Genomic DNA, 57,671 nt, shown 5'->3' with positions numbered 1-57,671 from the left:
CGCATTGCCAATGACTCACCATTCGGGCTTGGCGGGTCTGTGTTTACTGCCGATCCAAAGCATGGTGCCGATGTTGCGAAGCAGATTTCCACCGGCATGGTCTTTGTCAATCACCCGACCATGGCCAAGGCAGACTTGCCTTTCGGTGGTATCGGGCGGTCGGGGTACGGCCGAGAACTGATCGGCTTGGGAATCAGGGAGTTCGTCAATCACAAGCTCATCGCAGTAGTTGATATTGACGCGCCATTCTAGGTGGTGACGTGTTAAACGATGCCCTCGAGGTATTTTGCTTTTAACCATTCGATAGTCGACCGGTCGAATAAGGAGTGATAGATCATGAAGATTTTCTACAAAACCGCTGCGACGGCAACGGGCGGACGCTCAGGAACTTCAACCCTGAACGACGGCAGCTTTTCGGTCCAAATGGTTCGGCCCGATAGCGATGAAGATGGCGTAAACCCTGAACAACTGTTTGCACTTGGTTATGCCGCCTGTTTCGACAGTGCGATGGAGATCACCGCAAAACAGCTCAAGCTGAATGCCAAGGGGGCAAAAACTTCAATCGAAGTGGGTATCGGCCAACGATCCGATGGCGGATACGGGCTTGACCTCGACATCACTGCTCACTTGCCGGGCATGGCCCGCGAGGACGCTCAACGCCTGGTCGAGGCGACACATCAGCTTTGCCCCTACTCCAATGCTACCCGCGGAAATATTGATGTCCGCTTACATATTGAAACTGAAGGAAACTGATATGAAAAATTTCAACTTTCACAACCCTACCCGAATTTTGTTTGGCAAAGGCAGCATTGCAGAACTGAAGGATCAGGTTCCCGCTGATGCGAAAGTTTTGATTCTCTATGGCGGTGGCAGTGCCGAACGCACGGGTGTGCTGGACCAGGTGCGCGAAGCTCTTACTGGCCGGGCAATGCTTGAGTTTGGAGGCATTGAACCTAACCCACGCTATGCTACAACGCTAAAAGCAGTTGAGATGATTCGCGAAAATGCCGTCACTTTCCTGCTTGCCGTTGGCGGCGGGTCGGTCATCGACGCCACCAAATTTATTGCGGCGGCGGCAAAGTATGATGGTGATGCCTGGGATATTCTCACCTCACGTGGATCAGTCATTACCCAAGCAGTGCCGTTTGGCTCTGTGTTGACGCTACCTGCCACTGGGTCTGAGATGAACTCTGGCGGGGTGATTACCAACCCTGAAAAAGAAGCAAAACTGCCGTTTAGCAGCATTCATTGTTACCCGGTGTTCTCGGTGTTAGATCCAGAGGTGACCTATACCTTGCCACCGCGTCAGATTGCCAACGGTGTAGTGGACGCCTTCGTTCATACGATCGAACAATATCTAACCTATCCAGCTGCCGCGTCGGTTCAGGATGGTTTTGCCGAAACCCTTCTGCGCACATTGATCGAACTTGGCCCCAAGGCGCTTGAGACACCCGAAGATTACGACATTCGTTCCAATTTGATGTGGACCGCGACAATGGCTTTGAATGGGCTTATTGGCGCAGGTGTACCTCAAGACTGGGCCACTCATATGATCGGGCATGAGATTACTGCACTGAAGGACACCGATCACGCCCGTACCCTAGCCGTTGTGCTGCCCTCATTGTTGAATGATCAGCGCGAGCCTAAGCGTGAGAAGCTTCTTCAGTATGCCAACAATGTCTGGGATATCCGCGAAGGATCCGATGATGAACGAATTGACGCGGTAATCGAAGCAACGCGCGGTTTCTTCGAACAGATGGGTATCAAGACTCGGTTAGGCGACTATGACGTTGATGCTGACGGAATTAATCACATCGTTAGTGCCTTAAAGGAACACGGAATGACTGCACTTGGGGAACATAAAGCTATCGGCCCCGATGATGCTCGTCGCATTCTTGAAGCTGCTTTGTAGGAGGAGTCGAACATGAAGCAAGCAGACACCGCAAACCGCAAGCTCGTGTTGGCGGAGCGCCCTAAGGGCGAGCCGACTCTGGACACTCTAAGGCTAGAAGAGGAGGCGATTCCTTCTGTCGGTGACAATCAGATGCTTTTGCGTACCGAGTACTTGTCACTCGACCCGTATATGCGCGGCAGAATGAGTGATGCGCCTTCTTATGCTGCACCGGTTGAGGTTGGTGATGTGATGGTTGGCGGCACGGTTGCCAAAGTGGTTACTTCGAAGCTTGATGGCTTTGCAGTGGGTGACTGGGTACTCAGCCAAAATGGCTGGCAGGACTACGCTCTGTCAGATGGCGATGGGGTTACTAATCTTGGTGCTTCGCCTGAGCATCCATCCTGGGCACTCGGCATCCTGGGCATGCCCGGTTTTACCGCTTGGGCTGGCTTGACACAGATCGGTGAGCCCAAACCCGGCGAGACCATTGTGGTGGCAGCTGCGACTGGTCCGGTCGGCGCAACCGTGGGCCAAATCGGCAAACTGCTGGGCTGTCGTGTTGTTGGCATCGCAGGCGGACCAGAAAAATGCGCCTATGCGGTTGACGAGCTGGGTTTCGACGCATGCATTGATCACAAGGCAGAAGACTTTGCTGATCAGCTTACCAAGGCCAACCCTGACGGCATTGATGTCTATTTCGAAAATGTGGGCGGCAAGGTTCTTGATGCGGTGATCCAGCTGTTGAACCCACATGCGCGTGTGCCGGTGTGTGGACTGGTATCGCAATATAACGCCACCGAACTGCCCAGTGGGCCGGATCGAATGAATTGGCTGATGGGGCAGATCCTGCGCAACAAGATCAAGGTGCAGGGTTTTATCATCTTTGACAGTTTCGGTCACCTTTACCCGGATTTCGCCAAGCAGATGGGTACTTGGGTTGAAGGTGGAAAAATCAAGTATCGCGAAGAGGTCATTGATGGTCTGGAAAATGCCCCAGAAGCTTTCTTCGGTCTGCTCAACGGCGAGAACTTTGGCAAGCGAGTGATCCGGGTTGGCCAAAACTAACAGTAAAACGAATGTACGTTCTGATGGTGCCGACGTAGCAGCTTTCGTAGCTGATTCATTACGGTGTCGTTGACGCGGAACCATGCCTGCGATTTTCCGGCCTGGAAGGTTAGCGTCGAGACTCTGGCCGCGGCGGTAAGCCATTAGGCCTCAACTCATAACAAATGGAGTAGACAATGAAAGTTCTTGTCGCTGGAGCTACCGGAAAAACCGGGCTTCGCTTGATTGGTGAGCTTAAATCTCGTGGCCATTATCCGATTGCGTTGGTTCGTGAAAGTTCCGACACGTCCACACTGTCTTCTGATGTTGAGCTACGCTATGGCGATTTGACCGACTTGCAAGAGGATGTCTGTGAGGGTTGTGACGCTGTCATCTTTGCAGCAGGTTCCGGCAGCCACACGGGTGCCGATATGACCGACAAGGTCGACCGCGATGGGGCGCAGCGTCTCGTTGATATTGCGGCGAAAGCGAAGGTCTCCCGTTTCGTCATGCTCAGTAGTGTTGGCGCAGACAATCCCGATCCTGAGAGCAAGCTCGCACATTATCTACAGGCCAAGCATGACGCTGACGAATACCTGAAAGCCTCCGACCTGAGCTATGCCATAGTGCGACCGGTGCGGTTGACCGATGAAAATGGGACCCGAAACATGCGCTTTGGCGACACGGTTGATGTTGATGGAATCGCTGCGAGAGGCGATGTCGCCGCAGTTTTGGCCGAGGCAGTGGATGATGAAAAGTGGAATAACAAAGCGCTAACCATGCAGTCAATTTAAGGAAAGTACATGAAAATTTTAATGGTACTGACATCGCACGATGAGATGGGCGATAGCGGCAGGAAGACCGGCTTTTGGCTGGAGGAGTTTGCCGCGCCCTATTACGTCTTCAAGGATGCCGGAGCGGATATTACTCTGGCCACGCCTAAGGGTGGGCAACCACCCATTGATCCGTCCAGCGATAGTCTGGAAGCGCAAACCGACGACACCCGTCGTTTCAAGGGCGATGTTGAGACGCAAAAGCATCTTGCGACTACGGTGAAACTTTCCGAGATGACAGAAGACGGGTTCGATGCAATCTTCTATCCTGGTGGCCATGGCCCTTTGTGGGACCTCGCCGAGGATGCAGACAGCAAACGCCTGATCGAAGCCTTTGCCGCCGCTGACTTGCCTGTTGGGGCCGTCTGCCACGCCCCCGCCGTATTCCGCCACACTCAAGGCACAGATGGTAAGCCCTTAGTCTCAGGGCGACGAGTGACAGGCTTCACCAATACAGAAGAAGAGGTTGTTGGCCTGGTCAACGTTGTGCCCTTCCTGGTCGAGGATATGCTTAAAGCCAATGGTGGCATTTATGAGAAAGGCGCTGATTGGGCCAGCTTTGTGCTGCGGGACGGCAAGCTCGTCACCGGTCAGAACCCGGCTTCATCAGCTGCCGCCGCAGAGGAGCTACTTGCGTTGCTGAAATAACGGAAAACGATGACCGAATTAATCTAGCTCCGCTGTGAAGCCTCTCTCTCTTCCGAACAGGTCGTAATTCTGAGGGGCGTGAGTGCTTGAGCTGTCATGCAGCTGGCATGAAATACGATTCTTGTTTGGGAGAAAACATGTGAAAACTCGTAACTCGCGCGTCAATACGACTAACGTTCCTGAAACTGACCTCTTTTCTCCGGTTGAAATAGGGCCTTATGCTCTGACAAACCGCGTTGTTATGGCACCGCTAACGCGGGCGCGCTCGCCTGAAAGTATCGCCACATCGATGATGCAAGAGTATTACACGCAGCGCGCATCGGCAGGACTGATCATCAGTGAGGCGTTGAACATTTCACCGCAGGCAGTGGGTTACGCCTTTACCCCAGGCCTTTGGACCACTGAACAGATCGAAAGCTGGCGCCCTGTAACAACGGCTGTTCACGATAAAGGCGGACGCATATTCGCTCAGCTTTGGCATGTTGGTAGGGTTTCTCACCCGGACGTGCAACTTGGCGGCGTGCTACCAGTTGCTCCATCTGCTGTTCGCCCCAATGTCGAAGCGTTCACGGCAGAGGGAAAGAAACCGGCACTGACGCCAAGAGCACTACGTATGGACGAGCTGCCGGGAATTGTGGCGGATTATGAGCAGGCTGCCCGCAACGCTCTGGACGCAGGATTTGATGGCGTTGAAATTCACGCCGCAAATGGTTACCTGCTTGATCAGTTTATGAGGGATGGGGCCAATCAGCGCACTGATGCCTATGGTGGGTCGGTCGAGAATCGTATTCGGCTGACACTTGAGGTTACCAAAGCTGTTGCAGCAATCTGCGATGGAGGGCGTACGGGGCTGCGGATATCTCCGGTCAGTACCGCCAACGGCCTTAGTGACAGCAACCCTGAGCCGGTCTTCACGGCGCTTGTCGACCAACTGAATGATGTTGACCTGGCTTATCTTCACGTTGTGGAAGGAGTGACAGGCGGGTCGCGAACCGTTGAAGGCGGGTTTGACCTGAATGTTTTGCGGCAGCGCTTCAAAGGGTTGTACATGGCCAACAATGGCTATGACCGCAACCTGGCTCTATCAGCGCGGCGTAGTAATACCGCTGATCTGATTGCTTTTGGGCGCCCCTATATTGCCAACCCTGATCTTGTAACTCGACTTGAGCGAGACGCGCCTCTCAATTCGCTTGACAGCGCAACGGCTTATGGCGGAGGAGTCGAAGGATATATCGATTACCCTTTCCTGGAAGTGAATACTCCTGGTTGAAAGCATTTATGACTGGTTTCTGGAAGAAAAAAGAGGGGAACGACGATGAAATCTCGTAATTTAGGCGCCGGACTGGGCTCTGTCTCTGCTATTGGCCTCGGCTGCATGGGAATGTCTGAATTCTATGGGCCCGCTGATAGGGCGCAATCGCTCGCGACGCTGGAGTATGCATTCGAAAAAGGCGTAACGTTTTTTGATACTGCAGATACCTACGGCCTTGGCCGTAATGAGAATCTTCTCAGCAGCTTTCTCGCCCGACACCGAGAGCAGATCACTCTGGCGACCAAGTTCGGCATTAAGCGCGATGGCCCACTTGCGGATCGCCGAATTGACAATACCGCGACCTACATGGCCAGCGCCTGTGAGGCTTCGCTAACGCGGCTGGGTATAGAAACAATCGATCTCTACTATGCTCACCGTCTAAATCCGGGTGTACCCGTCGAAGATACGGTGGGTTCGATGGCTGAACTCGTCAAGCAAGGCAAAGTACGGGGCTTGGGGTTGAGCGAGGTGTCCCCTGAGACTTTGCGCCGCGCCCATGCTATTCACCCTATTGCTGCAGTGCAATCGGAATACTCCCTGTGGACGCGCGATCCAGAAGACGGAATGTTGCAGACCTGTAAGGAGCTCGGTGTAGCTTTTGTTCCATACAGCCCGCTTGGTCGGGGGTTTTTGACGGGTAAGATTAGATCGGTTGACGACATGGCTGTCGACGATTTTAGGCGGACCTCTCAACCACGGTTCCAGGGAGACAATTTGCAGAAGAATCTGTCTGTGGTTGATGCACTGACCAGATTTGCGGATTCAAAAGGCTGTACACCGGCACAGTTGGCTTTGGCGTGGGTTCTGGCGCAGGGCGATCATGTCATCCCTATTCCTGGAACACGTACCGAGCGATATATCGATGAAAATATAGGTGCGGGGTCATTGTCTTTGACTGCGGAAGACATTTCTGCCCTTGATAACCTTGCTCCGAAAGGCGCGGTAAGCGGTGAGCGTTATACGATTGAAGGGATGCGGCACGTCGATATTTAATGGTCCTAAACCTAACAAAACCAGCCATGAAGAGGCCACGGCAGACTGAACTGGCTTTCTCGTTAACCGAATGGCTCTGCAATGCGGAGTGATATTCTTGTAACAGGCGTTTGAAGAACCAATGAATAGATTACTCATCCTGGCTTTAGGAATGTTTTCCATTGGCACGGCCAGTTTCGTTATGGCAGGCCTTCTGCCGGAGATGGCAGCCAGTTTTAATATCAGTGTTGGTGACGCGGCGAGTATGATCGCTGCGTTCGCCGTAGCTTATGCTCTGGTGATACCGATCGCAGCAACTCTGATGGTGAACTTGTCTTATAAGCCAATACTGGTGGTGGGCATGAGCATTCTTGCCGCAGGCCATGTGGTTTCAGCGCTGGCGCCAAATCTGGAAGTGGCGATTGCCGGTCGTGCGCTGGGAGGCTTGGGCGGGGCACTGTTTATGCCAATTGCCGGAGCAGCGGCGACCGCGATAGTCGCGCAGGAACATTGGGGGCGTTCATTGGCTATCATTACAGCCGGCTTGAGTGCGTCAACCGCAATTGGAGCGCCGGTGGGAATTGCTCTCTCTACGAGTTTTGGTGACTGGCGGCTGGGTATGTGGCTTGTCGCTGCACTAGCCGGTGCAGCGGCTATTGGGGTTGGTACTTTACTAGAGGCCATCCCAAGACCGGATACAAAGAAGAGATCCAGGGATTTGTTGGCCTCTGTGACGAAACCGGCGATATTCGGCGTGTTGGGAACGACACTGTTTTTAATGATCGGATCCTACATCGTTCACACCTATGCCAGTGTAATTCTTATGCCCGCTACTAATGGAAGGGGTGAGACATTGGCGCTTTTAATGGCGGCTTGGGGCGTTGCGGCTACTATTGGAACCTTTACCGCGGGCAGGCTGACCGACCGATGGGGTGCGAGGCCAATTATTGTTGGCGGGCTCACGGTTTTGAGCCTCAACTTCTTACTGTTTCCAGTGCTTACCTATTCTCCGTTCATATCGGTTTTGCCGCTTGCCGTTTGGGGGGCGATTGCGTGGAGCTGTCTGGTGCCACTGCAGCACCAGTTAGTGAAAGCGGCGCCCTCTAGCGCATCCATCGTTCTGGGGCTGAATACTTCAGCTATATATCTGGGGGTTTCGCTTTCTGCGTCTATTGGAAAGCATGTATCTCAAGCGTTTGGGAGCGAGTATCTGAGCGTGGTCGCGGCCGGTTTTACGATTCTGGCTCTGGGGATATATGAGGGACATCGGATAATTGTAAACCGGGGTTCAGGAAGCTCGACTCACTGCTTGGCTAGTGGTCGTTATCATTCTTAGTCTTGTTTTCGGAGTCAAAGTCATCGAGATTTTTCTCTACGCAGCCAAGCGCATCTGACGCCTATTCCTTCACAATAAACGTGATTGGAAATCATGGGAACTTTGAGTAAAACGAAACTAATAACTTTATCGTAGCTTACCCCCCCCTTCTGCCGTAACCAGAGAGCAGATGGGCGAAGGAATGGACTCAGCTTATCCGCTGGTCGGCACCTTTCCCTTATGGCAGAAAATACGCTCAACAGATTAGTTGCAACCAGTTTACTGTCGTTGTCGCTAGTTGGTAACTATCGAGCCTTGTGGCAAAGTCGGGGCATTCTTCTCAGGAATCTAGGGAATGACCGACTATAAGCTCGACAACCGCCAGTCTAAGCCTACCTTGATTGCTAGTGTTTCGTCCGGTTAATTCGCTGGCGCATGTTTGTTATAATAGGAATCGTCAAACAGCAATAAAAGGTTCCCATTGTGCCCAAACCCGCAGCGCCATTTAATCTGACTGTAAACGATCAATTGGAACTCGAAAGTTGGTGCCGAACCAATACGCTGAGCCAGCATCTGGCGCAACGCGCCAGGATACTTTTGTTACTGAATGAAGGTCAGACCCCAAAAGGAATCTCAGAGTCTCTTCAGGTTAGCACCCAAACGGTCTTCAAGTGGCGCAAACGCTACAGTGATCGAGGTCTTGAGGGGCTTCATGATGCGCCGCGACCTGGCCAGCCTCGAAAACTCGACGGTAAAACCGTCAAGAAAATTTTAGACGACACAGTCCATAAAGTTCCGAAAGAGGCCACACACTGGAGTATCAGTCTCATGGCAGAGCATGCCGGGGTAACGCGCTGGCAAGTGCACCAGATCTGGAAAGCAGCCGATTTGAAGCCGCACCGGCTCAGAACGTTCAAGATCAGCAACGATCCCCACTTCGCTGAAAAAGTGTGCGATGTTGTCGGGCTTTATATGAATCCTCCGGACAATGCACTGGTTCTGTCTGTTGACGAAAAAACCCAGATTCAGGCTCTTGACCGAACCCAGCCGAAATTACAGCTTCGCCCGGGACAAGTTGAGCGACAGACACATGATTACAAACGTCATGGCACAACCAGCCTGTACGCTGCATTCAATACGCTGACGGGTCAGGTGATCGGACGAATCACTCAGCGTCACCGAGCCAAGGAGTTTTTAGACTTCTTGCGACAGATCGACCGGGAAACTCCGAAGGGTCTGGATCTGCACTTGATCTTGGATAACAGCTCGACTCACAAGACGCCGGAAGTCAAAGCTTGGCTGGCCGAGCACCCTCGGTTCAAGCTGCACTTCACGCCCACGAGCGCTTCCTGGCTGAATGCGGTCGAGGGTTGGTTTGGCCAACTGGAACGACGAGCCCTATACCGCGGTATTTTCACCAGCGTCGGCGAATTAAAGTCTGCGATTAAAAAGTTCATCAAGGTTCACAACGAAAAACTGGCAAAGCCGTTCCGTTGGCATAAAAGCGCAGAATCGATTATGACGTCAGTGGCTCGGGCAAAGCTGAGTTTAATTGATAATAAATGAGCGAATTAACCGAACGTTACACTAGTCGGCCGGCGGCCACCTCGAGGATCATCAGTGGCAGAACCACAATAATAACGGCGGTGAAATAGGCAATCAGGAACGCCCCGCCGCCGTACCGTTCGCTGAGTTGCTGAATCTTGCGCCCGACCCGTTTTGGCGTGTTGGCAATCTTACCTTCCTAACCCGGCCCCTGCCGCCTTGGCTCAGCCACCGCAATATTGAAATGGATTCAGCGTTAAACTGGGTCATGACCCGCCCTCCTCAATATAGCTCTGTCCAAGGGTTGTTTACCTATCCCCAACGATAACCCTCGATCGTTGAGGATGGGCAGGTCAAAACATCATATCTAATATGGCGTATCCGTACTGGCATATAAAACAGTTTTTTGATTATAGCATGATGCACTACCGTGATCTGGCCAAAAATGCCAGCCGCCTGGATTTTCCAACTTTAGCCCTCTTCAGTCGAGGCTGATGGAAATCGGGGATTAGTCAAGGAGACCCCAGTATTGAAGTTGACACAGCTCAGTACTGGATCTAATTGTTTTCATATATTCGGTAATTCTAGAAATATGGTGCTTTCCTGTGTCCTTTCAGTTACAAGATACCCTGAGCATGCTTGCTTTTCTTGCCGCTGGCCTTGGGGCTATCACGCCTTTTTGCAGCTGCTCGACTATTCCCATGCTGAAAGGTATGACTCGTGCACGTGCCGGCTTTAGGCCGATGATGGTGTTTTTATTTACCTCTCCGTTGCTAAACCCCGTCGTTATCGGGCTTTGAGCGTTATGTGCGCCGGCCCGGATAATCCCCTTACCATCCCGGTTGCCGCTGTTTCGTAATTAATAAGTGCCATTTTGAAACTACGCACCAAACCTATGACCAACGGCCCGCCCAATCAGTAAACATCCTCTAGGTAACGCCCTTCTGCTCTCAACTCCTCGATATCCATATGCAACGGTTTGAGAATCGAGTCAAACACCTGGCGTACACCTGCGGCCATCTCCCGCCCTCCGCATACCAATATCTGTGCACCTATCTCAATCTGTTGTCGCAACGCGGTTTCATCGGCAACGATGGCATCCTGAACGTAGGCGTTCTCTGCCGACCTTGAAAACGCGGTATTCAGCCTGGTAAGCCGCTGGTCATCCAGATAACGGCCAAGCTCCGGTTGGTAGAGAAAATCCGAATCTGGGTTACGGCCGCCCCAGTACAGGTACATGGGGTTGCGCTCGGTATTTTTCCGGATAAAACCGGCAAGTGGTCCGATTCCCGCGCCAGCGCCAACGAGAATAATGGGTGTAGTACCCCCCGCAGGACGAAAGCCGGGGTTTTTCTGGATAAACCCGGCAATCCGATCGCCCGGTTTGAGGCTGTGCAGATATCCTGAGCAAAGGCCATCAGTCTGTTTGCGCACACAGATTTCCAGTATCCCATCCGACGCAGAGGAGGCCAGCGAATAGAATCGGGCGACCTCATCTCCGGGTGGCGCAACCCCGAGCAGATCGCCAGCCTCAAAGTCCGGCAGCTGTTTCCGGTTTTGGAAGGGCAGTCTTTGCCACAGATTTCTTTTATTTTTTAACGGCTTGAAGCGCAATATGCTGGTAGGCGCATTCACCGCAACGCCGTAGTCCACGCGCTCTACAAGCTCGAACTCTGAAGTGACAGCGGGCGCGGGATTATGGGTCAGCACCAGCGGAATGCCCATGCGCTCGCTGATAGCCTCGCCCCACTCCCGGAACTGTGTGGCGGAGCCGCGATCAATTCGGGTAACCGGATGCATGTGTTGCAGGCCTTTGTTGCTGAGAGCTGAGTTCACATCTAGCGCATACTGGCAGAATTTCGGGAACTGTTGGTCACCAAAACCGAGAACCACAAACTTCAATCCGTCCTCTGGTTGAAAGTGTTCAAGTCGAGTCAGAAACTGGCTGGCGGAAGAGGGCGCGTCACCGTCACCATAGGTTGATGTCAGAATAAAAAGTACAGAGGCGTTCGGGTAGTGCTCCGCCAGATCATTCATGGGCGCGCAGTGCACTTTCTTTCCGGCCTGATTGAGCTTGTTCTGAAGGTCCTTGGCAAAACCCCAGGTGGTATTGCCTTCAGAGCCCACCAGAATGACGGTGTCAGCGGCGTCAATGCTCTCATTTTCACCCAGGCTTATGGCGGATGAGCGCCGCTGCCACCAGATCTGCAGGCCGGTGAATGACAGCACCGGCACGGTCAGTGCGGCTAGCCCGAGAATCAGGCCTAACCACCACAAGCCTTCACCCGTATGCAGGCGAACTATCCAGTGATGGAACTGGCTGCCGGTAGAACGCGCCTCATACTGCAGCAGTTCACCGGTTGCCTGATCCACGAACCCGGAACCCTGAGTGGTGCTCAGTGAATAGACGTCCGTGGGGTCATCCGGGTAAGGGAATACCAGTTCCCGTAGCTCGTTGACATCCACGTTTTTCAGCGCGCTCAAAGAGCCTGCCGGTACGGGTGTACCGCCTGAAACCTTCGCAGGAAAAGAGGGCTCTGTGTTGGCACCCTCCGGTAACAGGTCAAACCTGACAGCCGACATATAGCTGCCAGTCAGTGCTGACAGTAACAAACCAATCACGGCAAATCGTGCCAGTTCGGCGTGAATCCGGGGGCCACCGGAGCCTGGAATGGGTCGAAAAATCGCATTCCAGCCCCCCAGGCGTCGAGCCAGCAGAAAAGCTCCGGACAGGCAGATCAATACCATCAGTGCCGCCAAAACCCCGGCCAGTATTCGCCCGGCATCATTAAGAAGAAACGATCGATGCAGGTTCTTTACCCATCGCAAGAATGCCGATGGCTGGTAGGGTGCAATACCTTCGCCGGTAAGAGGGTTAACCAGGTCGGCACCCGGCTTGCCATTACGGCTGTAATAAACGACGACTTCGCCCGCGAGAGAACGTGCGATCTGTTCGGTGCCGGGATAATTCACCACCACACGCTCGGTCAGATCGGCCACGGTGAGTTCGCCAGCGGTCGGGACAACAGCGCTCGACCGCTCAATTGCCGGCACTGCGGACAAAACAACTCCCGAGGTCGCCAGCACTACGAGCAGTAATGCAGCGACCAATCCGGGTAAACCATGGAGCTTGCGCAACATTAATGTGTCTCCCGTCGTTTACTTGAGGTCATAGACAAAGGACTGAACATAGCCGCGGCCGGATACCGTTTTCCCGGAATCTTCTGTGGTCAGAGGCACAACCACATCCGAACGGTTATCACGCATGTCTTCAACGGCAGTATCAACACGAACCTGATAGCCAGAGTCGATCAAAGCGTCTTCAAGTTCCAGAGTCACTTTCAAGGCGCGGCCGCTGGTCACACTGGCGCCGGTCAGGCCATCGTATTCAGCCTGATTCAAACCACTGCCTCGTGCCCAGTCACGCAGGTGCTTGTAATATTTACTCTTCTCACCTGAAATCCAGAGAGTTCCCTGGTACTGTCCGTTGGTATCCGTAAGGTAGAGAGCCAGGTAAGCCCCGTCACCGCCATAATTTTTCAGTTGCGTGGTAAAGGTGACTTCCCGGGCCTGAGCATAAGCCGGTAATGCCATTAGGGTTGCAAGGCCCAGAGTAAACAGAATCTTTTTCATGATGTAATCTCCTTTAATTACTCAACCGTTACGCTGGGGCGACCTTTAACAATGCCCTTGCGTGGAACCCGGTCTTCATTGGTCGGTTCGCTGTAACGCCTGGACTTGTCACGATGGTCGTCATCCTCATCGTCGTCGTCCCGCTCCATTTCCATCAGCTCGAAGGTTGCTGGTGAGTACTCTGCTTCCACGCGGTAGCCATCCGGGTCCCTTCCTTTGACCTCGTAACAACCATCGTCCACCTTGATGCGGAACACCGTCCATCCTTCGGCTTCCAGTTGCTTTCGCAGGTTTTCCCGGGGCTGCCATTGGGCAGCCGGGTCATCGCAGTCATCGTCGGCCAGGGCGCTACCGCTCACCAGCAGTAGCGAAAGGCTGATCACAATGGGTTTGAGTTTCATGATGTGTCTCCCGTTGGGTCGGTTTAATCAACCCTAAGGCTTTTTCCTGACACTGGCCTGAACGGGGGACCAGATAACAGGATGGCAAGCAGTAATAGAATTGTTCAGGCTGCTGTCAGGTGAGGGTTGTAGTATCTTCTGGTTGAAATAAGGCAAAAGGTGAAAGATGCGGATACTGTTGGTTGAGGATACAGCCGGGCTGGGTGAGGCCGTGCGGGATCAGATCAGTGAGGATGGCCATGCCGTGGACTGGGTGCAGAGCCTCGGTTTTGCGGATACCAGCGTGAAAACCACCGCTTATAATCTGATTTTGCTCGATTTGATGCTGCCGGATGGCCACGGTTTTGATTTTCTGAAAAAACTGCGAGCAGCCGGTGATACAACGCCTGTCATCATTCTGACCGCCAGGGACCAGGTTTCAGACAGGATTGCAGGGCTGAATGCCGGTGCTGACGATTATCTGATAAAGCCTTTTGATTTATCAGAGCTGTCTGCCCGGGTAGCGGCCGTGGCACGCCGCTATCGCGGCAATCCGAACCCTCTGGTGCATATTGGCGATCTTGAAGTGGATCTTGGTGACCATCGCATTAGCCGCAACGGCGAGCCAGTGGAGCTCACCGCCCGGGAGTGGGCGCTCTTTGAAGGGTTTTTGCAGCGCCCGGGAATACTGCTGTCGCGTTCACAGCTTGAAGATCGGCTGTACGAATTCGGGGCCGAGATCGAGAGCAATACCATTGAGGTCTACATTAGCCGTTTGCGCAAAAAACTTGGGCGCGACGCCATAGTGACGGTCCGAGGTATGGGTTACCGGTTAAACGCTTATGACCACTAAAACCAGCTTGCAGAAAACCCTTGGTACCTGGCTTACCCTCGGCGTGACCTTGCTTTGGCTGTTGGGCGTGATTGCTTCCGGGGTTATTGCGCGCCATGAAATGAATGAAGTGTTCGACAGCGCCCTGGAAGAGACGGCGCAGCGCATCCTGCCATTGGCGGTGACCGATATTCTCAACCGGGAAAATGACACAGGCGATCAGCGGGCATTGGCCCTGAAAGAACACGATGAATATCTCACTTATCTGGTTCGAGACGCGTCAGGCAAGCTGCTGCTGCAATCCCATGACGCAGATCCGCGTATTTTCGGTGCCAAGCCTCGCGAAGGATTCTCTGAAACGCCTACACACCGGATATACGGCGAGGGGGCCATCAGCGATACCCTGTTCATCGAGGTTGCCGAACCCTTGGGCCACCGCCGCGAAGCCATACTGGATACCAGCCTTGCATTGCTCACTCCACTGGTGCTTCTGATTCCCATCAGCCTGGTTGGTGTGTGGTGGGTGATAAAACGGTCGCTTCGTCAGGTGGTTATACTGCAGCAATCGATAGAAACCCGCGGTGGCAGTGACCTCTCTCCGGTGGCGGTAGACCGCCTGCCAAAAGAGTTTGAACCTACCATGGTTTCAGTTAACCGCTTATTGGAGCGTTTGCGCAGAGCGCTTGAAGCCGAGCGAAGCTTTACTGCTAACAGTGCCCATGAATTGCGAACGCCACTGGCAACGGCGTTGGCGAAGCTTCAGCGGTTAAAAACTGAAGCCCGGGATGCCGGAGTTAAAGCGCGAGCCGGCGAAATTGAAGAATCGCTTCGCACTTTGTCCAGATTGTCGGAAAAGTTGCTGGAACTGGCCAAGGCTGAAGGTGGCAGTGCTCTGTCTGAAAACGAAAATGATTTGGTGCCTATCCTGCAAATGATCACCAACGATTACGAGCGTGAAGCTCCCGGTCGCCTCAAGCTGAATTTGCCAGGCAACCGCGTAATGTCATTACTCGATCCTGATGCCTTTGCCATCCTGGCACGAAACCTTATAGAGAATGCACTCAGGCACGGCGCAGCCGACCGGGCAGTACATATAAGCCTTACAGGTGAGGGCACTTTACGAGTCGCTAATGCAGGTGATGTTGTACCGCCAGAGAAGCTCGCATTATTGCGCAACCGTTTTGTACGCTCCGATTCGAAAACACTGGGCTCCGGTATCGGACTTGCCATAGTGGACGCCATTGCCACCGGCGCAGGTACTGCCCTTAACCTTCGATCACCAGCCTCAGGCCAAAGCGGCGGTTTTGAAGCAGAAGTGAATATTGTCGTGCAACACTCAGGGGTTTAAGGCTGGTGTCAGGTTAATCTTGCAGAATTCAGACAAACCCAAGCCGGAGTTTGTTTGTGCCTAACCTACGTACCAGTGTCACCCTTTTTCTGCTTTTGGCGGCTCAGTTCAGCTTCTGGGCCCCGGGGCTGAGCTATGAAAATTTCCTCACACTCAGTGGCTATCTTGCCATCAATTTCATGTCTATCACTATGCTGCTGGCAACCCGGCCGGTATGGCTGGAATCGCCATTACGTGGATTGGACAGCATGTATCAGTTGCATAAATGGACCGGCATTCTGGCCGTCGTTTTTGCGCTGTCACACTGGTTGATTGAAATGGCGGATGACGCCCTCGAAGCGCTGCTTGGATCAGATCGCAGCTTGAAGGAAGCTGACTTCTCCGGCCTGCTGGACAGCTTGCAGGATGGCGCTGAAGACCTCGGCGAGCCCGGCCTGTATGTGCTGGCGTTTCTGGTTGTTATCACTCTCCTGCGTTGGGTGCCTTATGGTTACTGGCGCCACCTGCATCGGGTGATGCCAGTGATTTATCTGGTACTGGCCACCCACGCATTGTTGCTGGCCCCGCTGAAATGGTGGCAACAACCCACTGGTTGGCTGATGGCGCTGTTGATAGCAGGTGGTGCCGTCGCAAGCCTGCAATCGCTAACCGGGCAAATCGGCAGGAGTCGTCGCTATAAGGGATTGGTTCAGGCCGTCAGGCAGACACCAGCTAACATCACGGAAGTTGTCTGTGAGATGGGCAAGCGGTGGCCTGGCCATCAAGCCGGACAATTTGCTCTGGTGACCTTCGACCGGATGGAAGGAGCGCATCCTTTCAGCCTGTCCAGCGCTGACAATGACAGCGGGCAGCTCAGTTTCCATATCAAGGCGCTGGGGGACTACACCCGCAAGATCCCGCGGAAGCTACGGAGTGGTCAGGCAGTTACGCTGGAAGGACCTTATGGTCGCTTTGACCCCGACAGCGGCAGAAAAAATGCCCAGCAAATCTGGGTTGCTGGCGGCATCGGTATCACACCGTTTCTGGCTGCCCTGGAAAAGCGCCTTATCAATACCGACCAAATATATCCAGGGGTCACACTGCATTACTGCACTGCCGAAGCCTTGGGTGATCCCATGCTGGCTCGCCTGCAACAACTGGTGCAGCAACTTCCGGACATATCGCTGCACATCTACGACAGCCTGCAGGGGCAGTGGTTGACCGCGACGCAACTGAAAATCCATGACCGCAGAGTGGATATCTGGTTCTGCGGCCCGCAGGGCTTGGCTAAAGCCTTGCGAAGCGGTCTGAAGCAACAGTCCATTTCATTACGCTTTCACCAGGAAAGTTTTAAGTTTCGTTGAAACCGGGCTTGTCTTTCAGCCCAGCCAACAATGAGTAGAGTCCAATGAATAAATATCGTGGAACACAGTTCTTGAGCATCACTTTGATCACCGTTGCGCTGTTGACTGCTTGCAATAAGCCTCCGGGAAATTTCGAAGGTCTACAGCGAACCAGCTCGAACGCCGTCAACGTGGCGGATGCAGACGTAACCGAAAACGTCAAGAGGGCCTTGCAGGGAGACCCTGAACTGAATGGCCTTGTTATTATCGTGACCACGCGGAAAGGTGATGTGCGCCTGGTTGGCGTCGTCGACACGCAGAGGCAAATCGATACCGCCATAAAGCTCGCTCAGAGAGCGGACGGCTTCCATACCATCCATAATGAGTTGATCATCAGGAAGTGAGCGTGCTGCGAGGGGTTTTCTACAGCATCGTTTTCAATTTTATTTATTGGGAAAACCTATGAGTCATAGTGAAGTCCATCGGTCACATCGCGTGGGTTGGTTACGTGCAGCTGTATTAGGTGCAAACGACGGAATAGTTTCCACGGCAAGTCTGATTATTGGTGTGGCCGCCGCTAGCAGTGCTCATGAAGGCATTCTTCTGGCAGGACTTGCCGGGTTAGTAGCGGGCGCTATGTCTATGGCTGCTGGGGAGTACGTGTCCGTTAGCTCGCAGTCCGATACGGAAAAGGCAGATCTGGCTATTGAAAAAAGATCATTGGAGCAGGATTTCGAGTTTGAAAAAGAGGAACTCGCTTTAATATACGAAAGCAGAGGGCTTGAGCCGGCTCTCGCGAAGCAAGTCGCTGAGCAGTTAATGGCTCACGATGCTCTTGGTGCACACGCCAGGGATGAAATAGGCATCTCGGAAACGGTTAGCGCCCAGCCCGTCCAAGCGGCATTCTCATCGGCAGGTACCTTTACCATTGGTGCCGCACTTCCGTTGGCGGCGGCATGGGTTGTACCGGGTAGCCAGCTAATTTATGTGGTTGCAGTATCCTCTCTGGTTTTTCTCGCGCTTCTGGGCGGGGTTGCGGCAAGTGCAGGTGGGGCCTCGATTACTATCGGCGCAATCAGAGTTACATTTTGGGGCGCACTCGCAATGGCAATCACGGCTGGCGTAGGGCGAATATTTGGCGTGGTTGCGTAAGAGATTTTTACTCGCCACTTATATTTCAAGCCTGCTTTAACTATTCGGCTCATTATCAATCCGCAAGCCTGATTCAGGCGCGGATCATCTCACGTTTTGACATTTTCCTGATAAAACCTCCACAAAGCTGTGACACAAGGTAGGTCATCATACCCACTCAATGTCAGGTCGACTTCATCAGTCGCCAATGGAGTGGTTATTGTCATGAACACACTATTACCTCGCCAATTACGGGGATTTGTGGCGGCCGGCGGTTTTGCCACGCTGTTCCACTGGCTTGTAATGGCCGCATTGATCGCTGCCGGGCTTGAACCGGTGCTGGCAACAGCTAGCGGGAGCGTGTCTGGCGCGGTGCTAAATTACGGCCTCCAACGGCGCCTGGCATTTCGCAATGCCGGCCCTCACAGGGTTACGGTGTGGCGTTATATCGGCTCCTGTTTTGGCGCCTGGTTCTGCAATCTCGTCTTCTTTTTCCTGCTCAACAACGTTCTGGCACTGCCCGTAACGCTGTCACAAATCGTGACTACAGGGCTTGTCGCTGCACTGAATTACACCGTTTATCAGAGGTTGGTTTTCCATGAACAAACGCGTTGAATTCCCCGTGGTACCTTTTGATGGCCCGCTTGACAAGCCGCTGTTATCACTGGTGGTGCCGCTGTACAACGAACGCCCGATGCTGCCTCTTTTCTTTGATCGGGTGCTACCGTTGCTTGCCCCCCTGGACGTGCACTGGGAGATCGTGCTGATTGATGACGGCAGTGATGATGGCAGTGCCCAATACATCCGCAGCGTTATTGACCGAATGCCCGGCATCCGGTTGATCAAACTGAGTCGTAATTTTGGCAAAGAGGCCGCAATGACCGCAGGACTGGAGCACGCCAAAGGCGATGCGGTGATCGTGTTGGATGCAGACCTGCAAGACCCACCTGAGCAGATTCCAGCCATGGTCGAGTGTTGGCAGTCAGGAGTGGATGTTGTACTGATGCAGCGCCGTTCCCGGGCGGGCGAAACGGCATTCAAGCGCTGGAGTGCGCATCTGTTTTACCGATTGTTGAACCGAACCAGCCGCACGAATATCCCGGTGGACACCGGTGACTTTCGGCTGATGAGTCGCAAGGCCGTTACCGCATTGTTGCAGTTGAAAGAGCGTAACCGCTATATGAAAGGCCTGTTCGCCTGGATTGGTATGCCGACTCAGGTCATTCAGTACGACCGTGAACCCCGTGTGGCCGGCGAAACAAAATGGGACTACCCCGGGCTGGTCGGCCTGGCACTGGAAGGGCTAACGTCGTTTTCTGTGTCTCCATTGCGCTGGGCGACCCTGACCGGATTGCTCGCAGCCAGCATGGGCGCGGTATTTGGCCTGTGGATAGTGGTCAAGGCGCTCATGCTGGGCGATGCCACCAGCGGTTATCCGTCGCTGGTGGCCATCATAAGCTTTCTGGGCGGTATTCAGTTGATGAGCGTGGGCATTGTGGGTGAATATGTCGGCAAGACCTACATGGAAGCAAAGCAGAGGCCTGTGTACGTAACAGACGAAGTGATCGAGAACCGCGAGTCAACACGCCAACAGTCCAGTCGCACTTCTACTGGGGCACGTCATGTCAAAGCGGTTTAATGTCTGCCTGCTAATATTGGCCGCAGTGCTGGTCAGCCGTTTTATCGCTATGGCATTTTTCCCCTTTGCCGATACCACGGAGCCGCGTTATGCAGAAATTGCCCGCCTGATGGCTGAGACTGGCGACTGGATTACACCATGGTTTGAGCCCGGAATTCCCTTCTGGGGCAAACCGCCTCTGTCATTCTGGGCGCAGGCTGCTGCCATCAAGGTATTTGGTATTTCGGAGTTTTCGCTGCGCTTTCCGTCCTGGCTGGCAACGCTTGGGATGGTGTGGTTGGTCTGGCGCCTGGCGCGGCAGTTTTGGAGTGTTCAGGTAGCCCAGTGGAGTTGTCTGGTTTTTGCAACCATGGCGCTCACGTACATCAGCGCCGGCGCAGTGATGACAGACGCCTTCCTGGCACTGGGCACTACCCTTGCTCTTGTCAGCTTTTATCTGGTGATGGCAGGAGAGGGCGGCCCTTGGCGGTGGTCTTTTTTTCTTGGATTGGTGATAGGGCTTTTGTCCAAAGGGCCCTTGGCACCAGTCTTGATCGGTATTCCCATCGTCTTGTGGTTGCTCCTTTCATGGCGGGAAGCAACCAACAACCTGCGTCGGCTGCCCTGGTGGCGGGGGAGCCTTCTGACAGCCCTGCTGGTATGCCCCTGGTACATATTGGCAGAACTCAAGACCCCGGGTTTTCTGGACTACTTTATCCTAGGGGAGCATGTGCGCCGGTTTCTGGATCCGGGCTGGGCAGGCGATCTTTACGGCAGCGCCCATAATCAACCTGAAGGTATGATCTGGATGTTCTGGTTGTGGGCGTCGTTTCCCTGGGGCATTGTTGCCTTGGTGAGCCTGGCACTTGCATGGTTCAGGGGGAACAGACGTGGCATTGTGGGCAAGACAATATCAGACCCGGACGTCAGCTTTTTACTGGCAAGCGCATTGGCACCCATGCTGTTTTTCACACTCGCAGGTAATACACTCTGGACTTATATACTGCCATCATTGCCGTTTACGGCCATGCTGATCGGCCGCTGGGCGTCGCAATGTGAGTCTTTATGGTTATGCCGGATGCGGGGTGGGGCGGTGGCATTGGTGCCAGTTTTACTGACTGTGTTCGTGGGCCTGGCTGAAGCAGGCTGGGCGCCGCTGAAAACCGAGAAAGAACTGGTAAGCTATTATCAGCAGGCCAGCAACACAGATGATAGCCCGTTGATCTACCTTAACGACCTGCCATTTTCAGCCCGCTTCTACTCAAACGGGAACGCTCTGGAAGTAACAGAAAGTGGCTTGGGTGAATTGCTGAAGAACAAACCGTTTCAACGCTTGTATGTCGCGGTTCCCCGAACCTGGCCAGACAGAAAATTGGTGGGCTTATCCATGTCCGTGCGAAAGGTCATGTCAAATAGTCGCTATCAATTGTTGGTGATTAAGGGACTGCCACGGGATCACCAATCTGTGTCTGGCGCCAACGGAGTTCGTTCGAATGACATCTAACCAACCACCGCTCAGACTATTAATTGTCGAAGATCAGGTGGATCTTGCAGACAACCTGTTCGAGTTTTTGGGTGAGGAACGCTACACACTGGACTTCGCCGCTGATGGTTTGACGGCGCTGCATCTGCTGGCTACCCACAGCTACGACGTTATCGTGCTCGACCTGATGCTGCCCGGGGTTAATGGTTATGACATTTGCCGGCGGATTCGTCAGGACCTGAAATGCCAGACCCCGGTTATTCTGATGACAGCACTGAGCGCCCTGAACGACAAGGAAAAGGGGTTTGACTGCGGCGCAGATGATTACCTCGTGAAGCCGTTCGAGCTGCGTGAATTGCAACTGCGAATTGATGCTCTGCATAGGCGCAATTCGCCACAGAGGCCCATCCTGGTTGCTGGAGATATTCGGTTCGATCCGGGTACGCTGGAAGTGGAATTGCGTGGATCGAAAACCGCTCTGTCTGGCACGCCAGCCCGGCTGTTTGAATTACTGGTTCGAGCCTACCCGAGTTTTCTCAGCCACGAGGCGTTGAGTGATGCCTTGTGGGGAGCTCGTCATGGAGAGATGGAGGGCAACAGCCTTCGGACTCATATTTATACGCTTCGAAAATCCCTGCAGACAGGCTTGGGTAACGTGCTGGTAAAAACCATCCACGGGCGCGGCTACAGCCTGGAAGTTCCTGCGGATACGCGTGCGGGCACACCATGAAGTCATCCTTGACCACGCGCCTGGCCCGAACCCTGTTTTTCCTGATTGTGGCCACCACAGCAACCTCGATGTTTATTGTTGAAGTATTTGTTTATGACGTTGAGGACACCATTCTTGAACTGGAACTCAAGGCGGAGGCTGAGTATTTCAAAGGGCAACTGCGGGAAGGGCGCTTTCAACCGGTAAAAACCGCACAACTTGAGGTTGTTTTTCTGCCTGATGGCGAGGCAGAAGCCTTACTCCCGGAATATTTTCAGAGCCGCGATTTACCGTTTTCCCGGGAAGTCGAGATAGGTCAGACAACGCTGCTTGTCGTCGGGGAACGAATGGAAGCTCCTGGTGGCAAGCTTTTTCTGGCCCAGAACATTACGATCATGGAAAACCGTGAAGCACTGGTTCAACTGGCTCTGGCTGGTGTGGCTGGATTAATGCTGCTGGTTGGTTTTATTGTTGCACGCACGGGCGCGCGATATCTGGTACGCCCTTTCAGGAAATTAACCCGTGAAGTGCTGGACACGACACCCGGAACTCCGATGCCGCAAATCACCACGGATTACCGTGACCAGGAGTTTTGCGACATTGCCGAGGCGTTTAATCGCTTTCTGTCAGAGCTTGAGCATCATATCGAACGGGAAAAAACCTTTGTGAAGCTGGCCAGCCACGAACTTCGTACGCCTCTGGCCGTAATGAGTGGCGCCCTGAATGTGCTCGAACAAAGACAAAGCCTGTCTCCAGCCGACCAGAAAACCCTCGCCCGAATTCGCCGGGCCATGCAAAACATGCGCGATGATACGGAGGTGCTGCTTGAGCTTGCCCGCAATGAAGCCTCCGACGCTGACGCCAGAACCTTGGTGCTGCAGGAAATCATAAAGAACACCCCGCTCTGTCATCCTAGTTGTCCGGTTGGCAATTCTGCCTAATGTATATTAATAGGGCCGGTGTGGGAGTGATTATGTCATTGTACTCTGAAGAGCGTAAAGCCGAAGTGGTAACCCAGTTGTTGCCACCACATAATAGAAGTGTCATGGCTGTTTCTAAAGAAGAAGGTATTTCTAAATCAGCCCTGTATAGTTGGTTAAAACAGAGTCGAGAACAAGGAGTGCCTGTGCCGGGGAGTCGTAGCGCTAAAGATGATTGGTCTGCTCACGCTAAGTTGGCTGTGATTATTGAAACTGCTTCACTATCTGAAGTTGAACTCAGTACTTATTGCCGCGAGAAAGGATTATATCCGGGCCAGATACAAGCTTGGAAAGAAGCCTGCTTCCAGGGCACAAGCGACCAGCCTAATGACAATAAAAGCGCTCAGAAACAGCGTAAGGAAGACCAGAGAACTATTAAAAAACTCAGGTCAGAAATGCGCCGTAAAGACAGGGTGTTAGCTGAAACTACAGCGCTCTTGGTGCTATCAAAAAAGCTGGAAGCCTTGTACGAGAACGAGCAGGGCAGCGACGAGGAGAGCTAACTCCTCTGGATGAGCGTACAAGGCTATTAGTATTACTTGATGAAGCGGTAAATGCGGGGGCGCCACGCTATAAAGCAGCTGCGCTTATGGGGACCAGTGAGCGTAGCCTGAGACGCTGGCGGGCTGAGAATGGCGCTGTGTTGGAAGACCAGCGCCCCTTGGTTAAGCCAGCAGTACAAAAGCATGCCCTGACCGAGGCAGAGGAAGCGGCTATTTTAGCTTTCTGCAATCAGGAGGAATATCAGAGCTTACCTCCATCGCAAATAGTACCGCTACTGGCTGACAAGGGCGTTTACCTCGCCTCGGAATCAACCTTTTACCGAGTGTTAAAGAAGCACGAACAACTAAACCACCGAGGTCATGCTAAAACACCACGAAAAGCGACACCGCCCACGAGCTTTACCGCAACCGGTCCTAATCAAGTATGGACATGGGACATTAGTTACTGTCCCTCTTTGGTGCGTGGTCAGTACTGGTATTTATATCTTATCTTGGACATTTATAGCCGTAAGATAGTGGCATGGGAAGTCCATGAAGAAGAGTCAGGAGTGCTAGCTCGACAGCTAGTTGAGCGTGCTTTATTGCGTGAAAGATGTACGCAAAAACCGCCTGTACTGCATTCCGATAATGGTGCGCCGATGAAGTCGTATGTGCTGAAAGCAAGATTGGCAGAGCTCGGTATGTTGATGTCTTACAATCGCCCTCGAGTCAGTAACGATAACCCGTACTCAGAGTCGATGTTTCGGACAGTGAAGTATTGTCCCGCATGGCCAACTAAGGGCTTCGCTTCATTAACTACGTTGCGGGAATGGATGCTCGCGTTTGAGTACGGATATAACGAACAGCATTTGCATAGTGGTATTAACTTCGTCACACCCGCAGCTCGACACCGAGGCTGTGACCAGGCGGTGTTAACAAAACGAGCACAGGTTTATGAAGAAGCAAAGCGCCAAAACCCTCGACGTTGGTCAGGTAAGACCCGCAACTGGGCAGTGGCCGCAGCCGTCTCACTTAACCCTTGTAAACTCGAGGAGATGGAACGAAATAAAATAGCTTTTAGTTAGTATTATTTGGACAACTGGGTTGAAAACCACCGCAATCGGAACCATTCAGAGCCATTCTCAGGTAATTGATCTCAGTACGAGCGTTGAAAATGAGTTAGTGTGCTTACGCCTAGCCAGTGAATTAGGCTTAGAAGTTGCTGAAGCTGACATCCTTGATGTAGGTGACATTCGTGCGCTTTCTGTCAAACGCTTTGATCGCAGGTTATCTGCAGATGGTAAGTGGATTATGCGGATCCCACAAGAAGATTATTGCCAAGTACTTGGAGTATCACCTGGGAAGAAATATGAAAACGATGGTGGGCCTGGAATAATTGATATAATGAACCACTTATTAGGCTCTATCTCTCCTGATAAAGATAGATCTACTTTTATGCGTGCCCAGCTTATATTCTGGCTACTGGCAGCAACGGACGGCCATGCAAAGAACTTTTCAGTTTTTCTATTACCGTCTGGCGCTTACAAGCTGACCCCCTTGTACGATATTCTTTCTACATACCCCGTGATGGGTGGAGCAGGTCTATCAGAGCGAAAAATTAAGATGGCTATGTCACTTACAGGTACCTCCGGCCGTCAATACAAATGGTATAATTTGTTTCCAAGACACTTTTTAACTACAGCAATCGCTGCTAATTTTGATGAGTTAGCCATGCAGCACATTATGGACGAAGTAAAATCTAAGATAGATCACGCTATAGAAACAGTAAGAGCATCATTACCTGATGGATTTCCAGTCGAGATTAGTGAAGCCATTTTTTCTGGAGTTAAAAAGCGGGCTAGCCGCTTATAACTGCCTTACAGATCATCTTGTGGCCTCTTTTTCCATCCATGCAGCTTGACGAAGTAGTGCTATCGTATCAGAAGGAGCTACTTTCCAAGCTTCAGAAAGCCTTCTAACTACAAATACAGCTAGTTCTAAACGATCTTCGGTAGTTAAAAAATGCTGTAGCTGGCGTCCACTTTCGGCTAAGTTGATTGCCGACCCCAAAGGGCCATTTCCATACACAGCAATGCTCTTATTCTTCGCTACACCATGATAAGAGCTTTTCACTTCCTTTTTTAGCTCGAATAATACACAACTAAAGCTAGTTAACTCGGTACGAGTCAATTGTACGGTTATCTTTTCAGTCCATGCGGGAGGCGCACCGACTTGATATATCGGTGCAATTTCTATACTAACTGTAGGGTGGCCGGCACGAGTAAGGGTATATTGCACATTCAGCGCAGTCCTTTTATTAGGATCAGGGTGCCGATCAGAAAAGAACTTCATGCTTTCGCCAAAAACTTGTTCACTCATGATTTATCACTCTAATTTTAGTCGCTGACTAGCTCGTTTAAGACGCTCACTACCACGGTGATCGTATTGTTCAGTTGTCGTGATACTGGCGTGCCCCATCGCGTCTTTAACTGTAATAATATCTTCTGCATTATTGAGCATTTCTGAGGCAAACGTTCTTCGGAGATCATGCGGTGTAAACTTTTCAATCCCAGCTTCAAGCCTTCTTGTATCTAAAATATATTGAATTGACTGGTCAGCTAGCCGCACCATAGTGACATCGTCAAAACGCCGGATCCGAGTAAAAAGTGGCCCACACTCGTTACCTCTAACTTCTTCAGTCCATGCCTCTATTCGTTCGAATGTGCTCTCTGGCATGTAAGATAGACGTTCTTTGTTGCCTTTTCCTATCACTTTCAATGCACAATCGCGTATTTTTATATTTTCTATGTCTAGTGCAACTATCTCAGAACGCCGTAAACCACATCCTAATAACACACTAATAATGGCCGCATCTCGTAGTCCTTTGGCACTATTATCTTGTTGGCAAACCTTAAATAGCGCCTTTATTTCTTGCCTACTAAGTGCGCGCCCTTTCGGGATCCGATAGCCTTTTACCGAACGAACATGCTTTATTTGTTGATAGGTATCAATATCCATCTGCTTCATTACCCACGCCTCAAAAGCAACACCTTTGATAGCAGATAAGTAGGTATTAATAGTAGCCGGCGCTTTGTTAGCTGCAGTAAGTAACTCTAAAATAGCTTGGAGGTGAAATCGTTGTAGTGTATTCCAAGGACAGTCAGCTATTCCTTGGTAGCCAAGCATCCTTGCGGCAACTCCTAAAAAAGATGCCATAGTCGTTCTGCTTCTTTTAGAGCTTAGGCTTATAAGATAAGCCGCTGCAGGATTATGAGCCACTCCTTTTAAATCACTGCTGTTGACCAGCATCGCTTGGTCTGCAGTAATCGTAGCTTCTCCAATGATAACGTTAGACTCTCTCATAAAATTTTTAAGCCTCAACTAAACGAGCTTCAAAGTACCTACATTGCTATACAGGGTTACTACATAAACGCATTAGTATGCTGTTTACTTTTCATACAATTACAAGCCTTAAATATCTTTAATTGTGAGGCTAATTACTACCATCAATGGTACTTCATAAAAGCTACTAGTTAAAACGAACATTTTAAATAGTAGAGAAATTAGAGTGCTTTTCGGCATGAATGGGATTCAAGAGGAAGTGTGCTCGCAGAGGAACAACAACCACACCTCGCTTAACATTATTTATGTTAAATAGATGCGTTACTATAAAGCGCAGTTACTGTGCCGACCATTTTTTCAGATACTCCAGGACAGGATTTAACTTTTTTATTGTTTATCCACCAGGTGTTAGTACGTGAATTATCGGACGCTTTTTTCTGAGTAGGCCGATGAAAATTTCACACAGTAATACAATATTTGTCGACTAAATAGCCGCTATTGAAGTGTAATCCTACCCTGTCAGGTGTTCATTATGCAGAGAATAACAATCACGCCTTTGTTTCTAACGTTAATTGTAGATTGTTAGGATGTAGAGGCCGACTAAATAGGTAGCCTTGGAAAAAATCACAACCATTAGCTAATAACCAATCTAGTTGCTGATGATCTTCTATTCCCTCTGCAACAATTTTGAGTTCCAAGCTCTTTGCCAAAGCAATAATAGCAACCGCAATGGCCGCGCTACTCTTATCCTCTAAGATATCATTGACAAAAGACTTATCAATTTTTAAGTAATCAATAGGCAGCTGTTTTAGGTAAGTAAGAGATGAATAACCAGTGCCAAAGTCGTCCAGTGAAAACTTAATCCCCTCTTCTCGTAGGGAGTTTATTTTAGTAATAGCGCTATTCACATCCCTCTGAAAGATGCTCTCAGTAATCTCAAGTGTTAGGCTGCTTGCGTGTATACCGGTTCTTGCAACCACACGTTTAACCATTTCGACAAAGTTTGGTTGGTTGAGTTGTCTGACACTAATGTTGACCGCCATAGTCAACGTCTTTTGAATATCATCATGTTGCCATTTAGCTAATTGCTTACAAGCCATTTCTAATACTAACTCGCCTATTGGTACAATTAAGCCGTTCTCTTCAGCTAAAGGAATGAATTTTTCTGGAGATACCATTCCGTGAATCGGGTGAACCCAACGTAACAGCGCCTCAACTCCTTTAATCCGTTTTTCACTATCAATAATAGGTTGATAAAATAATATAAGCTCGTCTTTATCTTGAGCTTGCCGTAAATCTTGTACTAATAATGCTCTCTCAAGTGCTTTATCTTGTAATAAAGGCGAGAAGATAGTCAGCTGATTACGACCAGCCTCTTTTGCCGCATACAGTGCTATATCTGCCTTTTTAAGCAAGTTTTCTGGTTCATCTTTCTCACTATTAAACAAAGCCACACCTATGCTTGGTGTCACTTCTAGCTGTTGCCCCCCAAGCAGATAAGGGACTGTTAATTCAGCCTGAATACTTGTCCCTATATTTTTGACATCTTTCACTGCTACATCACGTTCCGCATCTAAGTGATTCAAAATAAGAACAAATTCATCACCACCAAAACGCACTACGGTGTCAGTTTTACGCAAGATCGAAGATAATCGAGTTGCTGTTTGCATAAGAAGCTCATCACCGACACCATGCCCAAGCATATCATTCACTTCTTTAAAGTTATCTAAGTCAATTAGCATAACGGCACCATGGCCTGACTCATTCTCTTTTCTAGATATCGCAAGGTTAAGCTTTTCAGCCATGAACCTACGATTAGGTAATCCAGTGAGTGCATCGTGTAATGCCATATACTCGTTTTTAGCTTCCGTTTTCTTTTTTGATGTTATGTCTGCTCGTATGGCGATATAGCGTTCCGGTTTACCGCTCTGGCCAAGAACAGGCACCAGGGTTGATGAACCCAATATAGCGAACCATCTTTTGCTCTATTACAAATATCACCATTCCAAACCTCATTACGAGTAAGCGTCTGCCACAGATCCTTAAAGAACTCTTTACTATGCACTCCTGAGTTGATGATCTGGTGAGTATTGCCTATTAACTCTTCGCGAGCGTATTGAGAAATGGAACAAAACTTATCGTTAACCTGAGTGATCACACCACTAGAGTCTGTAATAGCCACAATCGCATGCGCATTTAGCGCCATTTCTAGTTCAGCCACTTTTTTGTTAGCGCTTTGTAAACTTTGCTTTTTCCTCTCATAGCTTGCATAAATGTGGTGCACCTTTTGCAGGAAAGCCCCAGCCAGCAACGCTAATGTAATAATGGAAAATAAAAATAAATATACAAAATTTGATACGATAAAAGGTTGCTCTGTAAGTTTCTGCTCTACAAGTACGAAACTATATATAAGTACCACAGCAGCCATAAAAACGGTTAAAGCAATACAAATGTTAATTTTTTTGTTGATCTGAGTAATGACTACATTAGTATTTTGCTTCATCAGCTTTCCATCAGTAAATTATTAAATCTTTGTGTCTACATATCACAACAGATACATTAGAAACTACTATTATACCAGTAGTAATTATAGAATTACTATTAACTTGATGGAAAAGTGCTAGTGACTTATCACTAATAAGGGGTTAAGCCTCTGTATAAGAATTCATATAAATGCACACCGGGTCCACCTTATTGAGTAAACTGTCTGGTACCTAATCAACTGATTTAAATAAAAGAAATGCGTCTTGAGCAGCATTTTTACTAACTCAACATTATCCGATAAGAGAGAGTGATATACTGAAAGTGTATTAGATGATCGAGTGTTAAGTCAGCTTTAGTGATTACATATAGTGATTGTTCATTAGATAACAGTAATGTTGTCATTAATTTCTAGCACACAGTGGCACAGTATTATCAATCGAAGCTAATAAAAAACGAAGCGAGCCTATGTTTCTAACAAAAAACAACACAAAGATAACAATCGAGAAACTTTTACATGGTGGGGTTAAGAATAGTCCACCAGCATGGTTACTACCATTATCTCTTTATTTAAAAGAAAGCATCGAAAAAGAGATCGGTATTGTGAACGGTTTGGTAAAGTTCTCGTCACACACCTCTGAGCTTGGCTTAAATGCACTGGAGTTTGATCGCCGAATTAATAATTTAGTGGGTAATATTCAAACCTTATCAGCCGCAATCGAAGAAATGTCAGCCAGTGCATCAGAAGTAGGTAACTTAGGGCAAGATGTATTACAACAAGCATCTAACGTACTTGAATACACCAGAGAGTCTAGTTCTGCTTTAGATGAAATGGAAGCCCGTTTCGCAGAAGTGGATCTCTCTCTGACTCAGGCTCATCAGCAAATGAATGAGCTTGCAGAGCAAACTAAAAGCATCCAATCTCTTACAAGTACTGTAGATGCCATCTCAGAGCAAACAAACTTACTTGCCCTTAACGCGGCAATCGAGGCAGCACGAGCCGGGGAAGCGGGTCGAGGATTTGCTGTAGTTGCAGACGAAGTGCGTCTACTAGCAGCACGAAGCGCCGAAGCCGCCAAAGAAATCTATGGGATTGTAAATGAGATTACCGTTGGCTCTGAGGGCGTGCAGGAGCGGTTGAGTCAATCTGTTGATGCGGTAAAAGAATCAGGTGAAAGCCGTGAGCGCGTCTCTACCGTTATTCAACAATCGAGAGATTCCGCTAATCTAAACTTTGATCAAGCAACCGCAATCGCCTCAGCTGCTGAAGAGCAAAGTCAAGTTGCTCATGATATGGCGCTACAAGTCAGCTCTAACTCTGATGACTCTAATGCTTTAGCCGATATTTTTAAAAGTCTTATGAGCGCACTAGAGCCACTACGCACTGATGCTGATGATATTTTTGCTAATGTTCGTATAATTTCACCCTGCCTAGCATTAGCAAGCGCAAAAAGAGATCATGTCATCTGGGTAGATAAAATTATCCGCTATGCTATTTTTAATGAAGATTCAATCAAAGAGGTTGAAGTTAGAGACCATAATCAATGCCGCTTAGGTGTATTTTTAGCGAGTGAAGACGCTACAGGAATATTAAAACTAAGCAATGCCGATCGATTGGTTAACCAAGTTCATCCTCAAGTTCACGCGGCTGGACGTGAGCTGTTTAAGCTAGCACAAGATTTTAATAATAAACGCATTGATCCTGAACGCTATAATCAGCAATCGAGAGAGTTAGTGCATACTCTTAAGTCATGCTCATCAGAAGTCTTGAGTTTGTTAGATACTATGATTGTTGAAATAGCCTCTAGCTCAGACATAGCTTGCTAAGCGTTTAAACAGTACGTTTTTAATATTATGGTCACTCCATAATAGGAGTGACTTATGATGATATAGCCTTTAGCTATTACCTGTATAACAACTGATCACATCGCCTTAAGATAGATCGGCAGCAGCGCTCTGTATTGACATGACACTTCTATGTATTTTTGTCATCACTTGTTCTACTTGATGAACCTGCTCTCGACTAAGCAATGCGACATCATTAACTTCTGATATAGATGATGAGACTTGGGCTGTCAAACGGCGATTTTCGTGCACAACGTCTCCAATCTCTACTGTTGCATGACTAGTTCGGCCCGCTAGCAATCTAACTTCATCGGCAACAACAGCAAATCCTCGACCCGCCTCGCCTGCACGAGCTGCTTCTATAGCAGCATTGAGCGCAAGTAAATTAGTTTGATCTGCAACGCCACTAATAGTGGCAACAATTTCTTCAATATTATGAGCTTGTTCGTTTAAACGTTGAACAATCTCTATCGAATTCTCAAGATCCGTGGATACTTTGCTAGAGCTTTCTACAGAAGAATTTAGGGAATGATTACCTTGTTCAACAATCTCTGAAGTCTCTCTAGCAATTACTCCTATCTCCTCTGAAATAGCCATATTACGCTCTGCTTGCCTGATATTATCGGTTATATCACTAGCAAACTTAATAATACGATTGACTTCATTGTTATCATCAAAGATAGGATTATAGGTTGCTCTAAGCCATACTTCTTCACCGTACGCATTGATACGCTTGAAACGACCTCCTTTGTGTGTGCCTGATAGTAAGTCCTGCCAAAAGTTAGGATGTTGAGTATAAAAATTTGGTTCACAAAATATTTCATGTTTTTTACCGACCACATCATCTAACCGATAGCCCATAACATTTAAAAAGTTGTCATTCGCTGTCACCACAGTGCCATCAGTTGAAAACTCGATAACTGCCATTGACTCATGTAGGGAACTAAGTACTGCTTCTTGGCTTTTTAACTTCTGCTGTTTCTCTGTGATATCACTCGCTATCTTTTCTATTTTATATACGCGACTTTGTTTATCTAACACAGGAAAATAAGTAGCTTCCAGCCAAAGCGACTCACCTAATTTGTTAAATCGTTGAAAAGTGCCACTTTGAGATACTCCCTGCCTTAGCTTAGCCCAGAAGTCTTGATAAGCTTTTTCTCTATCGATACCTGGGCTACAGAACAAACTATGTGGAGCAAAAGTTATCTCTTCCAGTGAGTATCCTACTATGTTTAAAAAGTTAGTATTTGCATCCAGTACTTTTCCTTCCGGAGTGAACTCTATTACAGCCATGTGCGAGCGGATGGCGTTAAGTACTGACTGAACTTTGTATTGTTTTTCCTTAATAACACCAAGCTCATATTTTAATGCTTTACTCTTAAACATATGATGGAACCTTATTCTAATAGTTACTTATACCAAAATTAACAGCAGTATAACCATATCCTAATATTACTTTTCCTTATGATATATAGATCATAAAAAGATGATTTCACAGAGAAAGGTAGTGCATTGGATGATAAAAGTTTGAGTTAGCCAGTAAAGTTGAACAAGTCTAAAGGTAGAGTTTTTTTACTAGGTAGTAAGCTGACTTAATGAATGTATTTAATACACAAACCCAACTGCTTTCAAAGCTTAAGGCAGGCTGTAGCTAAATACCTTTCGCTATACACAGGGAGAACTCACTTCTCTACAGAGCCTTGCATACAATGATTAACTAAAGTAAACACTGTTTACTATTTTAGTTCAATAAATAAACAGTTGTTGCTATATAGGAGATATTGTAAGTGAAGGTGTAGTGGTCAAGTAAAACTGGCCACCGGTTTATAGTTATTCTAGTAGTTTTCCTCAGCTTTATTTGGGCTCATTCCACCATTGTGCTGATGCGGTCTCAACTGACTGTAATCCGATTGGTATGAGTTCATTGGTTTTTTCAACATGCTCATTACTTGTTTTCTTATCAGTGTGCTCTGGAAGCTGACAGCTTATCATCCCTACCTTCTTCATCTGACGGCTCGTACGGTAGCGGCTTAGTAGTATTTCAGCTAACTAATCTAAAACCTTTAAAGTAAACAGTGTTTACTTTTTAGTATAAAAAACAAACAACCAGTAATCGTTAGAATATTAACCTGAGTCAATTTTACATCTCATAGAGCTTTAGCACCTATTATATGGACTGGTAGAATTCGGTGTTTTATCTGATTAACCCAACTCAGAGCTTATCAGCGTAACGTTTTTCATTTTCATCTTCTCCGCAAAAAACCATTCTTTTAGAGCAGGGGATAGCCTGCTGACGTTATATATGACCAAATTAAAAATCCTGTTGAATGCTCGTTAGAGTAAAGCTCTTTCTAGCGAACCCAGCACTGGTCATCGCAGCACATGAAAGAGAGGAATCGTAGCAGTGTTTGATAGCGCATATGAAATAGTTATCCACAGCTGTGTGCATAACACTGAACCTTTAGATTAACAAAACACTATAACTGTAGCGTTCTCACATCCTATCTTATGAACATTAATATACAAAGAATACACTATCAATCATTACAACTCTCTAATTGAGCGCCATACAACGAAAAACAGTGCATACAGTCAAATTAAGTGCTCTAATGAGCTTAACTAAGAGCAATACATACCAGGAACTTGGAGAGTCACATGGACGCAGGTAAAAGCACACTGCAAAAAATTGAGCAACTTGCCCGAGTAGCTGAAAGCCTTTCACGCGAACAGCGTAACTTTTTAACTGAAGATGGTGACGCACCTAACGGGAAGTTCTTTCGTAATTATAACCAGTCTGAGGTATGTGAAGATTTAGGAGGGATTAATAGTCGAACGTTAAATAAGCGCATTGCTGAGCTTGGAATTGACCCTAAAGAAGGTGGCGCTCGCTGGTCTATTACTTTTCCCCAGCTACAAGAATTACGTCGTCATGTACTTAAAGAGAGATGGGAAGCACCATCGGACGTTAACCCTCTTGTCATCACCATTGCAAACTTAAAAGGTGGTGCTGCTAAGACTATGACCACTGTAACTGCCGGTGTAGGCTTGGCCGTTCAACTTAAAAATGAATACCGGATCGGCATTATTGATTGTGACCCTCAAGGCACAGCAACTATGTATTTAGCTCCCCAGTTTGATAGTGACAATATGCTAACTGTAGGGGATTTAATGACTGAGGGGTATGAGTTAAGTGAAGGTGTAACTTATACAGATGTATGCAACAACGCCTTCTTGCCAACCAACGTACCTAACCTTCGTGTTCTCCCTGCTAGTGTCGATGACAACTATGTTGAACTATGGATGCAGGATAAGTCTCGAGAGCATGGCAAAAACTTTAACCCTTATAGCCACTTAGAGAAAGTGATTGAAGCAGTACGTAATGACTTCGACATCATCTTAATTGATACTGGCCCAAGCCTTGACTATAAGGTAATGAACGCACTCTATGCAGCAAATAGCATCCTCATCCCAGTACAAGCTCACCAAAACGATCAAGATGCCACAGGCAAATACTTACGCTCCATGACGCGAATTTATGAGCGACTGGAGCTTGCTGGCCATAAGGGTTACGACAATATAAAAATGCTAGTGACACGCTTTGACCGTCGCTCACAAGCTGAAGTACAAAGTACTGAAATTTACCGTCAAAAATTCGGCCATTTTATGATGAATTCAGAGTTTATTAATTCAGAAGCGGTAAAACATTGCTCTACTCAAATGTCTACTATTTATGAGTACTCCCCCCACGAGTACCACAAAGGCAAAGTATCCCTTAGAAACGCCCAAGCCGAGTTTTACCGAGTGCTGGCTGAAATTGAAGGGATGTTACTTAATCGGTGGGGGTTATTAGATATTTCAGTGCTGGACCAAGTTGACACACAGTAACTCGCCTCTGGTAAGTACAACAAAGTTTAGATGTTATTGCTGACATTTTTAAGAGAGATTAAATAGATGAAAAAAGTAAGACGCCAAGCATTTACTCCCGGCGCCGTGACTAGTATGGCTGAGCTGGAGAAAGAAGGAGCAAAAGACGTATTTGCTCAACAAGCACATCAACAGAAGTCAGAAATCACCTTAAACTTAGGTAATGAAAAAGAAGTAACGTTCAAATTAATTACCATACAACCAGAAGATATCGAGAAAAAAACGACAGTCTTTAGTGGTAATGGCAGAATTCAAGAAGCATTAAACACATTTGCATTGCGTGACTTGATACCGTCTGTACGCAAACACGGCATGACGTTTCCAGCTATAGGTCGCCAATTACCTGATGGCCGCTATGAAGCACTGGACGGCTCTCGTCGTCGCGCAACCTGTATAATTACCAAACGTCCTTACTATATGTATATCACCACTAGTCCGCTAGTTGATGAGAAAACAGCTCGGTATCTTTCAGAGATTGGCAACGTCTATAAGCAATTATCACAGTATGAGCAAGGGAAGCAATACACACTCCTTATTGATAAAGGAGTGTCGCCGGTAGAGATAGCACGCCAAGAAGGTATAAGTAAGGTCAAAGTGTATCAAGCAAGAGATGCATACTTGCTACCAAAAGAGTTTTACCAAGCACACGCTAGTGGCTTTGATTTAGGACGCCCACGAATCAATGCTTATAGGACTATGTGGTCTCAAGCCCAAGAGTTAAAGTTTGATAAAGAACTTTTAGAGTTTATAAAGTCGCTTAAACCGGAAAAACTAGCCGCTAATATTAGCGTTAAAGACATACAGTTAGAGCGAGCAGTAAAGCAGACAAGAGCATTAATGCTAGAGCAAAGTGAGTTTGTTGATAATGAACTCGCACCGGTAATAGCCTGCGAAAACTTGGCTCAGTTGATGGAGCTTCCCGAAATGGTCGAGTTGCTTGGATTATCTGAAACAGTTATTCGGGTTATTGATAACGCAGCGAGAGCAGAAATAACAGAAGCCTTTGCGACGCTAGCACCGACCCCAGAAGTTCAAGAAACCAGTGAGTCAGTATTTACAGGACGAGAGTCAATTGTAACTAGTACGACGGTAAAAGATGGGATGAAAATGACATTCCGTAAGCTCCCAGAATCACAAATGGCAGAAATAAAAAAAATGGTTGCCCAGTATTTGGCAGCAATGGAAAGCACTACCAACGATTAGGCTAAGTGGACCCAAGCGTAGTAGGCCACATCAATTTATGTTGATGAAGCCTACTTATTTTGGATTTAAAACATCAAGAGAAAACAGTGTTTACCGTTTTAGCATGAAAAACACACAACGAGTAAAATCTAAGCGTTTGTGCAAATAACAACCAAAGTTAGTAAACACTGTTTACTAACTTTGGGCTAAATACGGAGTAATATAAGGCGATCAGTGCACCGGTATACGCCTTATTGTCAGTACGCGCTAGTTAGGAGTTAAGTATAGCGGGGGGTAACTCCAGGCGTATCTCCCGTATCTGCCTTCTCTCCACACATTGCTACGAGCGTTAAGCGTATATTTAGTAATCCTCTCAGCAAAAGTGAGCCATGCACTAGTACTGTTCTTCATTTAGAATTGAAGGGCAATAGCGTAGGCTTTTACCTTGCTAACCGATCTGACACAGGCTCTGTATCAATCGGTTTACTCATAATAAAACCGTATCAACAATGACTGTCTTTGTAAGTAATGAGAAGCTCATGCCTAGTACTCCGTCTAAATTAACTCGCTAAGGCTCCTTTACTTAGACGGAGTACTAGGCACAAAACCTGATAAATATTTACCTAAATTGAAGCTCTGTTGCTTAACGGGGTATCATTTGGCCAGTTTGCCGCACGATTCGGTTGGCACTTTTTGGGGAACACATGCAAAACTTAGAACAAGAATTTTTAAAAGAGCTGGATGACAAGCTATGGAAGGCCGCAGATAAACTGCGGGCTAACTTAGATGCCGCTAACTATAAACACATAGTGCTGGGGCTGATTTTCTTAAAGTATGTGTCTGATGCTTTTGATGAACGCCAAAAAGAGCTAATTGCGCTGTTTCAGCAAGACGGTGATGACAACATCTACTTTATGCCACGTGAAGATTACGACAGCGAGCAAGAGTACCAACAGGCACTGGCGGACGAGCTAGAGATACTGGATTACTACCGCGAAGCCAACGTGTTTTGGGTGCCTAGAGCCGCTCGTTGGAGCACGCTCAAAGAAAAGGCTATTTTGCCCACCGGCTCGGTACTGTGGAAAAATGCACAAGGTGAAGACGTAAAACTACGCTCAGTCTCTTGGTTGGTAGATAATGCGCTAGAAGCCATTGAAAGCAATAACGCCAAGCTGAAAGGTATCTTAAACCGCATTAGCCAATACCAACTCGACAGCGATAAATTGATTGGGCTGATCCACTCTTTTTCTGATACCTCGTTTGCCAGCCCTGAATACAAAGGCCAAGCACTCAGCCTGCACAGTAAAGATATTCTGGGCCATGTGTACGAATACTTCTTAGGTCAATTTGCCCTCGCCGAAGGCAAACAAGGCGGTCAGTATTACACGCCCAAAAGCATTGTGACCTTGATTGTAGAAATGCTGCAGCCCTACTCTGGCCGAGTATACGATCCGGCCATGGGCTCCGGCGGCTTTTTTGTGTCTAGCGATAAATTTATCGAAGAAAAAGCCACTATTCAGCATTACGATGCCGCCGAGCAACGCCAACATATTTCCGTTTATGGCCAAGAGTCGAATCCCACTACTTGGAAGTTGGCCGCCATGAACATGGCGATTCGTGGTATCGATTTTAACTTTGGTAAAAAGAATGCCGACACCTTCTTAGACGATCAGCATCCTGACTTGCGCGCCGACTTTGTAATGGCCAACCCGCCGTTTAATATCAAAGATTGGTGGCATGAGTCTTTAGCAGACGATGTGCGCTGGCAATACGGTACGCCGCCTAAAGGCAACGCCAACTTTGCTTGGGTGCAGCACATGCTGCATCACTTAGCGCCTACCGGCTCAATGGCATTATTGTTGGCCAATGGCTCCATGAGCTCAAACACCAACAATGAAGGCGAGATCCGCAAGCGTTTAATAGAAGAAGACTTAGTAGAGTGCATGGTCGCCCTGCCCGGCCAGTTGTTTACCAACACCCAAATTCCGGCCTGTATTTGGTTTTTAACCAAGAATAAAGCCGCTGATACAAAAAGTGGCAAGGTCAACCGCCAAGGTGAAGTACTGTTTATCGACGCTCGCCAATTAGGCTATATGCGCGACCGTGTGTTGCGCGACTTTACCGCCGAAGACTTAGCTACCGTGACCGACGTGTTTCATGCATGGCAAAAAGACGAGGGGTATGAAAACCAAGCAGGCTTTTGCTTTAGTGCCAGCCTCACAGATATGCAAAAGCACGACTTTGTGCTGACCCCCGGCCGCTATGTGGGTGCCGCCGCAGAGATCGATGACGGCGAACCCTTTGCTGAAAAAATGGCACGCCTAACCAGCACCTTAAAAGAACAGTTTGCCGAATCAGCCCGATTAGAAGCCGAGATTAAAAAGAACTTAGCGGGGTTGGGTTATGAATGCTGAATACGATACCTTGGAGTCAATGTGCGAACTAGTAGTTGATTGTCCACACTCAACACCAAAATGGACGGATGAGGGCTTCCTTGTCTTACGCAATCAAAATATTAGAAATGGTGTTTTAGATTTAAGCTCCCCAAGTTTCACTAACCAAGAGGATTATGAAAAACGTATTAGAAGAGCTGTGCCACAAGCTGGCGATATAGTATTTACGCGTGAAGCACCAATGGGTGAAGTTTGTATTATCCCGAAAGGACTTCAGTGCTGTCTTGGTCAAAGACAGGTTTTATTGCGCCCTAAAGAAAGTGTTAATGGAGAGTATTTGTTTTGGGCTTTGCAATCACCTTTTGTTCAGCACCAAATCGCTTGGAATGAGGGAACAGGCTCTACTGTTAGCAATGTTAGAATTCCAGTATTAAAAGCATTAAAAATACCAAGGCATGGTAGTGCTGAAGGTGGAGTTGCAAAGGTTTTGTCAGATATAGCAAATAAAATCGAGCTCAACCGTCAAACCAACCAAACTCTAGAGCACATCGCGCAAGCGATTTTCAAAAGCTGGTTTGTCGATTTTGAACCCACTCGCGCCAAAATCACCGCCCAAAATATGGGCGCAGACACCGCCACCCAAGAACTCGCCGCTCAAGCGATTATTTGCGGTGCCATCACGCTAGAACAACTGACAGATATTCAGCAAAACCTAAACCGCCACCTGCAACAAGCCATTGACGAAAAACTCAACCACAACACCCCAACCCCCATCAAGGCCGAACAACTCGCCATCACCGCCGCGTTATTCCCCAACGCGCTGGTGGAGTCAGAGCTGGGAAGTGTGCCAGAGGGCTGGGAGGTGAAAACAATGGAGCAGTTATCAGAAATAATTGCAATGGGGCCGTTTGGCTCAAATATAAAAGTAGACACTTTTGTAGAGTCTGGAATTCCGGTAATTAGTGGGCAGCACTTAAAAGGGGTTATGTTAGAGGACAGCTCATTTAATTACTTGACGTTAAAACATGCTGATAAATTGGGTAAAGCTAATGTTTGTAGAGGTGATGTCGTATTTACTCATGCGGGAAGTATAGGTCAAGTTGCGTTTATTCCCGAGAATTCAAGACATAAGCGTTACGTATTGTCTCAACGTCAGTTTTATATGCGACCAAATAAAAATTTAGTTTCTTCTTTGTATATTGTTAATTATTTTAAATCATATTTAGGTCAATATGAGCTGTTAGCTAATACATCGCAAGTAGGAGTTCCTTCTATTTCTAGGCCTGTAAGTAATTTAAGGAAAATTGAAACGGTTGTACCATGTAAGTCTTTAATGGATGTTTTCCATGAACTAGCTGGAAATATTTATAATAAAGTTTCCTCGTCAAAGAAAGAGGTTTTATTTGTTCAAGAGCTCCGCGATACCCTGATCCCCAAACTCCTTTCCGGCGAGTTAGACGTTTCAGTATTAGCCGATGATTCAGTGCCAGCCAGCAAAACCAAGGAAGCTTTAGATGTTTAGCCTCGACTCGATAGATGATTTCAATCTGCTACGAGAAACATCATCCATTGATTTTAAGCTGGCGGGTGGCCGTGATGGCAAAGGTGAACTGCCCAAAGTTTGGCAAAATCTTTACCGGGGTTAGAAAACAGTGATGAATAATAAGGGCGTGCAATGAACAAAACCCGTGTACACATGATACTTCACAAGTACCGCAGTAATGAGCCACGTTTGTATCCATGATATATTCTCATAAAGAATCAAAAGGTTGAGACTATGATTAGCCAATTCTCCATACACAACAGTGGCCCGGTTAAAAAGGCCGAAGGTCTGCAGCTAGGCAAGCTTAATTTACTTATTGGGAGAAATAGCTGCGGGAAAACTTGGTTATTAAAAATGCTTTATTGCGCGATAAGAGCACAAGAAGAGTTTGGCCGAGGTCAAGACAACCGTAACTTTAACGAAGTACTCAGCGATAAACTCTACTGGACCTTTCAGACCCAGCACTTAGGAGACATGGTGCGGCGCACTCAAGGTAGCCGGCTGGAAGCGAGCATTCGGATGGGTGATAACAGCGAGATCGCTTTTAGCTTTGGCAAAGATACCAGCAAACAGGTAAAAGCCAGCAACAATACACTACAACTGCGAAGCGACAATTCTGTATTTTTACCGCCCAAAGAAGTGCTGACTTTGTGGCATGTGATCCTTAAAAGTGCAGTGCAGAACCGAGAGTTTGGCTATGACTCTACTTATGCTGACTTGGTACTAGCTTTGCAAAACCCAACGCAAGCGGGCCGTAACTTCGATAGCTTCTCTAAGTCTCGCAAGCAACTAGAATCGATATTTCAGGGTAGAGTGATGTTTGAAGACCAGCAATGGGTCTATAAGCAAGGCAACTCACGCTTTTCTATTCACAGCACTGCGGAAGGCATTAAGAAGATTGCAATACTCGATACATTGTTGGGTAATCGCTATCTCACACCGGGCTCAGTAGTATTTATCGACGAGCCTGAGTCAGCCTTGCACCCCACTGCTATTGTGCAGCTGTTAGATATAGTGCACATGCTGGCACAACAAGGTATTCAGATATTTATGGCCACGCACTCTTATTATGTGGTCAAGAAAATGCTGCTGATTGCACGTCAGAACAATCTACCTATCCCCTGCTTTATTGCCAATGACGAAGGTAATTGGCAACAGAGCTGCTTGTTGCAACATGGTTTACCTGACAATGAAATCATCAACGAGTCGATTCGGCTATTTGAGCAGGAATTCGAGGGTATTTAAGTATGATCACAATAACTGAATCAGGGGTAACCTTCGGACCCTTCGCTCAGGATACTATTTTTCGCGTTGAGAACTCACCTTGTGCTGCGCGCTTGGGCGGCATTAAGGCGTGCGAGTTTGTATGGTGGTCAGCGAGCAACAACAAGCTGGTGTTTATTGAAGCGAGAGCTTCAGTGCCAAATCCTCAGAAAAGTTTGTCGGAATATGAGCAGTATTTTAGCGACATGTTAGAGAAATTTGATAATTCACTTCAACTACTCCTTGCCGGTACTGCGCCGCGACATACAGAATTGGTGAGAGAGTTGGGTCCCAGCATGGCTAATATCAATTGGCAACAAGCTGATATTCAATTCTATCTAGTCATACCTAGAGCCCCGCGAGAGTTTCTAAATAGTCTGACTGATAAACTAAGGCAAACTCTCCATCGGCAACTAAAAATCTGGCGTATCAATATATTCGTGATCAACGAAGATATGGCAAGAAGTCACGGATTACTGAGCAAAACTGCCTAATTATTTAGCGGAGTAACGAAAGATAAATAATTGAAGCGGCTATGCTAGTCCAGCTATATAAAATAGGGATATAGGATGAATGAAGATCAGTTAGAGCAGTTGTGCTTAGCATGGCTGGCAGAAGGCGGTTGGGAAATTAGTTATGGCCCCGATCTGGCTTCCGATGGCCCTGCTCCTGAGCGTAGTGATTATCGACAAGTGCTGCTGCTGGCTGATCTTGAGCATGCGCTCGTTCGTATTAATCCTCATTTGCCCGCCTCAGCTATTGAACAAGTGCTGGCCAAAGTAAGCAAGCCCGAAAGCTTGGATGTCACGGTGAGCAACCGTGCTTTTCACCGCTTACTGCTTGAAGGCGTGCCAGTAGAATATAAGCGTGACGATAAACAAGTTCACGACCATGCCTTTCTCATTGATTTTGAACAGTTAGACGCCAACCGTTTTCGTGCCATTAATCAGTTCACTATTTCCGGTAGCAAACAGCTACGTCGTCCCGATGTAGTCTGTTTTATCAATGGGTTACCGTTGGCAGTGTTAGAGCTGAAAAGCCCCAGTAGTGACAATGCCGATGTGTGGGCGGCCTTTAATCAGCTGCAAACCTATAAAGATGAAGTGTCAGACTTATTTGTATACAACGAAGCACTGGTGGTTAGCGATGGCTATACCGCTCGGGTGGGTTCGCTTACCGCTAACCAAGAGCGCTTTATGCCGTGGCGCACCATTAAGCATGAAGACGATAAACCATTATTGGAATGGCAACTAGAAACCATGGTCCGTGGCTTTTTCGACCGAGAAATGCTGCTCGACTATATTCGCTACTTTGTGTTGTTTGAAACCGACGCCGGCAAGTTGATCAAAAAAATAGCCGGATATCATCAGTTTCACGCGGTGCGCGAGGCGGTAAACGCGACTGTGATTGCTGCCCAAGAGCCAAGCCTTGGCATGGTCGCTAACCGCCGTGCTAGCTACGGCAGTGAAATAGAGCCAGGCAGTAAAAAAGCCGGTGTGGTATGGCACACACAAGGGTCGGGCAAGAGTATTTCAATGTGTTGTTATGCGGGCAAACTCATACAACAGCCTGAAATGAATAACCCAACCATTATTGTGGTAACAGATCGCAACGATCTTGATGGTCAGCTGTTTTCCACCTTTAGCAGCACAAACGAGTTACTAAAACAAGATCCCATGCAAGCTCACGATCGCGACAGCTTGCGCGAGTTATTGGCCGCGCGCGAAGCTGGCGGCATTATTTTTACTACGGTGCAAAAGTTTGCGCTGCTCAATGACGAAACCGAACATCCAGTGTTAAACGCTCGCCATAATATTGTGGTGATATCGGACGAAGCACACCGCAGCCAATATGGTCTAAAAGCCACGTTAAAAGAGGACGGCAGTTACAAGTTTGGTTACGCCAAGCACATGCGTGACGCCCTACCCTTCGCCTCTTTTATTGGTTTTACCGGCACGCCCATCGCTAACGATGACAAAGACACTCGCGCCGTATTTGGCGATTATGTGTCTATCTACGACATTCAAGATGCGGTAGAGGACGGCGCAACTGTACCTATCTATTACGAGTCGCGACTGGCTAAGCTCGACTTAAATCGAGAAGAAATTAATCAGTTATCCGACCAAGTAGACGAAGTGGTAGAAGACGAAGAAGATGCTGGTAACCGCGAAAAAACTAAGGGCGAGTGGAGCCGACTAGAAAAATTAGTGGGCTCTCAGCCGCGCTTACAACAAATTGCCGAAGACTTAGTGGCTCACTACGAAACCCGCAATGCATCCATCGCCGGTAAAGCCATGATAGTGGCCATGAGCCGTGATATTTGTGCGCAACTGTATAACGAGATAGTGGCTATTCGCCCAGAATGGCATTCCACGGATCCCGAGCTGGGTGGCATTAAAGTGGTCATGACTGGTTCAGCTTCTGATAAGCCGTTATTGCAGCCGCACATTTACAATAAACAAACTAAAAAGCGCTTAGAGCAGCGTTTTAAAGACGTAAATGATCCGCTTAAGCTAGTGATAGTGCGCGATATGTGGCTGACCGGCTTTGACGCACCCGCTTGTCATACCATGTATGTGGACAAACCCATGAAGGGCCACAATCTGATGCAAGCCATCGCCCGAGTAAACCGCGTGTTTAAAGATAAGCCCGGTGGTTTAGTGGTGGATTATATTGGCATTGCTAATGAGCTTAAGCAGGCATTAAAAACTTACACCGACTCTAAAGGCCGCGGCGAGCCCACTCATGATACGGCAGAAGCATTCGCCATCTTGCTAGAGAAGCTGGATATTATTCGTGGCATGTTTGCCAAAGGGCCAGACAACGAGCGCTTTGATTACAGTGAGTTTGAAACCCAGGCCTATCAGCTATTAGTGCCCACCGCCAATCATATTTTAGGATTACCAGACGGCAAGAAACGCTTCTTAGATGCAGTATTGGCCATGACTAAAGCTTTCTCTTTGTGTGCCACACTGGATGAAGCCAAAGCGTTACGCAAAGAAATTGCTTTTTTAAGCGCCATTAAAACCGCCATCACTAAAAATACCAGTGTGGATCGTAAGCTCACCCAAGAAGAGAAGAACACAGCACTAAAGCAAATCCTCGATAATGCGGTAGTGGCTCAAGGTGTCGACGATGTGTTTGCCTTATGTGGGCTAGATAAGCCCAACATTGGCTTATTATCTGATGAATTTTTAGATGATGTGCGGAGCATGCCCTATAAAAATTTTGCCGTTGAGTTATTAGAAAAACTGCTAAAAGACGACATTAAAGCCAAGACCCACAACAACGTAGTGCAAGAGAAAAAATACGCCGAACGTCTGCAAGAAACCCTGCGCAAGTACAACAACCGCGGCATAGAAACCGCGCAAGTGATCGAAGAGCTCATTGCCATGGCCAAGCAGTTTCAGCAAGAAATGGAGCGCGAAGCCGAGCTTGGGTTAACTCCTGATGAAGTGGCGTTTTATGATGCGTTAAGCAATAACGAAAGTGCCGCCCGAGAGTTGGGTGATGAGGTTCTCAAAAAAATAGCGGTTGAGATCACTGATAAACTGCGCCGCTCAACAACGGTAGATTGGCAGGTGCGAGAGAGCGTAAGATCTCGGTTACGCATTCTGGTGCGTCGCACCCTGCAACGTTATAAATACCCACCAGATAAAGCGATAGCAGCGATAGAGCTGATCTTGAAGCAGGCAGAAGTGCTCTCTAATGCTTGGACGCACTAGGCTGGAAATAAACAAACCAAGGAGACATCAATTAGTGTGCAATGCCTCCTTTATAAGCCTAGCGTCAAGCTTGGTATGCGCTTTAACCTGATCTCATATCTATAATTTAAAGCTAGACAAGGTGAGCAAGCCAACGGCAACGCGTCACTCACTATTATCTTTGCAAGTAGTTAAAGATAAAGTGTATGCCTTACACCACCGCCTAAATCAACTCGCTAAAGCGCATTGACTTAGGCGGAGTACTAGGCATAAAGATTGATAGATACACGAACTCTCAATAAGATTAGCCAGCCTGTAAGTGGGTAAACTGCAGGCACAGTGGCTTACAGCCCTGTGCCATCATAAACGAGGTGAATGAATCAAGTTCTGCGGAAACTAAATCTCTCCCAACGCCCACCAATAAGGTTCAAAACTGCGTTTAACGCTCTCTGCTACCAATGTAATAAAGCGGCTGTAGTCGCCGGTACAATGAGCAGTGTCTAATGCTTCATAATAGGCTAAGCGTTGTTCTACTTCTATAACGGTGGCTGGAAAGCCAGACTGCATAAGTATTAAGTTCATCAGTAGGCGTGAAGTGCAGCCATTACCATCGGTAAAGGGATGTATTTTTACAAACTCTCCATGTACACGAGCAGCACGTTCAACAGGGTGTAAGTGTTGGGCATCGCTCTTATACCACTGTATAAATGCCTCCATCTGTTCCGGCACTTGTACGGCTTGCGGTGGCTTATGGTCTGCACCTGAAATCAGCACGTTCACTTGGCGGTAACGTCCCGCATTGTCAGCATCAATGTTTTTAAGCACCAGTTGATGCAAAGATTTAATAGCGCGTTCATCTAAGGGCTGCTGCTTGGTTACTAAGTCCTCAACAAATAAAATCGCATCACGGTGGTTAATGGCTTCAAAATGCTCACGCAAAGTTTTACCACCAATGGTAATGCCTTCCATAGCGACTTTAGTTTCTTTTAGCGTTAGCGTGTTACCTTCAATCGCATTACTGTGGTAAGTCCATTGCAACACTAGATTCTCATGCAAATTTCTGATGATTTCAGGGTCCAAAGGACGGTACTCGTCTAACTTTGCTTTTAGCGCATCCAGCTGTGTAAATTGCTTGTTATTCATTCCAATTCCTTACGTAAATAGCTGTCCACTTTTATCTAAATGCGAGCAACTATTCTTTTAGTTGCTGCAGCATATTATTACCCTGCTGCTCGGCTTCTAAAGCCATCTTGTGTAAGTATACATCTAGCATGGCATCGCCCGGCGCCAAGCTTTCTAATTTGTATGCGGCTGTGGGTAAGTCAAAGAGTCGAACCGAACAAGTTTGACCATTGGATCGCTTGTATAACAACACCACTGCTTTTTGGGCAATGCAATCGTCTAAGTAATTGAGCATCATGGGGCTATGCGTAGTCACTATGACTTGTTTGGGCGATGCCACCAGTGCATCCACGATTCTTTCGATCACTTCAGGGTTGATGCCGTTTTCTATTTCATCAAATAGTAAAGATTCTAGGCAGCTAAACTGTTGGGCTAAAATAGCTAACAAACGCAGTAAACCACCGTTGATATGACGAGCTTCGGTTGCTTGCTCATATACTTCGCCCAGCGCATTACGATATTGCTCAGTAATACCTAGTTGGATCAAACCTGAACGCAGCGCCTTGGTATTCACAGCAATGATCTGCGGATAATAGTGCTGCAACTGTTCGAGTAACTGTGCTTTTTGTATATCAGTTAATTGATGGACAAACGCCGACAATTGCTTACCGCCAATACCAATATCGGCACAGTCGGTTTTTCTAGCCTTTTCTCGCAACGCCTGAGGAGACAGTAGGTCGAACGAACGCAGCGCACAAATACGATTTTTTACGGCTTTAAGCTCGCCGCTTAGAAATTCAGGCTTAAGCTGAGACAGCAAAGATCCGTAGTATTCAAACGGAATACTCTTAGTTTTTTCAGCATTCAACTGATAACGGCCATCTTTAAGAATAAACAATGCTTGCTGATATTGATCATCTAAACAGGTTATTTTTTCGAAAGTACAACACAGCTTACTGTGGTTAAAGGTGGCTTGCCAACGATAGCACTGAGTACCTATCAGCAAGTCCACTTCTAGCTCTATGTTGCGGCGAGCGAGTAACTGAGATTTTAGATCTCTAGGCAGCCATTGGCGAGCAGTTAACCACTCTTCCACTTCGCCCTGCATAATGGCACTAGCAAAATCTAATGCCTGCAATACAGTACTTTTACCGGCACCATTTAGGCCAATGAGACAGTTGAATGGTGCCAACCTAAGCTCAAACTCAACCAATGATTTAAAATTATTTACATATATCCTTTCAATCACTCTAGGCTCCGGTGGGTATGAGTCATTCGATTGATACTGCCGAAGGTAATATTAGCTTGTGCATCATTTATAACCATTAATATCTGTAGTAAACATTTTGCTTCTCGTAACTAGCAAGTCGATACGCCATTGTTACGATGGTTAATTAGAGTAAACACTGTTTACTTTTTTAGCTCAATAAACAAACAACTACTACTATATACATACGTTTCTGCAGAGCGAGGGGTACTCCTCACCCTACCGCAGCGGCGATCGCGTACCGCCCTCAACCGGATGACTAGGTAACCAAAATAGTGCACCGTTATTATCATTGCCAGCGATTGCCGTCCACGTGCGGCCTCGTTCGTCAATGGCAGTACAACCGGACACCCAATGCTCCGGATTACGCAGCTCATTCACCCAGCCCTGCACTTTATCCTGATGAATGATCACTACACCACCTTTCCCGATATAGCCGTTCACTACTCGCCATCTGGCGGCATGCTCTTGTAGTGTCATGATGCCTCATCCCCATTCAATCTTTTTTTAGATACCTACACGATACGGTAGTCGCCCATACGGTAGCGCCAGAACTCACCAGGCTCCCCCCTTTAATGCTTAACCCAAGGTACGCGGATCACCAAGAGGAGCTACGCAAGTAATCAACGATACGTATCGCGGCTTGTTTATTCATCTTTTTAAACGTTTTGATTGCCTGTTTTGAGTATTCAGTCGTTCAGGCCAAGGCTGCCCTTACTTCTTCTGTGCTATGAGTGGTTTCTTCACCGTGAGCGATACGAGCACTGACATCAGCGGCTAAACTCACCAATCGCTACTCTATGTCTTGAGGTAAACGAATTTCTAGCATGATAATTCTCTTGCTATACATGTATATCACCTGCTATCGGTTGTTTTTTATACATGAGCAATCAGCATTATTTAATATGTGAGCTAATACCCCGCGAAAAATTAATGAAACCCTCTCCTTCAAGGTATAGGGTTTAAAAAAAACCGTCACCAGCAGCAGCTATACTGTGGTAGCGGTTACAAATCCCTGACAGCAAAGGCGTGCAAAAACTTATATAAACCAATATTGCTCTATTTACACACTTAGAAACACCAAAAGATAGCTAATAAATCAAGCTTTAAGCACTTTGACTAGTCGTCGCCTATTGCTTACACAGCCCATTCAAGCTCTCATGTACCATGGCTGGTAGCTGTCAGATTGATACCGCAGCCCACTCAAGTTCCCATATAACATGGCTGGTAGCTGTCAGATTGATACTGCAGCCCACTCAAGTTCCCATATACCATGGCTGGTAGCTGTCAGATTGATACTGCAGCACACTCAAGTTCCCATGTACCATGGCTGGTAGCTGTCAGATTGATACTGCAGCCCACTCAAGCTCCCATATACCATGGCTGGTAGCTGTCAGATTGATACCGCAGCCCACTCAAGTTCCCATGTACCATGGCTGGTAGCTGTCAGATTGATACTGCAGCCCACTCAAGCTCCCATATACCATGGCTGGTAGCTGTCAGATTGATACCGCAGCCCACTCAAGTTCCCATGTACCATGGCTGGTAGCTGTCAGATTGATACCGCAGCCCACTCAAGCCCCCATGTACCATGACTGGTAGCTGTCAGATTGATACTGCAGCCCACTCAAGTCCCCATGTGCCATGACTGGTAGCTGTCAAATTGATACTACAGCCCACTCAAGCCCTCATGTACCATGGCTGATAGCAGTCAGATTGATAGTTGAGGAGCGTCAAGGAAAGTAGTACATAAAAAAAGCAGTACATTGGAGTAGTGGGGTTTAAAAAAAACACCTAAAAATAAATGCGATACTGAGTAGCGGTTACAAACGCATGACAGCAAAAGCTTGCAAAAATTTATACTTCTCAAACATCTCATTACTCTACACCTACCCCAGTAAATTCTGCCTAGAGTGAGTATTTTTTGTATTTCAACCTACATCTATTGCCCAATCATTTAGCTACCGGTCATAGCGAGCTATGACCGGTAACTGTCAAAATCGCACATAATATAAAAATCAGCAGTTGATTAAAAAGCACTCTACTATTCGTGATGTAATACCCTGCTTAGCACTAAAAATAAAATATCGACAAAAATTCATAAATAACTATGTGATCTACGTTGCAATATAAGCCGATAAAATCTGTGCGTAACCTGTGGTTAAGCTGTTAATTTTCTGTTATACCGTTTAGTGTATCTGTCATTTTATGACTTGTAACTGTCAGGGCTATGACTGGTAGCTGTCATGAATATGGCAAGTAGCTGTCACTGTTATGGCCTGTAACTGTCATTTTATGAAGTGTAGCTGTCAGAGTTATGGGTGTAACCTGTCAGAAAAAGCAAAGGTGAAATGAGATATAAAACTTTTAAATCTCTTATTTTCAATAAGTTACAGTAACCTTGTATTAAGGTAATACTGAATGTTTTTGTCTCTATCAATATCAGTTAATCAAGTAATCAATAGATCAGTAAGATCAGTAAGATCAAAAGATAATGATCTTTATAACGTCTCTTCATAAAGATTATCAGTTACAAAAAATGACAAGCAATGCTTCCAAAATGCTGTATGATGAATTACGATGCAATCTGATTAATTTACTGGATTAGGATCTGACTTTGGATGACTAGCAAGACTAATACCTACATAAGCCTTGGGCTCGTCAATGTTGACTCAAAAAAGCTTGCAGAAATGTTCAGCAGCCAAACTAAAGCGACACAAGAACTAATCCAAAAAACAATGGAAATTGCTCACGAATCTAAGCTTGATCCTACAGTAATAGGTTTAGCTAAAGACACCGTCGTTACTGATATAGACTTAGTTGCACAGGTGTTACAGATTCAAAAAAAGTCACTGTATGCTAGATTGCGTCGCTCTGCTATTTTTGAAAAAACAGAGATCAATAGTAATATTATATGGTTACTACAATATGAAAAAACTATCAGCAATAAAGAAGATAAAGTAAATCCTCATATTAGACGTAAAAATACTTTAAGTGTTAAAACAATAATCGAAGATAAACACAGAAAAAGGCCTCCACTTAAAGAGGGGCCTGATGTTAATGTAATGATAAAACTCCCTCTGGGAGATTTATCAGCACTATGTGTTCCAGCTAATACGGTTATTTATAATAGACGATTTGTTATTAATATTGGACAAGAAAAAGAAAAAGCGATTGTTATAGCATCAGGTGGTAATGGAATTATTGATGTTGATGATATTAAAACATTATATGCTTTAATATCACATACTATTCAATACCAAACAGCTTATCACTCATCATTTAGTCGAGGCGGTGAAGCTGCAACAAACTTAACTCCTATTTATGCTGATACTATTTTAGAAATGATAGGAAGAAGACCTGGTGAGCTAAGTAATAGAAGGCATATATGGCGACAAATTGTAAAATTAAGAACAACAGAATATGATGTTCATTCGTTAACTCCATTTATTGATGATCAAGACCGTCAATTATTCAAAAATAATCAATTTAGATTCATAGAAAGTACTCCATCTCTATCAGAACAAGCGATGGAACTAAACGATGAAAGTATGGTTTCCCCAGCTGTTTATGAGATTGCTTGGCATCCAATTGTATTTAAAGCTATATTTAATAATAAATTTCTATTTGCCTTTCCTGAATCTGTATTTAAAGAGCCTACGCAAATTTTTAGCTTGTATTTGGATTTAAGAAAAAGGATGCAAAGACTAAATCCTAACGGAATTTCTATAAGTAAAAATGATTTAGCATCGATACTTCTAGATGATAGTGATGAGTACGTATTTCAGAGAGGATTCATGAATGCTCTTGTTAGAACACAAGGTGCTGAGCTTAAAGATACTCTTAAAGAAGCAAGAAAAAATGCAAAACGACAAGCTCCTGTTATAGTTGAGCGAGATTTGTTTGGCTTTAAAGTACAGCTTATTGTTACTGGTAAAAGAACTTTCTCAAAAATAAATGTAACATTTTCAATAAACGATGTTCTTCGTCATTCAGGTGTTAAACCAAATGAAAAAGGTGGGAAGTCTGCACCAACGTTACCTAATCTACTATTCTCTACAGGTCAAGCATTACTCAGATCAAGTAATAATAAGAAGCATAAAGAAAAAGAAGTTACAGGTAAAGCTCTTTGGGATCGCGCCAATAAAATATTTGAAGCAGTTAATGCTGAGATAATTAGAACACCATACGCATTAAAAATAAAGATAGCATCACTTGGCAAAGACCTTATCATTGTAGATTTTACTGGTGATAATGTAATTCATGATTATGTTTATGATATGGAAAAAAGGTATGCAGTAGACGCATTGTACGTTAGTAAATATCTTATATCTGCAAGAGAACGACTTAGACCTTTAACATACTTAAGAAAAAAGATAGATAAAAATGAAATTTTACTACTTAAGGTTGAACTGTTAAAGCTAGGAACAGATTTAACAATAGAGGAAGTAATATATCACTTAGCAACTAATGATTTAATTAGAAAGTTAGTTTCTGAAACTGGTGTTGTAGAAGATACCGTGAATATTATTTCTTATATGTTTTCTGATTGATTATAAGTTTTATAGTTCGTTAGCTAAAATACAGTTTGTAAATAGCATTCAAGGAGGTTGCTATCAGCAATATACTTTACTATTAACGAATTAAGACTTACTAGCCGTAATGCTGTTATAAAGCAAAATTTTAGTTCGAGTATCAAAATGTCTGCATAAATAATAGATCCTAAACTAATAACTGCAACACTCTATTTCAATTTCTATGAGACTAGTTGCAACTTAAAGAAGATTAAATTATTTGGGAAGTGCCTATTATTAATACGTTATATCAAGATGATTGAGCGTCGCCATCAAGTTAGTTTTTGAAAAAAGCTAAAAGCCCCGAACAATAGGGGCTTGTCTTTACTGGGACATGCTACATGTCCAACGGTTGCTCAAGAATGCTGGTGCTCTTTTCTCCGATAAGCACTTGTAGTCGAGTCATCATTTCGCTATTGAGCTTTTGCAGGCTCATAAAGTCACGACGCAGGTTAATAACTTGGCTGACTGGAACTACTGCACTATTGGTTATATCTTGAATGACAGTTTTGCCGTTGTAATTAGTTGCGATAAGTTGACTCTTCGGGGGTAGAACAAAAATCTGTTCTGGGGGAATAGTTGACTGGGCTGGTATTGCTGGCTGCTCCTCATGCAGAAGCTTATCTTCAAGATCGATGCGAGCAAGCAGGCTGATCACTTCAGTGAAGTGTTGGGGCGCAATCTTTTTGTAACTACAACCAAACTTACTCTTGATGGCTGACCATTGCTTAATAGTGGCACTGGTGCGCTTACTTAAAGGTAAGGTGTCTGCTCTGGCGAGAACCATGGCTTTAATCGTGTCTTGCTGCTCTTTAGTTAAACCACTAGGTAAAGCATTCTTATTTTTAATGCACTGGTTAATAGCTTCGCCTCTGGTCCAGTAGTCCCAAAGTACATTGTCACACTCATTCTGGTACAGGATAATTCTCTCCTTCACGACCAAGTCTTTAATTCGATTCGGATTGATGGACATCAGCCAGCCGAGAAGCTTGCGAAGGGGGAGGCTAACCATCTTCTGTTTACCACCAGTAGAAGGTATCAATATTTTCTTGATGCCCCAGCGAACTTGGTTAGCTTTGAACTTATCATTCTGACCTTGCAGTGAAATACCCATACCCTCAACAAGTGGCTTAATTAATGTGTAGGGCTGACTGTTGTGCTCAACTAAAACTAACTGGGCACCATAGAATGGAACAGTTATCGCTTCTGTAGTAGAGTTCATTTTGTCACCTTTCATAGACGTTTGGTTTGACGTTTGGGTCTTAGCGGTTGCCGCCGCTTGGGCTCTCATTTTTCTTTGATTCACTATTTACCTTCCTTTTGTTGCAGTTTTTCTACTCTTGCCACAATCTCACTATTAAGAGAACGTCGGTTTTTTGCTGCTTCGGCCTTAAGCCATAGATGTAACTCTATTGGTAATCGCAGGGTCATGCGTGCTTGTTCCATAGCCACCCCTTTTTTGTGACACTGTTTTAGTGTCGGTTGATTCAATCTATCACTGACACTGTTTTAGTGTCAAATGTTAATAGCACCAATTTGGTATAATATAAATTGATGTATTGATTGAGCGAGATAGTATGAAGTACACAAGGATCACTCTCAGAATACCTGAACCCCTTCATGACAAGCTAAGTAGGGAGGCAGAAGTCAGTAGTAAGTCTATGAACGCTGAGATTGTTGGCAGGCTGCAGCAGACATTTCAAGCTGAAGAAGCGGGCGCTGAATGTAATCAGCTAAGGGGATTTGGTGGGCTAGAGTCAACTCGATATTACCAAAAAAGTCATGAAAATCTGCAAGCTAAGTTAGATGAAGTCCTCAAACTACTAAAAAATAAAAATACGATATGAGGAAGATAAAAATGGATATTGATAATGAATAACTCCCACTAAATGCTGCGCATTTTGAAAGAGTTTCTAAAAATAGCCTAAGCTACTTTTTCAGGCAGGTTCCCAGCCTATATTGCTAATCCTAGTGCCTAATTCAGATTGACTTGCGCACTGGCTACATTTCGGTGCTTTTCACAACAGCATGGACATGAGTGCCATCGCTCTGCCAAGGTCTTTTTCTTCTTAACACCGCAATCTGGGCAAGTTTGACTCGTTTTAACGTAAGCTTCACTATGTCCGCACCTAACAAGCCACATTAACCGATATTAACGTGGCGTCTTAGAGATGAATTATACGCAGATAGCCCAAGGCAGTAGGTGATCGACGGCGTCGCCATCGTTGAGCTGGGGCAGTTGTTCGAACAGCGCAGTGAGATAAACACCTAGCGGTACATCATTGGCTTTAGCGGTTTCTCAATCAGGCCGTACAGCATGGCGTCGGCTTGGGCACAACTGCGACTATTGGAGAACAGCCATTTTTTCCTGTCGATAACGAACGGATTAATGGCCCGCTTGGCGCGGTTGTTGTCAATCGCCACTGAGCTATGATCAAGATAAACCTGTAGCTTATCCTATTGATTTAATATTTAGCCGATGGCTCTATTTGATACCCAACAGCGTGCAGTAATCTTTACTAATCCATGGCTCGATGTAGTCTTCATGGAATATGCGAATGCCAGACGTAAGTGCCCATGCTGAGCTATACCCAATATTCCTAGCTAGCTCAATGATAAAGTGTTCAAGAGTGTCGGTTAATATAGGCTCTGGCCAAGTTTGTGCTTGATCAAGAATAGATTGCTGCTGTTTTCGTTGACGGCCGTAATTGAATATCGGAATAGCCAACAAGAGGGCGAAAGCGATAGTAGCTCCTCGCGGGTCTTTTCGTTTGATGCTCGATGTGTTTACGATATAAGGACAGTATTCACCTTCTGACAACCGTAAATCAACGGCTGAGGCTATTTTGCTCGCGATGATTAATTGACGGTTGTTCGTATTAAGGTGCGCGGATGAGGTCGCAGAGTCGTTAGCAGTCGCTTGTTGCAGTACTTTGATTTCATCCCGAAGCAAAGCCTCTCTAAACCAATCTGCGTTTACACACGCACGGTACTGGTTTAACTCATATAGTCGTCGGCGACTGATTTTAATATTGTGCTCAGCGAGGTACTCTTCAACAGCGACAACGTTAACAGGAGCGTTAGGAAACAGCGCGTCAGCCAGCTCAGCATAAATAGCTAGTGTCAGGCCAAACCTAACGTTTGCTCCTGTTTCCAAAAGTTTTATGTTTATATCACCAATTTCCATATTAGAAAAACCTATTTTATAAGAGTATTTAGCTTTCCATATCCTACCTATGACCATTAATTAAAAGCAAGTTGCGAATCACTCTTGCATTTTGGGGTGTATCAGCGAGAGCAAGGTCAAAGCCTGATTTTTTAATGTATCCTTCTACCAAGCCATATCGGAACAAGTTGTCACTCAGTTAGGCTTAAATAGCAGCGCTGTTCATCTTGGTATCACCAGTTTTCATATAGATGGTGTTTATGACTCGGTGGGTATTCAGCTCGTTAAAGGCTACAGTCGCGATTATCGCCCGAGTTGAATCAAGTCGTATTGGAGCTCATTTGCGAGAATATTGCGGGTATTCCCGTTTATATGCAGGCGATGAGCAGCAATACCAATGATCAGAAAGCCTTTTCTGATGTCATTCTCCACCACGTACCGTCTTTAAAATCGGCACAGCAAAGCTGTTACTTTATTGGTGATGCCGCCTTATATACTGCTGAGTCTATCTTAGCGCTGCATCAGCAAGAACAATTGCTTGTTACTCGTGTACCGATGATGTTAAAAAACTTAAAGTACGCCGTCTCGTCCCTCAAAACAGACCAGTTGGACGCATTGGGGGAGGGCTATTCTTACAGGTTCGAGGCTGACTATGCTGACGTTCTCTAACGTTGGTTGATGGTGTGTAGTGAGCAGACCACTCATCGGGAACAGAAGACCGTAAGCAAAAAACTGCTTAAGACAAGCACCCAAGAGCTTAAGCAGCTCCAAAATTTTTGTAAAAAACCTTTGCTTGCTAGCAGGATGTAGCTCAAGCCTTGGCTGACTTTAGCAGTAGGCTTAGTATGTAACGGATAGAAAATGGCGCATCAATAGCCTACTCAGTCTTTAGTGGTAAAATCCGGCATAAAAAGGCCCCCGTGTGATGAACATGATTTCAGCAAAGCAGCTTCAAAAGAGCTTTGCAGCGTGGATGAGAGACTGCCATATAGCGACCAAAGGCGAAGTGATTGCTATTGATGGTAAAAGCTTGCGTGGTACTTATAGCAAAGATAGTAGGCAAGGCATTATCCATATGGTGAGTGCGTTTAGTGCAGCGAATAAGGTCGTGTTAGGACAGGTTAAAATAGCAGATAAGAGTAATCAACGGCGGTTAGAAGCTGCGTTTGATGACTACCTCAAGCTTGAAATGCTCCAACGCGAAGATGGTGATACCTATAGCACCAAAGAGCAAGGCCATGGCCTGGTAGAAACAAGATTATGCCTAGTCAATGATGAGCTCTCCGTACTCGGCGATATCGCCTTTGAATGACCTGAGCTTAAAACAATGGGCATAGTAGCTACCATACGCCAAGAAAAAGGCCAGCCAGCGACCGATATCACATTGCGTTATTACATTAGTTCAGCCTAGTTAACATCAAAAGAGTTGTTAGAAGCTAGCCGCGCTCATTGGTCAATTGAATCGCAGTTGTATTGGCGATTAGATGTTGGAATGCGTGAAGATGAGTGCCGGATCCGATGTGAGCAAGCAGGAGAAAACTTTGCGGCGATACGCCACATAGCGCTCAACCTACTTAGTGCAGATACCAGTTTTAAAGCCGGCATTAAACGAAAGCAAAAATGGGCTGGTCGAAATAATGACTACCTATCGCGAATCTTTGCAGGGCAAGAGGTTTCGTTATCTTGCCCTGGAACCTTCAGCCTCCGCAGCAGGCTATCATTAATTATACTGGGGAATACTACCTCGCTATTTATTCTTAAATCAGGTGCGGAATGTCGGATGGGTGGATCGAGCTCAATGAATAAAGCACCGTTTATAGCCAAGAAAAGATGCTTAGCTGTAATAGATAAGCGCTGACATTTAACGACGAGTTAGCGTTACAGAAAGTGCTACAGATTTAAAGTGTCTTAAAGTGTCGTCGACGTTTAGCCACCACTTAATGGTCTAAAAGAGTGCAACGATTCCAACGTCGCGCTGACTTTTAACCACGACTTCATGATCTAAAAGAGTGCAACGGCTCTAACGTCGAGCAGACTTTTAACCACGACTTCATGATCTAAAAGAGTGCAACGGCTCCAACGTTGAGCTGATTTCAAACCACCACTTCACGGTCTAAAAGAGTGCAACGGCTCCAACGTTGAGCTGATTTCAAACCACCACTTCACGGTCTAAAAGAGTGCAACGATTCCAACGTCGCGTTGACTTTTAACCACGACTTCATGATCTAAAAGAGTGCAACGGCTCTAACGTCGAGCAGACTTTTAACCACGACTTCATGATCTAAAAGAGTGCAACGGCTCTAACGTCGAGCAGACTTTTAACCACGACTTCATGATCTAAAAGAGTGCAACGGCTCTAACGTCGAGCAGACTTTTAACCACGA

The 57,671-nt window shown here is 46.8% G+C and carries 47 protein-coding genes and 6 pseudogenes (1 of these 53 running past the window's edge); 36 read left to right on the top strand and 17 right to left on the bottom strand.

Annotated elements, in window-relative coordinates:
* The 11 genes from J3U76_RS12685 to J3U76_RS12630 form a co-directional block, all read left to right on the top strand.
* Positions 1 to 252, top strand: partial view of an NAD-dependent succinate-semialdehyde dehydrogenase gene (locus J3U76_RS12685; protein ID WP_208006350.1) — the final stretch only. Its footprint begins 1,140 nt before the window's first position; the window shows 252 of its 1,392 coding nt (coding positions 1,141-1,392); its start codon lies off the left edge, out of view; it ends in the stop codon at positions 250 to 252.
* Positions 253 to 336: 84 nt separating this feature from the next.
* Positions 337 to 753 (top strand): organic hydroperoxide resistance protein, encoded by a 417-nt coding sequence (locus J3U76_RS12680; RefSeq protein ID WP_208006349.1) that lies wholly within the window; start codon positions 337 to 339, stop codon positions 751 to 753.
* A gap of 1 nt (position 754) precedes the next feature.
* Positions 755 to 1,912, top strand: coding sequence for an iron-containing alcohol dehydrogenase (locus J3U76_RS12675; RefSeq protein ID WP_208006348.1), 1,158 nt, complete (start codon positions 755 to 757; stop codon positions 1,910 to 1,912).
* Positions 1,913 to 1,924: 12 nt separating this feature from the next.
* Positions 1,925 to 2,959 carry an NADP-dependent oxidoreductase gene (locus J3U76_RS12670; RefSeq protein ID WP_208006347.1) on the top strand — a complete coding sequence of 345 codons (1,035 nt, stop codon included), beginning with the start codon at positions 1,925 to 1,927 and terminating at the stop codon, positions 2,957 to 2,959.
* 176 nt (positions 2,960 to 3,135) lie between these two features.
* Positions 3,136 to 3,732, top strand: a complete 597-nt coding sequence (locus tag J3U76_RS12665) for an SDR family oxidoreductase (protein ID WP_208006346.1) — start codon at positions 3,136 to 3,138, stop codon at positions 3,730 to 3,732.
* A gap of 9 nt (positions 3,733 to 3,741) precedes the next feature.
* Positions 3,742 to 4,419 (top strand): type 1 glutamine amidotransferase domain-containing protein, encoded by a 678-nt coding sequence (locus J3U76_RS12660; protein ID WP_208006345.1) that lies wholly within the window; start codon positions 3,742 to 3,744, stop codon positions 4,417 to 4,419.
* 139 nt (positions 4,420 to 4,558) lie between these two features.
* Entirely contained in the window at positions 4,559 to 5,689 is a 1,131-nt protein-coding gene (locus J3U76_RS12655) for an alkene reductase (RefSeq protein ID WP_208006344.1), read from the top strand.
* Between the two features lie 45 nt (positions 5,690 to 5,734).
* A complete protein-coding gene (locus J3U76_RS12650; RefSeq protein WP_208006343.1) occupies positions 5,735 to 6,724 on the top strand; it encodes an aldo/keto reductase in 990 nt (329 codons plus the stop codon).
* 121 nt (positions 6,725 to 6,845) lie between these two features.
* Entirely contained in the window at positions 6,846 to 8,039 is a 1,194-nt protein-coding gene (locus J3U76_RS12645) for an MFS transporter (RefSeq protein WP_208006342.1), read from the top strand.
* Between the two features lie 462 nt (positions 8,040 to 8,501).
* A complete protein-coding gene (locus J3U76_RS12640) occupies positions 8,502 to 9,584 on the top strand; it encodes an IS630 family transposase (RefSeq protein ID WP_208006341.1) in 1,083 nt (360 codons plus the stop codon).
* Positions 9,585 to 10,198: 614 nt separating this feature from the next.
* A complete protein-coding gene (locus J3U76_RS12630; RefSeq protein WP_243454249.1) occupies positions 10,199 to 10,363 on the top strand; it encodes a permease in 165 nt (54 codons plus the stop codon).
* Between the two features lie 115 nt (positions 10,364 to 10,478).
* On the opposite strand, the gene J3U76_RS12625 is transcribed toward J3U76_RS12630, so the two are convergent.
* From J3U76_RS12625 to J3U76_RS12615, 3 genes are read right to left on the bottom strand one after another with little or no spacing between them, the layout of a single operon-like run.
* Positions 10,479 to 12,704, bottom strand: coding sequence for a PepSY domain-containing protein (locus J3U76_RS12625; protein WP_208006340.1), 2,226 nt, complete (start codon positions 12,702 to 12,704; stop codon positions 10,479 to 10,481).
* Between the two features lie 18 nt (positions 12,705 to 12,722).
* A complete protein-coding gene (locus tag J3U76_RS12620) occupies positions 12,723 to 13,196 on the bottom strand; it encodes a DUF2271 domain-containing protein (RefSeq protein ID WP_208006339.1) in 474 nt (157 codons plus the stop codon).
* Positions 13,197 to 13,213: 17 nt separating this feature from the next.
* Positions 13,214 to 13,597, bottom strand: coding sequence for a PepSY domain-containing protein (locus tag J3U76_RS12615; RefSeq protein ID WP_208006338.1), 384 nt, complete (start codon positions 13,595 to 13,597; stop codon positions 13,214 to 13,216).
* A gap of 166 nt (positions 13,598 to 13,763) precedes the next feature.
* Between J3U76_RS12615 and J3U76_RS12610 the strand changes: the two genes are divergently transcribed.
* From J3U76_RS12610 to J3U76_RS12555, 12 genes are all read left to right on the top strand, one after another.
* Positions 13,764 to 14,429, top strand: coding sequence for a response regulator (locus J3U76_RS12610; RefSeq protein WP_208006337.1), 666 nt, complete (start codon positions 13,764 to 13,766; stop codon positions 14,427 to 14,429).
* Positions 14,419 to 15,756 carry an ATP-binding protein gene (locus J3U76_RS12605; RefSeq protein ID WP_200364479.1) on the top strand — a complete coding sequence of 446 codons (1,338 nt, stop codon included), beginning with the start codon at positions 14,419 to 14,421 and terminating at the stop codon, positions 15,754 to 15,756. Before J3U76_RS12610 ends, J3U76_RS12605 begins: the two co-directional genes overlap by 11 nt.
* A gap of 56 nt (positions 15,757 to 15,812) precedes the next feature.
* Entirely contained in the window at positions 15,813 to 17,099 is a 1,287-nt protein-coding gene (locus tag J3U76_RS12600) for a ferredoxin reductase family protein (protein ID WP_200364481.1), read from the top strand.
* A gap of 44 nt (positions 17,100 to 17,143) precedes the next feature.
* On the top strand, positions 17,144 to 17,482 hold the full coding sequence (locus tag J3U76_RS12595) for a BON domain-containing protein (RefSeq protein ID WP_208006336.1): 339 nt from the start codon (positions 17,144 to 17,146) through the stop codon (positions 17,480 to 17,482).
* 58 nt (positions 17,483 to 17,540) lie between these two features.
* On the top strand, positions 17,541 to 18,230 hold the full coding sequence (locus J3U76_RS12590; protein ID WP_200364485.1) for a VIT1/CCC1 transporter family protein: 690 nt from the start codon (positions 17,541 to 17,543) through the stop codon (positions 18,228 to 18,230).
* A gap of 204 nt (positions 18,231 to 18,434) precedes the next feature.
* Positions 18,435 to 18,824, top strand: a complete 390-nt coding sequence (locus J3U76_RS12585; RefSeq protein WP_200364487.1) for a GtrA family protein — start codon at positions 18,435 to 18,437, stop codon at positions 18,822 to 18,824.
* Positions 18,808 to 19,848 carry a glycosyltransferase family 2 protein gene (locus tag J3U76_RS12580; RefSeq protein ID WP_208006335.1) on the top strand — a complete coding sequence of 347 codons (1,041 nt, stop codon included), beginning with the start codon at positions 18,808 to 18,810 and terminating at the stop codon, positions 19,846 to 19,848. The genes J3U76_RS12585 and J3U76_RS12580 overlap by 17 nt, the downstream gene beginning before the upstream one ends.
* Positions 19,832 to 21,331 carry an ArnT family glycosyltransferase gene (locus tag J3U76_RS12575; protein WP_208006334.1) on the top strand — a complete coding sequence of 500 codons (1,500 nt, stop codon included), beginning with the start codon at positions 19,832 to 19,834 and terminating at the stop codon, positions 21,329 to 21,331. Before J3U76_RS12580 ends, J3U76_RS12575 begins: the two co-directional genes overlap by 17 nt.
* Positions 21,321 to 22,040: a response regulator transcription factor gene (locus tag J3U76_RS12570; RefSeq protein WP_208006333.1), complete on the top strand. Its 720-nt coding sequence runs from the start codon at positions 21,321 to 21,323 to the stop codon at positions 22,038 to 22,040. The genes J3U76_RS12575 and J3U76_RS12570 overlap by 11 nt, the downstream gene beginning before the upstream one ends.
* Positions 22,037 to 22,960 carry a sensor histidine kinase gene (locus J3U76_RS12565; protein ID WP_208006332.1) on the top strand — a complete coding sequence of 308 codons (924 nt, stop codon included), beginning with the start codon at positions 22,037 to 22,039 and terminating at the stop codon, positions 22,958 to 22,960. The genes J3U76_RS12570 and J3U76_RS12565 overlap by 4 nt, the downstream gene beginning before the upstream one ends.
* Positions 22,961 to 22,992: 32 nt before the next feature.
* Positions 22,993 to 24,566 (top strand): IS3 family transposase gene (locus tag J3U76_RS12560; RefSeq protein ID WP_424022313.1). Its coding sequence is split into 2 segments (ribosomal slippage): positions 22,993 to 23,461 and positions 23,461 to 24,566, totalling 1,575 coding nucleotides; the frame shifts between segments, so codons are not numbered across the junction.
* Positions 24,567 to 24,585: 19 nt separating this feature from the next.
* The gene (locus J3U76_RS12555) at positions 24,586 to 25,353 is read left to right on the top strand and encodes a HipA domain-containing protein (RefSeq protein ID WP_208006331.1); all 768 of its coding nucleotides are present in this window, start codon (positions 24,586 to 24,588) and stop codon (positions 25,351 to 25,353) included.
* Positions 25,354 to 25,365: 12 nt separating this feature from the next.
* Here the strand turns inward: J3U76_RS12555 and J3U76_RS12550 are convergent, their stop codons facing one another.
* The 4 genes from J3U76_RS12550 to J3U76_RS12535 all read right to left on the bottom strand — a co-directional run bounded on the left by J3U76_RS12550 (position 25,366) and on the right by J3U76_RS12535 (position 29,326).
* On the bottom strand, positions 25,366 to 25,860 hold the full coding sequence (locus J3U76_RS12550; protein WP_208006330.1) for a hypothetical protein: 495 nt from the start codon (positions 25,858 to 25,860) through the stop codon (positions 25,366 to 25,368).
* Positions 25,861 to 25,866: 6 nt separating this feature from the next.
* Positions 25,867 to 26,844 carry a tyrosine-type recombinase/integrase gene (locus J3U76_RS12545; protein WP_208006329.1) on the bottom strand — a complete coding sequence of 326 codons (978 nt, stop codon included), beginning with the start codon at positions 26,842 to 26,844 and terminating at the stop codon, positions 25,867 to 25,869.
* A gap of 527 nt (positions 26,845 to 27,371) precedes the next feature.
* The gene (locus J3U76_RS12540; RefSeq protein ID WP_208006328.1) at positions 27,372 to 28,787 is read right to left on the bottom strand and encodes a putative bifunctional diguanylate cyclase/phosphodiesterase; all 1,416 of its coding nucleotides are present in this window, start codon (positions 28,785 to 28,787) and stop codon (positions 27,372 to 27,374) included.
* The gene (locus tag J3U76_RS12535) at positions 28,709 to 29,326 is read right to left on the bottom strand and encodes a PAS domain-containing protein (RefSeq protein ID WP_208006327.1); all 618 of its coding nucleotides are present in this window, start codon (positions 29,324 to 29,326) and stop codon (positions 28,709 to 28,711) included. Before J3U76_RS12535 ends, J3U76_RS12540 begins: the two co-directional genes overlap by 79 nt.
* Before the next feature lie 446 nt (positions 29,327 to 29,772).
* On the opposite strand from J3U76_RS12535, the gene J3U76_RS12530 reads away from it, so the two are divergent.
* Entirely contained in the window at positions 29,773 to 31,131 is a 1,359-nt protein-coding gene (locus tag J3U76_RS12530; protein WP_208006326.1) for a methyl-accepting chemotaxis protein, read from the top strand.
* 105 nt (positions 31,132 to 31,236) lie between these two features.
* Here the strand turns inward: J3U76_RS12530 and J3U76_RS14770 are convergent.
* Positions 31,237 to 31,608 (bottom strand): annotated as a pseudogene (locus J3U76_RS14770) (methyl-accepting chemotaxis protein); the annotation flags it as partial.
* 153 nt (positions 31,609 to 31,761) lie between these two features.
* Positions 31,762 to 32,442, bottom strand: a pseudogene (locus J3U76_RS14765) (PAS domain-containing protein); the annotation flags it as partial.
* 1,362 nt (positions 32,443 to 33,804) lie between these two features.
* On the opposite strand from J3U76_RS14765, the gene J3U76_RS12520 reads away from it, so the two are divergent.
* The 8 genes from J3U76_RS12520 to J3U76_RS12490 all read left to right on the top strand — a co-directional run bounded on the left by J3U76_RS12520 (position 33,805) and on the right by J3U76_RS12490 (position 45,179).
* A complete protein-coding gene (locus tag J3U76_RS12520; protein WP_208006324.1) occupies positions 33,805 to 35,034 on the top strand; it encodes a ParA family protein in 1,230 nt (409 codons plus the stop codon).
* Between the two features lie 66 nt (positions 35,035 to 35,100).
* Positions 35,101 to 36,276, top strand: a complete 1,176-nt coding sequence (locus J3U76_RS12515) for a ParB N-terminal domain-containing protein (RefSeq protein WP_208006323.1) — start codon at positions 35,101 to 35,103, stop codon at positions 36,274 to 36,276.
* Positions 36,277 to 36,959: 683 nt separating this feature from the next.
* Positions 36,960 to 38,669: a class I SAM-dependent DNA methyltransferase gene (locus J3U76_RS12510; protein ID WP_208006322.1), complete on the top strand. Its 1,710-nt coding sequence runs from the start codon at positions 36,960 to 36,962 to the stop codon at positions 38,667 to 38,669.
* Positions 38,659 to 40,170, top strand: a complete 1,512-nt coding sequence (locus J3U76_RS12505; RefSeq protein ID WP_208006321.1) for a restriction endonuclease subunit S — start codon at positions 38,659 to 38,661, stop codon at positions 40,168 to 40,170. The genes J3U76_RS12510 and J3U76_RS12505 overlap by 11 nt, the downstream gene beginning before the upstream one ends.
* On the top strand, positions 40,163 to 40,294 hold the full coding sequence (locus J3U76_RS14635) for a hypothetical protein (RefSeq protein WP_279382289.1): 132 nt from the start codon (positions 40,163 to 40,165) through the stop codon (positions 40,292 to 40,294). Before J3U76_RS12505 ends, J3U76_RS14635 begins: the two co-directional genes overlap by 8 nt.
* 131 nt (positions 40,295 to 40,425) lie before the next feature.
* Positions 40,426 to 41,436 (top strand): ATP-binding protein, encoded by a 1,011-nt coding sequence (locus tag J3U76_RS12500; protein WP_208006320.1) that lies wholly within the window; start codon positions 40,426 to 40,428, stop codon positions 41,434 to 41,436.
* A 2-nt stretch (positions 41,437 to 41,438) separates the two neighbouring features.
* Positions 41,439 to 41,948: a hypothetical protein gene (locus J3U76_RS12495; RefSeq protein WP_208006319.1), complete on the top strand. Its 510-nt coding sequence runs from the start codon at positions 41,439 to 41,441 to the stop codon at positions 41,946 to 41,948.
* A 75-nt stretch (positions 41,949 to 42,023) separates the two neighbouring features.
* Positions 42,024 to 45,179 (top strand): type I restriction endonuclease subunit R, encoded by a 3,156-nt coding sequence (locus tag J3U76_RS12490; protein ID WP_208006318.1) that lies wholly within the window; start codon positions 42,024 to 42,026, stop codon positions 45,177 to 45,179.
* Positions 45,180 to 45,554: 375 nt separating this feature from the next.
* Here J3U76_RS12490 and J3U76_RS12485 read toward each other — a convergent pair whose 3' ends face one another.
* The 3 genes from J3U76_RS12485 to J3U76_RS12475 form a co-directional block, all read right to left on the bottom strand.
* Complete coding sequence (locus J3U76_RS12485) at positions 45,555 to 46,301, bottom strand: Fic family protein (protein WP_208006317.1); 747 nt, start codon at positions 46,299 to 46,301, stop codon at positions 45,555 to 45,557.
* A 49-nt stretch (positions 46,302 to 46,350) separates the two neighbouring features.
* On the bottom strand, positions 46,351 to 47,529 hold the full coding sequence (locus J3U76_RS12480; protein ID WP_208006316.1) for an AAA family ATPase: 1,179 nt from the start codon (positions 47,527 to 47,529) through the stop codon (positions 46,351 to 46,353).
* A 237-nt stretch (positions 47,530 to 47,766) separates the two neighbouring features.
* On the bottom strand, positions 47,767 to 48,027 hold the full coding sequence (locus J3U76_RS12475; RefSeq protein ID WP_208006315.1) for a hypothetical protein: 261 nt from the start codon (positions 48,025 to 48,027) through the stop codon (positions 47,767 to 47,769).
* A 2,141-nt stretch (positions 48,028 to 50,168) separates the two neighbouring features.
* Here J3U76_RS12475 and J3U76_RS12470 point away from each other — a divergent pair.
* Entirely contained in the window at positions 50,169 to 52,100 is a 1,932-nt protein-coding gene (locus J3U76_RS12470; RefSeq protein WP_208006314.1) for a replication initiator protein RctB domain-containing protein, read from the top strand.
* 358 nt (positions 52,101 to 52,458) lie between these two features.
* Here J3U76_RS12470 and J3U76_RS12465 read toward each other — a convergent pair whose 3' ends face one another.
* Both J3U76_RS12465 and J3U76_RS12460 read right to left on the bottom strand, forming a co-directional pair.
* Entirely contained in the window at positions 52,459 to 53,427 is a 969-nt protein-coding gene (locus tag J3U76_RS12465; protein WP_208006313.1) for a phage antirepressor N-terminal domain-containing protein, read from the bottom strand.
* Positions 53,427 to 53,567: an Arc family DNA-binding protein gene (locus tag J3U76_RS12460; protein WP_208006312.1), complete on the bottom strand. Its 141-nt coding sequence runs from the start codon at positions 53,565 to 53,567 to the stop codon at positions 53,427 to 53,429. The genes J3U76_RS12465 and J3U76_RS12460 overlap by 1 nt, the downstream gene beginning before the upstream one ends.
* A gap of 131 nt (positions 53,568 to 53,698) precedes the next feature.
* Here J3U76_RS12460 and J3U76_RS14760 point away from each other — a divergent pair, with 131 nt between their 5' ends.
* Positions 53,699 to 53,968, top strand: coding sequence for an Arc family DNA-binding protein (locus J3U76_RS14760; protein WP_208006311.1), 270 nt, complete (start codon positions 53,699 to 53,701; stop codon positions 53,966 to 53,968).
* A 329-nt stretch (positions 53,969 to 54,297) separates the two neighbouring features.
* Here J3U76_RS14760 and J3U76_RS14755 read toward each other — a convergent pair.
* The 3 genes and pseudogenes from J3U76_RS14755 to J3U76_RS12435 all read right to left on the bottom strand — a co-directional run.
* Positions 54,298 to 54,408, bottom strand: a pseudogene (locus J3U76_RS14755) (hypothetical protein); the annotation flags it as partial.
* Positions 54,390 to 54,566: pseudogene (locus J3U76_RS14750) on the bottom strand (IS66 family transposase); the annotation flags it as partial. The pseudogenes J3U76_RS14750 and J3U76_RS14755, both read right to left, overlap by 19 nt.
* Before the next feature lie 40 nt (positions 54,567 to 54,606).
* Entirely contained in the window at positions 54,607 to 55,308 is a 702-nt protein-coding gene (locus J3U76_RS12435) for a hypothetical protein (RefSeq protein WP_208006308.1), read from the bottom strand.
* Positions 55,309 to 55,453: 145 nt separating this feature from the next.
* Here J3U76_RS12435 and J3U76_RS14540 point away from each other — a divergent pair.
* Positions 55,454 to 56,201: pseudogene (locus J3U76_RS14540) on the top strand (IS1634 family transposase); the annotation flags it as partial.
* Positions 56,202 to 56,206: 5 nt separating this feature from the next.
* Positions 56,207 to 56,965, top strand: a pseudogene (locus tag J3U76_RS14535) (ISAs1 family transposase); the annotation flags it as partial.
* Between the last annotated feature and the right edge of the window lie 706 nt (positions 56,966 to 57,671).

Origin of the sequence: Oceanisphaera pacifica (assembly GCF_017498065.1) — a bacterium.
Classification (GTDB): domain Bacteria; phylum Pseudomonadota; class Gammaproteobacteria; order Enterobacterales; family Aeromonadaceae; genus Oceanimonas; species Oceanimonas pacifica.
The sequence above is the reverse complement of the archived record's forward strand: the minus strand, read 5'-3'. Positions and strand labels throughout refer to the sequence as shown.

Bases quoted from the DNA above. Each gene is read 5' to 3' on its own strand.
- J3U76_RS12680 (WP_208006349.1), top strand. From the start codon at position 337: ATGAAGATTTTCTACAAAACCGCTGCGACGGCAACGGGCGGACGCTCA.
- J3U76_RS12675 (WP_208006348.1), top strand. From the start codon at position 755: ATGAAAAATTTCAACTTTCACAACCCTACCCGAATTTTGTTTGGCAAA.
- J3U76_RS12670 (WP_208006347.1), top strand. From the start codon at position 1,925: ATGAAGCAAGCAGACACCGCAAACCGCAAGCTCGTGTTGGCGGAGCGC.
- J3U76_RS12665 (WP_208006346.1), top strand. From the start codon at position 3,136: ATGAAAGTTCTTGTCGCTGGAGCTACCGGAAAAACCGGGCTTCGCTTG.
- J3U76_RS12660 (WP_208006345.1), top strand. From the start codon at position 3,742: ATGAAAATTTTAATGGTACTGACATCGCACGATGAGATGGGCGATAGC.
- J3U76_RS12650 (WP_208006343.1), top strand. From the start codon at position 5,735: ATGAAATCTCGTAATTTAGGCGCCGGACTGGGCTCTGTCTCTGCTATT.
- J3U76_RS12645 (WP_208006342.1), top strand. From the start codon at position 6,846: ATGAATAGATTACTCATCCTGGCTTTAGGAATGTTTTCCATTGGCACG.
- J3U76_RS12630 (WP_243454249.1), top strand. From the start codon at position 10,199: ATGCTTGCTTTTCTTGCCGCTGGCCTTGGGGCTATCACGCCTTTTTGC.
- J3U76_RS12625 (WP_208006340.1), bottom strand. From the start codon at position 12,704: ATGTTGCGCAAGCTCCATGGTTTACCCGGATTGGTCGCTGCATTACTG.
- J3U76_RS12620 (WP_208006339.1), bottom strand. From the start codon at position 13,196: ATGAAAAAGATTCTGTTTACTCTGGGCCTTGCAACCCTAATGGCATTA.
- J3U76_RS12615 (WP_208006338.1), bottom strand. From the start codon at position 13,597: ATGAAACTCAAACCCATTGTGATCAGCCTTTCGCTACTGCTGGTGAGC.
- J3U76_RS12610 (WP_208006337.1), top strand. From the start codon at position 13,764: ATGCGGATACTGTTGGTTGAGGATACAGCCGGGCTGGGTGAGGCCGTG.
- J3U76_RS12605 (WP_200364479.1), top strand. From the start codon at position 14,419: ATGACCACTAAAACCAGCTTGCAGAAAACCCTTGGTACCTGGCTTACC.
- J3U76_RS12595 (WP_208006336.1), top strand. From the start codon at position 17,144: ATGAATAAATATCGTGGAACACAGTTCTTGAGCATCACTTTGATCACC.
- J3U76_RS12590 (WP_200364485.1), top strand. From the start codon at position 17,541: ATGAGTCATAGTGAAGTCCATCGGTCACATCGCGTGGGTTGGTTACGT.
- J3U76_RS12585 (WP_200364487.1), top strand. From the start codon at position 18,435: ATGAACACACTATTACCTCGCCAATTACGGGGATTTGTGGCGGCCGGC.
- J3U76_RS12580 (WP_208006335.1), top strand. From the start codon at position 18,808: ATGAACAAACGCGTTGAATTCCCCGTGGTACCTTTTGATGGCCCGCTT.
- J3U76_RS12575 (WP_208006334.1), top strand. From the start codon at position 19,832: ATGTCAAAGCGGTTTAATGTCTGCCTGCTAATATTGGCCGCAGTGCTG.
- J3U76_RS12570 (WP_208006333.1), top strand. From the start codon at position 21,321: ATGACATCTAACCAACCACCGCTCAGACTATTAATTGTCGAAGATCAG.
- J3U76_RS12565 (WP_208006332.1), top strand. From the start codon at position 22,037: ATGAAGTCATCCTTGACCACGCGCCTGGCCCGAACCCTGTTTTTCCTG.
- J3U76_RS12550 (WP_208006330.1), bottom strand. From the start codon at position 25,860: ATGAGTGAACAAGTTTTTGGCGAAAGCATGAAGTTCTTTTCTGATCGG.
- J3U76_RS12545 (WP_208006329.1), bottom strand. From the start codon at position 26,844: ATGAGAGAGTCTAACGTTATCATTGGAGAAGCTACGATTACTGCAGAC.
- J3U76_RS12535 (WP_208006327.1), bottom strand. From the start codon at position 29,326: ATGAAGCAAAATACTAATGTAGTCATTACTCAGATCAACAAAAAAATT.
- J3U76_RS12530 (WP_208006326.1), top strand. From the start codon at position 29,773: ATGTTTCTAACAAAAAACAACACAAAGATAACAATCGAGAAACTTTTA.
- J3U76_RS12520 (WP_208006324.1), top strand. From the start codon at position 33,805: ATGGACGCAGGTAAAAGCACACTGCAAAAAATTGAGCAACTTGCCCGA.
- J3U76_RS12515 (WP_208006323.1), top strand. From the start codon at position 35,101: ATGAAAAAAGTAAGACGCCAAGCATTTACTCCCGGCGCCGTGACTAGT.
- J3U76_RS12510 (WP_208006322.1), top strand. From the start codon at position 36,960: ATGCAAAACTTAGAACAAGAATTTTTAAAAGAGCTGGATGACAAGCTA.
- J3U76_RS12505 (WP_208006321.1), top strand. From the start codon at position 38,659: ATGAATGCTGAATACGATACCTTGGAGTCAATGTGCGAACTAGTAGTT.
- J3U76_RS14635 (WP_279382289.1), top strand. From the start codon at position 40,163: ATGTTTAGCCTCGACTCGATAGATGATTTCAATCTGCTACGAGAAACA.
- J3U76_RS12500 (WP_208006320.1), top strand. From the start codon at position 40,426: ATGATTAGCCAATTCTCCATACACAACAGTGGCCCGGTTAAAAAGGCC.
- J3U76_RS12495 (WP_208006319.1), top strand. From the start codon at position 41,439: ATGATCACAATAACTGAATCAGGGGTAACCTTCGGACCCTTCGCTCAG.
- J3U76_RS12490 (WP_208006318.1), top strand. From the start codon at position 42,024: ATGAATGAAGATCAGTTAGAGCAGTTGTGCTTAGCATGGCTGGCAGAA.
- J3U76_RS12485 (WP_208006317.1), bottom strand. From the start codon at position 46,301: ATGAATAACAAGCAATTTACACAGCTGGATGCGCTAAAAGCAAAGTTA.
- J3U76_RS12475 (WP_208006315.1), bottom strand. From the start codon at position 48,027: ATGACACTACAAGAGCATGCCGCCAGATGGCGAGTAGTGAACGGCTAT.
- J3U76_RS12470 (WP_208006314.1), top strand. From the start codon at position 50,169: ATGACTAGCAAGACTAATACCTACATAAGCCTTGGGCTCGTCAATGTT.
- J3U76_RS12460 (WP_208006312.1), bottom strand. From the start codon at position 53,567: ATGGAACAAGCACGCATGACCCTGCGATTACCAATAGAGTTACATCTA.
- J3U76_RS14760 (WP_208006311.1), top strand. From the start codon at position 53,699: ATGAAGTACACAAGGATCACTCTCAGAATACCTGAACCCCTTCATGAC.
- J3U76_RS12435 (WP_208006308.1), bottom strand. From the start codon at position 55,308: ATGGAAATTGGTGATATAAACATAAAACTTTTGGAAACAGGAGCAAAC.